The sequence below is a fragment of the Imhoffiella purpurea genome (assembly GCF_000585215.1).
GTDB lineage: Bacteria > Pseudomonadota > Gammaproteobacteria > Chromatiales > Chromatiaceae > Imhoffiella > Imhoffiella purpurea.
The window spans coordinates 1-56,401 of the sequence record NZ_AONC01000062.1 but is presented as its reverse complement, the minus strand read 5'-3'; the positions used below and the strand labels follow the sequence as shown (position 1 = coordinate 56,401).

Here is a 56,401-nt window from a genome sequence, read left to right as displayed (position 1 = left end):
AGAAGCAGGTGGCTGACGGCGTCGCGCACGTCCACGCCTCCTTCAACAACACCATCATCACCATCACCGACCGCCAGGGCAACGCCCTTGCCTGGGCGACCTCGGGTGGTTCCGGTTTCCGCGGCTCGCGCAAGAGCACGCCCTTCGCCGCGCAGGTCGCCGCGGACAAGGCCGGCCAGATCGCCAAGGAATACGGGCTGCGTAACCTGGATGTCAACGTCAAGGGTCCGGGGCCGGGTCGCGAGTCCGCCGTGCGCGCACTCAACAACGCCGGATTCAAGATCACCAGCATCACCGACGTGACGCCGATCCCCCATAACGGCTGCCGTCCGCCCAAGAAGCGGCGCGTCTGACGTCTGACAGTTCAACAGGAAGAGACATGGCACGTTACACAGGCCCAACCTGCAAGCTGGCACGGCGCGAAGGGACCGATCTTTCGCTCAAGAGTCGTGCGCGCGCAATCGATACCAAATGCAATCTGGAGAAGCAGCCCGGTCAGACGACCGACCGTCGTCGCCGGCTCTCCGACTACGGCGTTCAGCTGCGCGAGAAGCAAAAGGTTCGCCGCATCTACGGCGTTCTCGAGAAGCAGTTCCGCAACTATTACAAGAAGGCCGCTCAGGGCAAGGGCGCAACGGGCGAGAACCTGCTGCAGCTCCTCGAGCGCCGTCTCGACAACGTCGTCTTCCGGATGGGCTTCGGCGCCACCCGTGCCGAGGCGCGCCAGCTGGTGAGCCACAAGGGCATCCTGGTCAACGGTCGCATCGTCAACATCCCCTCGTATCAGGTCACCGCAGAGGACCAGGTCGAGGTGCGCGAGGCCGCCAAGAAGCAGGTTCGCGTGCAGAACGCGCTGGCCCTGGCCGAGCAGTACGGCTTCCCGGATTGGGTCGAGGTCGATAGCAAGGGCCTGAAGGGCGTGTTCAAGCGCATCCCCGATCGTTCCGATCTTCCAGCAGACATCAACGAGTCGCTGATCGTCGAGCTGTACTCCAAGTAAGGGAGCTTCCTGAGAGGCACAGAATGACTGACGCTATTGGCGAATTTCTAAAACCGCGCATCGTAAAGGTCGAGCTGGTCAACGACAGCTCGAGTCATGCCAAAGTCTCGCTGGAGCCACTCGAGCGCGGTTTCGGGCACACGCTTGGGAACGCGCTCCGGCGGATTTTGCTGTCTTCGATGGATGGTTGCGCCGTAACGGAAGTCGAGATTCAGGGCGTTCTCCACGAGTACACCACCCTCGAGGGTGTGCAGGAAGACGTGCTTGAGATTCTCCTGAATCTCAAGCAGCTGGCGATTTCGCTGAAGGGCAAGGACGAGGCTACCTTCACGCTGAGCAAGAGCGGTCCGGGTCCGGTGACGGCGGCCGACATCGACATCGATCATTCGGCCGAGATCGCCAACCCGGAGTTGGTGATCGCGAACCTGACCGAAGGCGAGCTGAGCATGACGCTCACGGTTCGTCGCGGCCGCGGCTACGAGCCGGCGACCCAGCGCGAGCTCGAGTCCGGCGACGACCGCCCGATCGGCAAGCTGCCGATCGACGCCCTGTTCAGCCCGGTGCGCCGGGTCGCGATCGAGGTGCAGTCCGCGCGTGTCGAGCAGCGAACCGATCTCGACCGTCTGGTGATCGATCTGGAGACCAACGGCACCATCGATCCCAAGGAATCGATCCAGCGCGCGGCGACCATCCTGCGCGATCAGCTGTCGAGCTTCGTCGCCCTCGAGGGGACCGGCCCGGCCGAGAATCAGGTGCTCGAGACGCGCGACGAGTCGCCCTACGATCCGATCCTGCTGCGCCCGGTGGACGATCTCGAGTTGACCGTGCGTTCGGCCAACTGTCTGAAGGCCGAAAATATCTATCTGATCGGCGATTTGATCCAGCGGACAGAGGTCGAGCTGCTGAAGACTCCGAATCTCGGCAAGAAATCACTGACCGAGATCAAGGACGTGCTGGCGACGCGCGGTCTCTCGCTCGGCATGCGTCTGGAGAACTGGCCTCCGGAGAACATCGCCGAGCTCAGCATCCGATAACGGCCTGCGCGGACCAGGGTGTCCGCGGTCGTCGTCACAAGAATACGATCGATTTAACGAACATTCGGGATCAGGACCATGCGTCACCGCAAAGCCGGAAGGCAACTCAACCGTAACAGCTCGCATCGCGATGCCTTGTTCCGCAACATGACCTCTTCGCTGATTCGTCACGAGCTGATCAAGACCACATTGCCGAAGGCCAAGGAGCTGCGCCGCGTCGCCGAGCCGCTCATCACCCTGGCGAAGAGCGATTCCGTCCATGCCCGTCGTCTGGCGTTCGCCCGTCTGCGCGACAAGGATGCGGTCGGCAAGCTGTTCGTCGAGCTCGGCCCGCGCTATCAGAGCCGTCCCGGCGGCTATCTGCGCATCCTCAAGTGCGGCTATCGTGCCAGCGACGCGGCCCCCATGGCCTACGTCGAGTTGGTCGACCGTCCGGCCGTCCCGGACGCGGTCGAGGTCGATGAGGATTGAGATGACCCGCTGACGGTCGTCGAATAAAGAAACCGGGCACTGGCCCGGTTTTTTTATGTGTCGCACCTGGCTCTGGAGGTCCTCGGCATGGGGTTTGGCCGGCCCTGTCTGGATCTGAGTCGCCAACCGGCGTAATTTCCCTCGAGTCGTTCCTCCGTCTCTTCCATTCTGATGCGAGGTGCCCTCATGTGGGAACGTATCGAACGAATCCTGCTGGTGACCGATTTCGGTCCCGGGATCTATGTGGGCCAGATGCGGGCGCGTCTGGATGCGCTGGTACCCGATCTGCCCGTGATCGATCTGGTCCAGGACCTTCCGCTCTTCCGTCCCGATCTCGCCGGCTATCTGCTGCCGGGGCTGGTACGGGATCTGCCGCCCGCGAGTCTCTGTCTCTGCGTCGTCGATCCTGGGGTCGGGGGCGAGCGCGATCTGGTCGTGGCCCGGGTCGAGGGCAGCTGGTACCTCGCGCCCGATAACGGTCTCCTGGTGCCCTTGCTGAGGCGGGCGGCGGATGCCTCGCTATGGCGGATCGGCTGGCGGCCCGGGAGCATGTCCCCCAGCTTTCACGGCCGCGACTGGTTCGTGCCGGCCGCCGCGCGGATCGCGCACTCCGAGGATCTGGCTCTGTCACCGGTCGCGCTCGATGCCCTGGTGGCCGCGGACTCCCCACCGGATTGCTCCAAGGTTATCTATGTCGATCATTTCGGCAATCTGATGACGGGTTTGGAACTGCCTGGATCGACTCCATTACCCCTGTTGCAGGTCGGGGAGCGGCGTCTGCCGTTCGCGAGGACCTTCTGCGAGGTGGAGTCCGGACAGCCCTTCTGGTACGAGAATGCGCTCGGTTTGGTGGAGATCGCGGTCAATCAGGGGCGTGCGGATCAGCTGCTCGGTTTGCGTGCGGGCGACGCCTTAGGTCCCTTCGTCGATCGGGTCTAGGGTTTGAGAAGTCTTCTTCGGAGGCGTCAGGGGTATGGATCGGGAGCGATTGTTCGAGCACAAGCTCCGCAACAATCTTCAAACATTGGGGCTGGTCGGTCTGCTGGCCGGTCTGGCCGCCTATCTCGCCTGGTTCGTCGGGGGCGAGACCTTCGTCTGGGCCGCCCTGTTCGGCGTGCTGGCGCTCTATCTGCTTCATCCGGCCGGCTCTCCGCGCTGGGTGCTCTCCATGTATCGGGCGCGTCCCATCCGTCCGGAGGATGCGCCCGTGCTCCATGCCGTTCTGGGCGAGCTCGCCAGACGTGCCGAGCTGCCCTATGTGCCGCCACTCTATTATCTCCCGTCCAGGGTGATGAACGCCTTCGCCACCGGGCAGCGCGACGAGGCCCTGATCGCGGTGTCGGACGGGCTGCTGAGGCGTCTCGACCGGCGCGAGATCGCGGGGGTTCTCGCCCATGAACTCAGCCATATCGTCAATGGCGATATCCGGGTCATGGCGCTCGCCGATCTGGTGAGCCGTATCACGAGTGTTCTGAGCTTTACCGGACAGCTGCTGCTGGTGCTCGCGATTCCGCTGATGCTCATGGGTGTCGAGGGACCGCCCTGGATTCCGATCCTGATTCTGATCGCGGCACCCACGCTCAGCGCCCTCATTCAGCTCGCCCTGTCGCGCAACCGCGAATTCGAGGCGGACCGCAGCGCGGCCGAATTGACCGGCGACCCCGAGGGTCTGGCCTCGGCGCTGCTGAAGCTGGAGCGCTACCAGGGGCCTCTGTGGGAGCAGCTGGTGATGCCCGGACGCCGGGTGCCGGACCCCTCGCTGCTGCGGACCCATCCGCCGACCGAGGAGCGTGTCCGGCGTCTGATGGAGCTGACGCCTCGGCGGGGGTATGCTGCCTTCCCGGATTCGCTCATGCTCGGCGAGCTCGATCCCCTGGCCGGGTTCGGCCGGCTGCATCGGGCCCGTCCGCGCTGGCATGTGTCGGGACTCTGGTATTGAGGCGTGCATCGCGACAGGTCGCGGATCGACCGATCCGGCCGCCGCGCTGCGATCATGGTGCTTGGATGAACATGAGGCTCGGGAATTAGACGTCATGGCCAATTTCAGCGATCTGCTCGGAACTCTTCTTCAAACCAATCTGGCCCCGTCGGCCGGTTCACGAATGACTTCGGCGCTCGAGGATCTTCAGTCCACCCTCGCGTCCGGGGCGTCGGGTCAGTCGGCGGGTGGCGATATGCTCGGCAGTCTGCTCGGCGCGGCCAGGGAGATGGTCGGTGGGGCGAGCCAGAATCCGCTTCAGGCCGGCGGTCTGGGCGCCGCGCTCGGCTCGGTGCTCGGCGGGGGCGGGGATTCGGTCAGGGGTGCGCTGGCCGGCGGTGCATTGGCGATGCTCGCCAGCGTGGCCATGAAGGCGTTGAGCAACTCGGGTCAGCCCGGGGAGGCGGAGGGGATTGCCGCCGCGCCGGTGCGGCCCGTGCCCTCATCCTCGGTTCCCGAGCCGGTCGCTCCGCTCGCCGCGGGCTCCGCGGCGGACGACCGCAAGGCCGAGCTCATCATCAAGGGGATGATCAACATCGCCAAGTCGGATGGTCAGGTGGATATGCAAGAGATCCAGCGGATCGCCGGCAAGGCCGAGACGGTCGGGATGGGGCCGGAGGATCAGGCGTGGCTGATGGAAGAGCTGCACCGGCCGCTCGATCTCGACGCCTTCGTGGCCGAGATCCCGAATCCCGAATGGGCCGCCGAGATCTATGCCGCCTCGCTGCTCGCGGTCGAGATCGATACCCAGGCCGAGCGCGACTATCTGGTTCGGTTCGCGGCCAAGACGCATCTCCATCCGCTGGTCGTGCAGCACATCCATCAATCGCTGGGCGTTGCCCTGTAAGGATGGCTGCTCCGGGCCGGTGTCGTCCGGCCCGATTCGCTGGCAGCGCCGGGGTGCGCTCGTCTATTCGCTCGTCGGCTTGCGTTTGGCGAGCGGTGCGTGACCGGCCTCGACGGCCGTTCCCGAGGGCTTGCGGCGCTTGCCGATGTTCTTGCGGTCGCGAAGCCGCTCCTTGGGCTTGGGGGCTGCCTTCTTGGTCGCGGCAGCCAGCTTCTTGCGGACGGCGGGTGAGGGCTTCTTGGATTTGCGGGCCTTGGAGGGGCCGGCGAAATTGGCCTTCAAGCCCTCGATCGTCCTTGGCTCGAGGCTGAGATTGAGATAGCGGACGATGCTCTCCATGCGGTTCCATTCGGGCGGGCTCACCAATGAGATGGCGATGCCGCATTCGCCCGCGCGTCCGGTGCGTCCGGTCCGGTGCAGATAGTCGTCTCCGCTGCGCGGCAGGTCGAAGTTGATGACCCGCTGGATTCCGGGAATATCCAGTCCGCGCGCGGCCAGGTCGGTGGCGATCAGGATCTTGACGCGGCCGCTGTGCACCAGGCCCATGATGCGGTTGCGCTCGCGCTGGTCCAGCTCGCCGTGGAGCGCGGCGACACGCAGCTGGCGGCCCATCATGACGTTGGTCAGGGCGACCGCGCCGTCGCGGGTATTGGTGAAGACCACGGCCTTGTCGAAGGTCTCGTGCTCGAGCAGCCAGGACAGCTGGTCCTGCTTCTGTCCGAGGTCGTCGCTCAGGATGAGCTGATGCGCGATGTCCGGATGCTGTTCCCGGACCGGGTTGATCACCAGGACCTCGGGTTCGCTGAGCATGGTGTCGGTCAATTTGCTCAGACCCTTGTGATGCAGGGTCGCCGAGAACAGCATGGACTGACGTTCCGGGTTGCAGCTGCGGATGATGGCGAGCACGTCCTCGGCGAATCCCATGTCCAGCATGCGGTCGGCCTCGTCAAGGATCAGGATCTCCAGATCGGTCAGATCCGCCTCGCCGCTTTCGAGGAACTCCAGCAGCCGGCCGGGCGTGGCCACCAGGATCTCCGGATTCTTGCGCAGCGACGCGATCTGATGTCCCTTGGATTCGCCGCCGGTGATGACCTCCGCCGCCAGTCGGGTATAGCTTCCGAGCCGCATGAAATGGCTGTGGATCTGTCTGGCCAGCTCCCGGGTGGGCACCAGGATCAGGGCGCGCGTGCCGCCATCGTTCACGGGCGTGTCGATGAACCGCTGCATGATCGGCAGCAGGAAGGCGGCCGTCTTGCCGGATCCGGTCGCGGCCGAGACCAGCAGGTCGGCACCGTCCATTGCCATTGGGACGACGCGGGCCTGCACTGGCGTCGGGGTTGCGTAGCCCTCGCTCTCCAGGCCGCGCATGAGCGCGTCGGGCAAGAGGAATTCGGCGAAGGTGGCTGAGGGTGCTTCGGCGTTCATGTGAGCGGCTTACCTCGGATGGCGGGACGCCTGTCGGACGGAGGCGATGATTGGGGCGCCAGCCTTGTCTCGGGCGGGCACCGTCGAATGAGAATCGGCGCGTTCCCACGGGCGTCGGTATCGAGAGCGGCTGCGCTCGATGGATGTGCGGCGAAGGCAGATGAAGACGGGGAGCGCCGCCGGTCCGTTGCGGGCCGGCGCGGAAAGCGATGGAGCCGATGAGCGGATTTGAACCGCTGACCCACGCATTACGAATGCGTTGCTCTACCAACTGAGCTACATCGGCATTGAGCAGATAATCTTAATCCAAGCGCTTGAGTCTATCAACCGCAAATGATCCATTCTTGGTGCCCCCAGCATTGTGCCTTGCTCAGGGGCGGGTGGCGTCCAGTGCATAGGGCTCGGGCGGCACTATGGGTTCCTGCTCGAACAGGAGATTGGCGAGCAGGCGTGCCGAGGCGGGGGCGGCGACCAGCCCGTTGCGGTAATGTCCGGCGTTGAAGTAGAGACCCTCGACGCCGGGATAGGGGCCGATGTAGGGAATGCCGCTGGGAGATCCGGGTCGCAGTCCGGCCCAGTGGTCCTCGATCGGGGTGCGCCTGAGGATGGGGAAGAGTTCGACCGCGGCGCGATAGAGTGCCTCCTTGGCCTCGGCGGTGGTGCTCTTGCTGAATCCGGTCTGTTCCAAGGTGCTGCCGAAGAGGACGCGGCCATCCCGTCGCGGGATGGCGTAGTTTTCCCGATGCAGGCTGATGTGGTTGATCTGGCCCGGTCGACCGTAGAAGAGCAGCATCTGGCCGCGAACCGGCCGGATCTCCGGGGCCGTGCCCAACTGCTCCAGCAGCTTGGCGGTCCAGGCGCCGGCGCAGATGACGATCCTATGGGCGGGGATATCTCCTCGCGGGGTTCGCACCCCGACCGCTCGGCCGTTTTCGATCAGCAGTTCGAGCACCTCTTCGCGCTCGCGCAGCGCGATGCGCCGCTCCAGCGAGCGGCGTACCGCCTTGGCGAGCCGAGGCGGGCGGATTTGGGCGACATCGGGAAGCAGCAGCGCCGGATCCCGGGTCGGTTCCAGTTGCGGCTCGCGCTCGTGCAGGATCGCGCCTTCGATCGTCTGTACCTCGACGTCGAGGCGTTCGGCCCAGCGCTGCGCGGTGGACAATTCCGCCGCCGGCATGTCGAGCATGAGCATGCCGTTGACGCTGTATTCGGGATCGATGCCTGTCTCGTCGTACAGAGAGGTGGTCAGGTTCGGGTAGGCGCGCTGGCTCCAGCGGACCAACTCGGACACGGAGTCGGCATAACGCCAGGGGTAGAGCGGCGAGACGATCCCGCCCCCCGCCCAGGAGGACTCGCGCCCGGTCTGGCCCATCTCGACCAGCGTGACGCTGGCGCCGGCGTCGGCGATCTCGCGCGCGGTCAGCAGGCCGATGATGCCGCCACCGATGACCAGCACGTCTGTCATGCGCTCGCTCCTCACGTCTGTGATCGTTCGCGGAATACTGGGATATCCAAGACCCTGTCGCGTTTCAGCCTTGAGCCTGGGCGGCCGTCAATTCCTTGGGCAGGGCGAAGACCACCTGCTCGCGGATGCCGTCCTGTTCTTCGGCCTCCGAGGCGCCCCAGTCGCGCAGACAGGCGATGACGCGCTCGACGAGGACCTCGGGGGCCGAGGCGCCAGCGGTCACGCCGATGCGCGAGCCGTCGTCGAGCCAGTCGCGCGCGATGTCCTCAGGTCCGTCGATCAGATGGGCGGTGCAGCCCTGCTTCTCGGCGAGTTCGCGCAGCCGGTTCGAGTTGGAGCTGTTGGGCGAGCCGACCACGAGCAGCAGGTCGCAGCGCTTGGCGAGATCGCGCACGGCGTCCTGGCGATTTTGGGTGGCGTAGCAGATGTCGCTCTTCTTGGGGCCCTGGATGGCCGGGAAGCGCTCGCGCAGCGCGGCGATGATCTCCCGGCTGTCGTCCATGGAGAGGGTGGTCTGGGTGACGTAGGCGACCCGCTCCGGATCCGGGATGTCAAGGCCGGCGACGTCCGCGACGCCCTCGACCAGACGGATGGTTCCTTCGCCCTGGCATTGTCCGAGCGTACCCTCCACCTCCGGATGTCCGCGATGGCCGATCAGGATGACGCTGATGCCGTTCTGGCAGTGACGGGCCACCTCCAGGTGGACCTTGGTTACCAGCGGGCAGGTCGCGTCGAACAGGCGCAGATCGCGCGACTGGGCCTCCCTGCGAACCTCCTGCGGCACGCCGTGGGCGCTGAAGACCAGGGTGGCGCCCTCGGGGACGTCGGCGAGGTCCTCGATGAAGACGGCCCCGCGCTGTCTCAGTCCCTCGACGACGAAGCGGTTGTGCACCACCTCGTGGCGGACGTAGATGGGCGCCCCGTAGAGGTCCAGGACACGTTCGACGATGGCGATGGCGCGATCGACCCCGGCGCAGAATCCGCGCGGGTTGGCGAGCATGATATTCATAGTGCGACAGGATAGGCGAAGCTGAATGGATGAAATAAATGGCGATATCTGGGGTTATCGGGCGTCCCTGTCCGGTCGGTTCGGAAGGCGTCCTCGCGGCGATCGCTCGCCGGTCCGATGTCGGGCGAAACGGCGCGTCAGCCGACGGCGAGCACCTTGATGCGGATCCGCAGGCGGCGTCCCGAAAATGGGTGGTTGAAGTCGACCAGAATTCGTTCGCCGTTGCGGGCGAGTATGATACCGCTGGTGTCGTGCCCGCCCGGGGTGGTGAAGGCGACCAGCTGTCCGGGGAGCGGCGGGCGGTCCTCCGGGAAGTCGTCGCTGCCGACCCAGTGCAGATTGGCCTCGTCGTAGACGCCGAAGAGCTCGGAGCCGTCGGCGCTCAGCTGGGTCTCGGTTCCCGCAGCGAGGCCGGCGATCAGCGACTCGAAGGCACTGGTGAAGGAGCCGTCCCCGATACGGCAGCAGATGGGCTCCTCGCCGAAGGTCGACAGGGCCTCGAAGCCGTTCTCGAAGCAGACCTCCAGGTGCAGGCTCACCTCCCGTCCCGGGGCGATGACTGGTTCTTGCAGGGCGGCGGCTCGGTCCATGGCGGATCTCGGTGAGGTCGCGAGCGCCGCGCCTCATCGTCCTTCCAGGCGGGTCAGACGAGCTCCTGGGTGACGAATAGATAGCCGAGTGAGATGGCGACGACCGCGACGGCGAAATATGGGATTAGAATGCAGATTCCTGGCAGATCGTTGCAGATCTTGCTGTACTTGCATAGCTTGCAGTTTTTCATGCCCTAATCCTTCTGTCCTGTACGTGCTTCTTTAGAATCCTCGAATGGGATCTTCTCGTGCGTAGCGATATACCGAGGTACCGAGTCCCCGGTCCGGTCCGTGAATGAGCCGGACTGCGCGCTTGCGGGCCGAGCGGCGGACACGCGGGGCTCGATCGGTGTCTCACTAGCGAACAGGCTGTTCGAGCTTGGCTATCCTTACCCAATTTCGCAGTAGGATCAATGGTTGAATCATCCGAATATCCCCGCTGCGCGCATCGGGCCGGCCGCAGGCCGCGGCCTCGATCGGCAGGACCGGGCTCGCCGGTCCTGGTTCGGTCACCACAGAGCAGTCTCGCACGGCTCTCTTCCTGAAACATCTATTGTGTAGGCGAACTTCATTTGTCCACTTCCTCACAGAATCATGGGATACCGGCCAGCGGCAGGCAGGTGCCCGAGGCTCGGGTTCCACAGGTCGGTCTCGTCAGCCTCGGTTGCCCCAAGGCGACCGTCGATTCCGAACGGATCCTCACCGAACTGCGCGCCGAAGGATACGCGATCAGGCCCGACTACGAGGGCGCCGATCTGGTGATCGTCAATACCTGCGGATTCATCGATGCCGCCGTCGACGAGTCCTTGGGTGCGATTGCCGAGGCGCTGGACGAGAACGGCCGCGTGATCGTGACCGGTTGTCTGGGCGCGCGCGCAGACATGGTCCGGGAGGCGCATCCAGAGGTGCTGGCCGTGACCGGGCCGCATGCGCTCGACGAGGTCATGTCCGCGGTGCATGCCCATCTGCCGGCGCCGCATCATCCCTTCACCAGTCTGGTCCCGCCGCAAGGGGTACGTCTCACGCCGAGGCACTATGCCTATCTGAAGATCTCCGAGGGATGCAATCATGGCTGCACCTTCTGCATCATTCCGAGCCTGCGCGGCGATCTGGTCAGTCGCGGCATCGGCGAGGTGCTCGAAGAGGCGCAGCGTCTGGTGGAGTCCGGGGTGCGCGAGCTGCTCGTCATCTCTCAGGACACCAGCGCCTATGGGCTGGACCTGCGCCATCGACCCGACTTCTGGCGCGGTCGTCCGCTGCGCACCCATATCACCGATCTGGCGCGGGCGCTGGGCGAACTCCCCGCCTGGACGCGCCTGCACTATGTTTATCCCTATCCGCACGTGGACGAGCTGATTCCGCTGATGGCCGAGGGGCTGATCCTGCCCTATCTGGACATGCCGCTGCAGCACGGCGACGAGCGGGTGCTGCGGGCCATGCGCCGGCCGGCGGCGACCGAGAAGGTGCTGGAACGTCTGTCGCGCTGGCGCGCCATCTGTCCGGATCTGATCCTGCGCAGCACCTTCATCGTCGGTTTCCCGGGGGAGACCGAGGCCGAGTTCGAGCGGCTGCTCGATTTCCTGCGCGAGGCCCGGCTGGACCGTGTCGGCTGCTTCGCCTATTCGCCGGTCGACGGCGCCGAGGCCAACAGGCTCGCCGATCCGGTGCCGGAGGCACTGAAGCAGGAGCGTCTGGAGCGCTTCATGGAGGTTCAGGCCGAGATCAGCCGCGACAAGCTGGCGGCCCGCGTCGGTCAGCGCATGACGGTGCTGGTCGACGCGGTGGAGGAGGACGCCATCATCGCCCGCAGCCACGCGGATGCGCCAGAGATCGACGGCGAGGTGATCATCCCGGGGGCCTGGGAGATCGATCCTGGCGATTTCATCGAGGTCGAGATCACCGATTCGGGCGACCACGATCTCTGGGCCGAGCCGGTGGAGGATTAGTGGCGGGCTCGAGACTTCGGGCGGGATGGGCCGCTCGGACGTCTTCGCGTGTCGTCCGGGCGGCCGAGGGCCGGGATCAGAATGCCGGACCGCTCTCCTTGCCCAGTTTCTTGAGGATCAGGGCGAGCGGACAGAAGCCGGTGAAGGCCGACTGGAACAGATTGGCGCCGACGAATGCGGTGAAGAGGTACCAGTAGGGGCTGACCGTATAGCCGAGCGCGAGCGAGATGACGATGAAGGCGCCGGCCACGGCGAAAACGATGCGTTCGATTGACATGGAATTCTCTAAACTTGGTTGAGGGAACCCGCCTTCGTGTAGGGCTCCTGGGTTGAAGTGGAGATTATGCCTGGATCTTACCCAGCGCAGTTCGCTTCGTTCAACAGCACCTGATCGTCGGGGATGCGTCCCTCTGGACGAGGGGCCCTTGGACACGGATGACTCGGGTTTTCCCGGATCGGGTCTCGACGAATGGCGGTTCATATGGGTAACGAGGATTTCGTGCGTTTGATCGCGGGCTTGATGCAGCCGGACGCCTATCCGGGGGAGGTGACGAGCGTCGACCATATCGAGACCCATATCTCCCACATCATGCTGGCGGGCGACCACGCCTACAAGCTGAAGAAACCCATCGATCTGGGCTTCCTCGATTTCTCCACCCTGGAACTTCGCCGGCACTGCTGCGAGGAGGAGCTGCGGCTCAATCGCCGGTTGGCGGAGGCCCTCTATATCGATGTCGTTCCGATCACCGGGACCCCGGACGCGCCGCGCATGGAGGGCCGGGGGCCGGCGCTCGAGTACGCGGTCAAGATGCATCGCTTCCCTCAGGAGGCGCTGCTCGATCGTCAGCCGCTCTCGGGCGAGCTGATGGTTCGGCTCGGCGAGCTGGTCGCCGATTTCCATGCCTCGGTCTCGACGGTCGATCTGGCGCGCGATTTCGGGACCCCGCCCGCGGTGCTCGAGCCCATGCTGGAGAATTTCCGGGCCATTTGCGCGCGCGCCATCTTCCCCGAGACCCTGACCCGGCTCGACAGGCTCGAGAGCTGGACGCTGCAGCGTCATTGCGATCTGATGCCCTGGATCGAGCGGCGGCGCCGGCAGGGCATGGTGCGCGAATGCCATGGCGACATGCATCGCGGCAATATCGCGCGGGTCGGCGATGCCATCCATATCTTCGACGCCATCGAGTTCAACCCCAATCTGCGCTGGATCGATACCGCGAGCGAGGTCGCCTTCCTGGTGATGGACCTCGAGCAGGCGGGGGAGAGCGGGAATGCCCGTCTCTTCCTCAATCGGTATCTCGAGCGCAGTGGCGACTACGATCTCTTGAGGATGCTGGACTTCTACAAGGTCTACCGGGCCATGGTCAGGGCCAAGGTACTCGCGATCCGCCTGGATCAGGGCGACCTGGATCGGGAGGAGGCGATGGGCGTGCGCCGTACCTGCATGCGCTATCTGCAACTGGCCGAGTCCTACACCCTGCCTAGACATCCTCATCTGCTGATCGCCTGCGGTCTGTCCGGATCGGGCAAGAGCAGTATCGCCTACAGTCTGCGCGAGGCGCTTCCCTTCATCCATCTGCGCTCGGATGTCGAGCGCAAGCGTCTGTTCGGACTGCGCGAGAACGCCCGCACCCTGAGCGGGGTGGATTCGGGGATCTATTTCCCCAGCGCCACCGACTGGACCTACGACCGCTTGCACCAGCTCGCCGAGAGTATCCTGGACAGCGGATACGATGTCCTGATCGACGCCACCTTTCTGTCGCGAAGCCGGCGTCGGCGCTTCAGCGAGCTCGCCCGCCGCCGTGGCGCGGGCTTTGCGATCCTGGCCCTGGACGCGCCCTTGGAGATTCTGCGTCAGCGGGTGATCCGCCGACTGGCGAACGGCGGAGACGTGTCCGATGCCACCGTGTCCGTCCTGGAGCGTCAGCATGCCGGACGTCAGTGTCTCTCTCCCACCGAGCGCTCCCAGTCGGTACTGATCGACACCAGCCGTCCCCCTCCATTTCCCGAGGTCCTGACGCGCGTGAAGCGGGCGCTGGAGATGTAGTCCCGGGATGAGGATGCTGGCGCCGTTTCCCTGGGAAGACCTCAGCGCAGAAGCGGGATCACGACCACGCCGGAGACCATGCCCATGACGAATACCGGTGAGAAGGCCAGATAGGGTAATGTTTGGGATAGGGGATGGTCACGAATCGCGGCCATGTAGACTAGCATTGCAATGAGCTCGAGCGGGATGAGCAGGCCGATCCAACCCCAGAAGGCCAGCGGGATCTCCCCGATCGGAGGCATGTCGGGCAGGAGGGGGCTCAGCAATAGCGCCGGTACGCAGAAGCGGACCACCAGGAGTTCGAGGGCCGAGAATCCCTGCAGCCAGGCATTGGTCGCCGCGTCGGCGCTGGCCAGACTGAAGGCACAGAGCAGTGCGAGCGTGATCCAACTCATGGGCGGGTGTATGCCGTGGGGATGCGCAAGGTAAGCCGGGTACGGCGGGGTGTCGGGGACGCGCCCATTCCGGCGATCTGCATCCGCGATCTTACGCGAGGAAGGCTATGGATGCGGCGAAGAATCGAGATTCGAGCGACAGGGCGTGGACAAGCCTCTCGTGCGACGGGCGAGGGCGTTCGCTGCCATACTTGAATGCCTGGACGGCTCCGCACTAGGACGAGCGTGCGCTTATGTCTGGAACCATTTTGGTCGTCGACGATCTCCCCACCAATCTGCTGGTGATCGGCGAGTTGCTGCGGCAGGCGGGATACCGCGTCAGATCCGCCGACTCCGGACCTCTGGCGCTCGAATATGCCGTGCAGGACCCGCGGCCCGATCTCGTCCTGCTCGACGTGATGATGCCGGGCATGGATGGGCACCAGGTACTCGCCCAGCTGCGTGCCGATGACCGAACCCGCGATCTGCCCGTCATCTTCGTCACCGGCATGGACAGTGTCGAGGACGAGACGCGGGGGCTGGAATCGGGCGCGGCCGACTACATCACCAAGCCCATCGTTCCGCCGGTCGTCCTGGCGCGGGTGAAGACCCAGCTGGAACTCAAGCGGGCCAGGGACTGGCTGCGCGACAAGAACGCCTTTCTGGAGTCCGAGATCGAGCGCCGGGTCGAGGAGATCCGCGTCGTTCAGGCTGCGAGCCAGCGGAGGGAATACCTTCTGAGACATCGCCTGGATCTGATCCTCTCCTCGGTCGGGGAGGGCATCCTGGGGCTCGATCGCGCCGGCTCTGTCGATTTCATCAACGACTCGGCGGCGGAGATGCTGGGCTATGCCAAGGATGCGCTTCTGGGGGTCGATCTGTCTCGGCTCGTCTGCACCGAGAGTCCGGGGTCGGCAGACCGGCTGGACGACTGCCTGCTGCTCTCCGCCGTTCGCTCGGGTCAGGTGCTGCGTGGTCATGGCGAGCGATTCATCCGTCAGGATGGCTTTTCGATCCCGGTCGAATGCGCCGCGATGCCGATCCTCGAGGGCGAGCGGCTCCTGGGTGCGGTGGTGAGCTGGCGCGACGTGAGCGAGCGCAACCGCTATCTGGAACAGCTCGAGCGCAAGTCCAATTTCGACGAGCTGACCGGTCTGCCCAATCGCAACCTGCTCTCCGATCGGCTCTGTCGGGCGATCCAGCGCAGCCGCCAGAGCGGATTCCAGATCATGGTCGTGGCCTTGAACCTGGATCGGTTCAAGAGCGTCAACGGCAGTCTCGGACGGGAGGCGGGAGACCATGCCCTGTGCGCCATGGCGCGGCGTTTGTCGGGCCTGCTCGAGACGGCCGATACCCTGGCCCGCGTCGAGGGTGACGAGTTCGTATTGGTTTCCGAGGGGCGCGAGCCCGAGGGTATGACGCGCCTGGCGCAATCCATCCACGAGACCTCCCTGAGGCCCTTCGCGATCGATAGGCGCGAGGTGATGCTGTCGCTGAGCATCGGCATCGCCGTTTTCCCCAAAGATGGCGAGACCGCCGAAGCCTTGATGTGCAATGCCGCCGCGGCCATGCTCAAGGCCAAGATGGAAGGCGGAAAACGTTTTCGCTTCTATGCGCGCGAGATGAACGCCCGCGCACTCGAGCGCATGGATCTCGAACACGAACTGCGCCAGGCGATCGAGCGCGGCGAGCTCGAGCTGCACTACCAGCCTCAGGTCGATCTGCGCGGCGGTCAGGTCATCGGTGCCGAGGCGCTGGTGCGCTGGCCGCATCCCGCGCATGGCTTGATGATGCCGGGCGCCTTCATTCCGCTCGCCGAGGAGTCCGGTCTCATCGTCGAACTCGGCGAATGGGTCTTGCGTCGGGCCTGTCTGCAGAACCGCGCCTGGCAGGATGCCGGGCTGCCGCCGATCAGCGTGGCCGTGAACCTCTCGGCCCGTCAGTTCGCGGCCTGCGATCTGGTGTCGCTGACCGACGGCATCCTGCGCGAGACGGGGCTGAATCCGAACCTCCTGGAGCTGGAGCTGACCGAAAGTGCCGCGATGCTCGACACCACGGCCTTCATCAAGGCGACCAAGCGGCTGAAGGATCTGTGCGTCTCGCTCTCCCTCGACGACTTCGGCACGGGTTTCTCCTCGCTCAGCTATCTGCGCCGCTTCGACATCGACCGGCTCAAGATCGATCGTTCCTTCGTGCGCGATATCGTGCACGACCCAGACAGCGCCGCCATCGTGACGACCATCGTCGCGCTAGCGCACAACCTGAATCTGGCCGCGCTCGCCGAGGGGGTCGAGACCGAGGCCCAGCTCCGCTTTCTCCGCTCGTGCGATTGCGACGAGATCCAGGGCTACTATTTCAGCCGGCCTTTGACCGTTGCCGACTTCGAGCGGCTCCTCGCCTCCGCGAGGCGGCTCCAGGTGCCGTCGGAGGACGGCACCGAATCCAAGCGGAACCTGCTGGTGGTGGACGATGACGCACAGGTCGTCGCCAGTCTCAAGCGGATGCTCGAGTTCGAGGGCTATCGGGTCCATACGGCGCTGGGCGGCTTCGAGGCGCTCGAGCAGCTGGCGATGCATCCGGTCGAGGTGATGATCGCCGACGCCATGATGCCCGGAATGGACGGCGCCGAGCTGCTCGCCCGCGCGAGCGCGCTCTATCCTCGACTGATCTGCATCATGTCCTCCGGATACAGCGATTTCTCGTCGGTGACCAAGGCCGTCAATCACGGCGCGATCTTCCGATTCCTCAGCAAGCCTTGGCAGGACGGGGCGGTCCGCAATGTCGTTCGCGAGGCATTGCGCGCCTCCGAACTGCGCGACGCGCGTCTCTGAGGATCACCCGCGGTCCCCGCGCAGTCGCGCCCGCTCTTGCAGGCGCTCGTACTCCCGTCTGATGCAATCCGAGGACAAGACCTCGACCCCCGCGCCCGGACGGTGGACGTTCTCGCTGATCTGACGCCGCCAGGCCCTGGAGCCGGGCTGGGCCTGGAAGAGCCCCAATATGTGGCGGCTCATGGCGGCGAGGGGTGTGCCGGCCGCCAGCTCGCGCTCGGCATAGCGGATGAAATCCTCGAGAACCCGATGCCGATCCGGAATCGGGCGCGCGTCGCCGAAGATGAGACGGTCCGCCTCGGCGAGGATCCAGGGGTTCTGATAGGCCTCGCGACCGATCATGACGCCGTCGAGATGGTCCAGGAATCCCTCCGCCTCGGCGAGCGTCTTGATGCCGCCGTTGATCGCCATGGGAAGATCGGGGAAGTCCCGCTTGAGCTGGCGGACCACGTCATGGCGCAGCGGCGGCACGTCCCGGTTCTCTTTCGGACTCAGGCCGCTCAGCCAGGCCTTGCGGGCATGGACGATGACGGCATCGCAGCCGGCCGCGGCCTGGGCGCCGATGAAGTCGACCAGCTCGCCATAGCTGTCGCGGTCGTCGATGCCGATCCGGGTCTTGACCGTCACCGGAATGGAGACCGCGTCCTTCATCGCCCGAACGCAGTCGGCGACCAGTCCGGGCTCCGCCATCAGACAGGCGCCGAAGCGTCCGTTCTGGACCCGGTCGGAGGGACAGCCGACGTTGATATTGATCTCGTCATAGCCCCAATCGGCCCCGATCCGCGCGCAGCGTCCCATGTCGCCCGAATCCGATCCGCCGAGCTGGAGCGCGACCGGGTGCTCGGCCGCATCGAAGCGCAGATGGCGCTCGCAGTCGCCATGGATGAGCGCGCCCGTGGTGACCATCTCGGAGTAGAGCAGCGTGTGGCGCGAGATGAGACGCAGAAAATAGCGGCAGTGACGGTCGGTCCAGTCGAGCATCGGGGCGACCGACAATTTCATGTATTCAATATTCACCAGTGGTTTCGGGTAAAGGCTTGGTTAAAGAGAATATTTCGGTATTCCGGAGTCGGTCGCGTATCGGATCATGCGCGATCTTGCGCATTGGGACGCGCTGCCGCGTGCAGTGCCCAGTCCCGGGGCGCTCGCCCCATGAATTCCTTGTAGATCTTGCTGAAGTGGCTGAGGCTCGAAAAGCCCACCGCATAGGCGGTCTCGGTCACGCATTCTCCACGTGCGAGCAGTCGCGAGGCGGCCTCGATGCGCGTCCTGATCAGGTATGTCCGAACCGTGGCTCCGAACAGCGATTTGAATCCGGACTGAAGGCGTTTTTCGCTCATTCCGACCCGTTCGGCAAGCCTTGGGACGGTCCAGCCCTGCTCATACTGCTCGTCGAGCAGACGGCGCGCATCCAGCAGGGGGCGCCGGTCGCGCGCGGCCGAGGCGCCATTCCAGGCATCCGCAGCGAGCAGGTCGGACAGCACCAGTGCCAGGGCTTCGTCGATCTTGGCGCCGAGATAGAGTGGCTGTAGCGCGCCGTCGATGCGTCCGCCGCCGAGAATGTCGCGACCGACGCGCATCAGGTCGTTGGAGGCGGCGATTCCCGCCATGAAGGCACCCAGGGCAGGCAGGCTGCAATCCTCGACGAGGTTCGGAGGATGTCGCAGTCGGGCCGGATCGCAGAGATGGGGTAAGGCGTTTGCGGGGATCGAGAACCCCACCAGCTGCATGGATTGTGCGCCCACGAGATCGTCATGGCCCGTCACTGTCTGCCGGGTCGACATCACGACCGCCATCCCTGGGGACAGGGCCAGCGATGGGCCGCCCTGCAAGCGCATATGCGAACGTCCCTCCAGCTGAATGCCGATGCGGAAGGCGGGTTCACAACGCCCGCTCAGGGTCAGGTCGGTGTCCAGATGCGTGTTCCAGCAGCTGATGCAGCGCCCTCCGGGCAGCGTCCAGTTCTGCGGGATCTGGTCATGGGGCGGGTGGGCGCATGGTCGGCGATCGGCCTCGACGCCCTCTGTCGTGCTTTCCATTCTCGGGTCATCCGTCTCTCGATCGTTCCGAAAACCGCATGTCCCGGCGCATTGCCGTTAGCGCAATTTTCGAGAATAAATATCATTTGCCTTTAGCGCGGGCCGAGTATCTCCCGGCGACGTTGCGGCTGTCCAGCGACGCGACCCAGTCGCGTGCGCTCCGCAGCTCTGCCTCGGGAGGTGATAGCGCGCGCGATGGGGCCCGGGTTCGGATTCGGGGGTGAGTCTGCAACGATAGAAGACGCGAGCATGATAAAGCAGAAGGTTTTGACTCCGGTGATCGCGGTTGCCGCCGCCGTCATCGTCGATGGCGCTCAGGCAGTGAGCGGTGGTGAGGACGGCGTGTTTCTCGAACCCATTACGGTGACCGCGACCAAACGGCCGGAAAGCGATTTCGATATCGCCGGTAGCGTAGACGTCGAGTCCCGCGAGCAGCTCGTCGAGGCCGTCGTGAACGACACCGACGAGCTCGACCGTCTCTTCCCCGAGTTGCTCTCGGTCGGGCGCAGCTCGCGGGTCTACAACATAATGACCTTGCGGGGACAGGCATCGGCCGATTTCTTCAGCCCGAGCACCAGTTTCTATCTCGACGGCGTCCCGCAGCTGCCGCATGCCTTCGGGCAGACGCTACAGGAGGTCGGGCAGGTCGAATTGCTCAAGGGACCGCAGGGCGCCATCTATGGCCGGGGTGCGCTTGGCGGTGTGCTGAGCATCACCAGCCGCCGGCCCGGCACGGAGCCCGAGCTGTGGGGCAATGTCCAGGGATTCGAGCGCGGCTATCGGGTGCGGGCGGGCGCCAGCACGGGGTTCGATCGCAACGGCCTGGCGATCCAGGGCAGCATGATGCGTGCCGACGAGGACGGGACGCTCGACGATGCCATGAACGGTCGCGACGATCTCGACGATCGCCAGAACACCGCAGGCAGGCTGTCGATTCACTATATGTCAGAGAACCTGCCGCTGGAGATGCGTCTGAAGGCGCGCGCCGAGCGCTACAGCTCTCACGAGGAGTATTACGTTCCCTACAGCCCGCTCTCACGTTCGCAGGTCGAGCCGGTGGTGAAGACACCGTGGCTCGAGCGCAAGATCAAGGACGTCTCCTGGGATCTGGAATACAGCCCGAATGCCGACTGGACCATCACCGGGGTCCTCGCCAGACAGACCGTCGATCTGGAGCGCACGTTCGCCCCCTACGGCGTCGACACCGTCGAGGCCCAGAGCAGCAATTACGCCGAGCTGCGGGCCAATTACGAGGGCGTGGCCCTGACCGCCGTCATGGGGATCTCCGCCCAGCGTCTCCGTTTTGAATACCAGGACGTCAATTATGGCGAGGCGGCCGGTTACATGGGGGGGCCCTACACCGAGAACGAGATTCTCAACTATGCGCTCTTCGCCGATACCAATTACCGCTTCGCCGAGCACTGGGAGGTGAGTCTTGGCACGCGCGTGGCTCGGGAGGATGCCGAGGTGACCATGCTGATGCCGGACGCGAACGGCTCGGACGTCATGCAAACCTACACCAACGACGAAAGCTTCACGTCGGTGACTCCGCGCTTTGCGCTCGCCTGGCTGCCGAACGACCAGGTGCGTCTCTGGGCCGCCGTCGGACGCGGCTTCAAGCCGGGCGGCTTCAACAAGGCCGGGACCAGCGATGCCGATCTCGTCGCCTACGATTCCGAGATCGCCACCAACTTCGAGATCGGCCTCCGGTGGCGCAGCCCCGAGCGCCGCTATCAGGCCGAGGCCACCCTGTACGCCATCGACAGTCAAGACGTGCAGGGATGGATCGGGCCGGCCGGCCTCCAGATCCTATCGAACATGGGCGACGCCACGAGCCGGGGCATGGAGCTGCAGGCGAAGATGCGCTTGGCCGAAGGCCAAACCTTGACGCTCGGCGGCATGGTCAATCGCAGCCGCTATACCAGCGGCGAGTTCGATGGCAAGGACGTCGCCTACACCCCGGGGTACAGCGCGCTCGTGGCCTGGGACGGCATCTTCGGCGCGCGCGAACAGTGGCGGCCGCGCATCGCCCTGCGCGCGACCGGGCCGCATTATTTCGATACCGAGAACGACTTGCGCCAGAGCGCCTACGCCCTGCTCGAGGCCTCCCTGATGTGGCACAGCAAGCATGGCTTCGAGCTGGGTGTCTACGGCCGCAACCTGACCGACGAGCTCTACCGCGTCTATGGCAACAGCGCCGTCGGTGCCCAGTTGGGTGCGCCCCGCGAGATCGGGGTGCAGCTGAACGTCGAGATCTGACTTCGATCTTCGTTCCGCCGCTGCCGCCCCAGTCGCGGTGCCGAACCCGGCGTCGGGCGACGCCGGGTTCGATGCGTGGTTACTGGCCGCCCGGGCTGCGGACCGGCACCTTCAGTGTGACCAGTTCCTCGGCGCTGCAGGGATGGATGGGGACCGTGTCGTCCAGGTCCGCCTTGGTGGCGCCCATCTTCAGTGCGACGGCGAAGCCTTGCAGCATCTCGTCGACGCCGTCGCCGATCAGGTGGATACCGACCACCTTCTCCTCGGGACCGGCGCAGACCAGCTTCATGGCCGTCTTGGGGCCATGCTCGTTGAGCGCGTAGCGCATGGGGGTGAAGCTGGTCTCGTAGATCGTCAAGGTGTCGCCGTAGCGCTCGCGCGCCTCGGGCTCGGTGAGACCGACCTTGCCGATCGGGGGATGGGCGAAGACGACGGTCGGGATGTTCTCGTAGTCGAGCTTGAGATCCGGCTTGTCCTTGAACAGGCGCTCGGCCAGACGCCGTCCGGCGGCGATGGCGACCGGGGTCAGCGGATCGCGTCCGGTGATGTCTCCGATCGCATAGATGCCTGGCACATTGGTGTTCTGGAAGGCGTCCGTCGGGATCATGCCGTTCGGCTGTACCTCGATGCCGGCGGCCTCGAGGTCGAGGTCGCGGGTGTTGGGCGCCCGGCCGACCGCCCAGATGACCTGATCGAATCCGGTCAGGCGCTGGCCGCTCTTTTCCACCAGGGAGATGCCCTCGGCGTTCTTCTCCAGTCCGGAGACCTCGAACTCGAGATGCATCCGGATGCCGTCGGCCTGCATGTTCTCGGCGAGTGTCTCGCTGATCAGGGGATCGAAGAGCCAGAGCACCCGGTCTTCCAGGGCGACCATGGTGATCTCGGTGCCGAAGGCGCGCAGCAACCCGGCCAGTTCGACGCCGATATAGCCGCCGCCGATGATGGCGACGCGCTGCGGACGCTCTTCGAGCGCGAAGAATCCGTCCGAGGTGATGCCCAGCTCGTGGCCGGGCAGGCGCGGCACGATGGGACGTCCGCCGGTGGCGATGACGATGTGATCGGCACTGTAGTGCGTGTCGCCGACGGCGATGGTGCGGGCGTCGACGAAGCGCCCGTAGCCCTCGATTCGGGTGATGCCGAGACGCTCGGCATAGCCGTCCCAGTAGTCGTTGATGTTGGCGATATAGCGGTTGCGTCCCGCGACCAGCTTGCCCCAGTCGAGCCCGTCGGACTGGGCTCGCACGCCGAAATCGGGGGCGTCCGCGACGGCCTCGGCCAGTTGGGCCGCGTACCACATGACCTTCTTGGGGACGCAGCCCGCGTTGACGCAGGTGCCGCCCAGCTTGCCGGCCTCGACGATGGCGACGCTCAGCCCGAATTGGGCGGCCTTCTCCGCGACCGCCAGGCCGCCGCTGCCGCCTCCGATCGCGATCAGATCGAAATGCTGACTCATCTTGAGCTCCTGATAGTAAGTTCGGTCGCGTCCATTTTCGCACGGATGAGGCGGCCTCTCCGTACAGTCCGGTTCGTCCAGGCGCTTCCGGGGCGACGAAGGTCGCGATTCCTGCGGAAATCGAGGCTGTTGCCGGATCACCGCTGAATAAGGCCCATCGCAGGCGGTTTGGGGCGTGAGGCAACCGGTAGGTCGGAGGTCCAGCGCCCCTCCGGGCGCGAGACCGGCCCGCGGCCTTCAGCGTCGGGCGATGCCGAGCGGAAGGCCGCGGAGGGTGGTGGGCGCTCGGCTTAGCCTCGGCTCTCGATCCAAGCGATGACCTTGTCGGAGCCGCCGATGAGCTGACCGTCGACGAAGACCTGAGGCACCATGGCCGCGTTGGAGACGGCGCGCAGGGTCTGCTCGGTATAGTCCTTGTTCAGGACCAGCTCCTCGAACGGAATCCCCGCCTTGGTCAGGGCATCCTTGGCCTTGGCGCAGAAGGGGCAGCCCTCGCGGCTGAAGACGGCCACGTCGATCGGCTTGGGCGCCTCGGGCGCGATGTAGGCGAGCATGGTGCCGGCGTCGGAGACCTCGTAGGGGTCGCCTTCGACCTCGGGCTCGATGAACATCTTCTCGATCACGCCGTCGCGCACCAGCATGGAATAGCGCCAGGAACGCTTGCCGAAGCCCAGGTCGTCCTTGTCGACCAGCATGCCCATGCCTTCGGTGAACTCGCCGTTGCCGTCCGGGACGAAGGTCAGGTTGTCGGCGTGCTCGGCCTCCTTCCAGGCGTTCATGACGAAGGTGTCGTTGACCGACATGCAGACCACCTCGTCCACGCCATGCTCCTTGAACATGGGCGTCAGCTGGTTGTAGCGCGGCACGTGCGAGGAGGAGCAGGTGGGCGTGAAGGCGCCCGGCAGCGAGAAGACGACCACGGTCTTGCCGGCGAAGATGTCGTCGGTGGTGACGTCCACCCACTCGTGGCCACTGCGGGTGCGGAAGGTGACGTTGGGAACGTGGCTGCCTGTGCGATCTTCGATCATGTCTTAAGTCTCCCTATATGATGATGTTTCGGCTTTTGGTCAGAAGAAAACTTGACGGCTTTCGCTGCCGACGGGGGACATGATACGGGGATCGAATCATCTCCGAAAATGGGTTATGAAAATCATGGTAATTGGTCTTGCCGATCGATCCGGCTCCTTTCCTCGTCCCCGTAATCCTGGTGTTGGACATTCGAAACCACGAAATTAAGAAAACCCTTATTGACCGACGTCAACGAAGCGGCCGGTAAGTCATCCTAGTCTTATGAACGCGGAGGGCGGTTCGCCCGAAGATGATAGTCCGAGTAGGTATCAGACTCTCTACTTTCGCGAGGAACACGATGATGACCATGAAGCGAATCTTGATGGCCGCCACCGTTGCGGGCGTCTCTGCGATGGGCTCCATGTCCGCGAACGCCTTTTGGGGCTGGGGGCCCTTCGACTGGTTCAGTCCCTGGGGCGGGCCATGGGGTGGAGGTCCCTGGTACGGTGGTGGTCCCTACTACGGGTACGGCTATCCCTATTATGGCGGCTACGGCGCGCCCTATGGCTACGGCTGGGGTGCCCCGTACGGCTGGGGCGGAGTGCCCTACTACGGCTATCCGGCATACGGCTATCCCGCAGTGACGATCCCGCAGAGCACGACCTCGAAATAATCGACAGGCTGTTTTCGCTATAGCCCGATCACGCCCCTGTCCGCGATCCGCGGGCGGGGGTGTTTCGGGTCCACCCAATGTCCATGGCTTCGCGGCCAGGCCATCTAATTGCTATCATCCCCGCCTTCCGATCCCGCAGGACGCCTTGGCGGCCTTTACGGGTCGTTTGCCGTCTGACGATGGGAGACATGCAATGCGCTTGTTGGTGGGTGACATCGGTGGTACCAAGACGGCACTGGGTATGGCGGAAACGGATGGCGAGCTCGTCAGGATCAGCGAGCCCAGGCGTTATCCGAGTGCCTCCTTCGATTCGCTCGACAAGATCATCCACCGTTACAGCGTCGAGACCGGCTGTCAGTGCCGATTCGCTTCCTTCGCGGTCGCCGGACCCGTGCATGATCGGCGCACCGAGACCACCAATCTGCCCTGGTTCCTGGATGCGGACGCCTTGGAGGCGTCGTTCGGTTTCGCCGGCGTCGAGTTCCTCAACGATCTCGAGGCCGTGGCCTGGGGCGTTTCCGCGCTGGAGCCATCCGATCTGGCCGAGCTGCATCCAGGCGAGGGTTCGTTCGAGGGCAATGCCTGCGTGGTGGCGGCCGGAACCGGCCTGGGTCAGGCCGGGCTCTTCTGGGACGGGATCACTCACCATGCCTTCGCGACCGAGGGTGGACATACGGATTTCGCTCCGGCGGACGATCTCGAGTTCGCCATGTTGAGGCATCTGAAGATGCGCTTCGGCCGGGTGAGCTGGGAGCGCGTGGTCTCGGGTCCGGGGATCGCCAACGTCTACGAATTCTTTCTCCGCTATCATGACTGCGAGTCGCCCGCCTGGTTGCGCCGGGCGATCGAGGAGGGCGGGGATACGGCGGCGGCCGTCGCCGAAGCCGCGGCCGCCGAGCGCTGCGCCGTCTGCGTCGAGACCATGAACCTCTTTCTGCGGCTCTATGGCCGGGAGGCCGGGAACACGGCGCTCAAGCACATGGCCCTGGGAGGGGTCTATCTGGGGGGCGGAATCGCCCTGAAGAATCTGGCGCTGCTTCGGCAGGGAGGCTTCCTCGAGGGATTCTTCGACAAGGGCCGCATGGGCTCCCTGATGCGCCGCATGCCGGTGCGGGTTATCCTCCAGCCTCTGACGCCATTGCTCGGGGCCGCTCGCTTCATGGCCTCGCAATGAGGAAGGGGACCGATATCCCGTCAACCCAGAGGAGACAGCGACGATGGTCGAGCTCGAGATCACGGGGATGAAGTGTCGGCATTGCGTACGCTCGGCGCCCCAGGCGATCTGATCCTCGGTCGCGCTGGATCCAGGGAGCCGGAATGATTCGAGGTGTCTTGAACAGACGGCGAACCGGTCTTTCATCGGGCCGGCGCGGCCATCCTTGGTCTGGCCTCGGTCTGGTCCTCTGTCTATTGCTCGTCCACCAGGGCGCCTATGCGCTCAAGCTGGACGTCCAGGTCAGCGGGCTCTCGGGGCAGCAGGAGTCGAACGTTCTGGCGCTGCTCGGTATCTATGGCGAGCGCGGCGACCGGGATCTGACGCCGGCGCGCGTTCTGGCGCTGCACCGCATGGCGCCGGAGCAGATCGCCGACGCCCTGGCGCCATTCGGACTGTATCGGGTCCAGGTCGAGGATGATCTGAAGGAGCCCGCCGACGCGCAGGGGACCTGGGTCGCGACCTATCGGGTGAATCCGGGCGAGCCGATCAGGATCGGCTCGGTCGACTATCGGGTCGAGGGCGAGGGGGCCGAGGACCAAGCCTTCCCCAAGACCTTCCCCATGAAGGTGGGCGACGTGCTGCTGCACTCGGCCTACGAGACGGCCAAGGCGGATCTGCGCTACAGCGCCACATCGGCGGGCTTTCTGGACTACCGGATGACCCTCCATCAGGTGCTGGTCGATCCCGTGTCCTATAGCGCCCACATCCATGTCCATCTCGATACCGGCCCCAGATACCGCATCGGCGCGGTCAGCTTCGAGCAGGATCTGCTCGACGAGGGATTCCTGCGCAGATACGTCAGCTTCGAGCCGGGCGACGTCTACGACCCGGACGTGCTGCTCGGCCTTCAGAGCCGTCTGCTCGGGAGCGAGTATTACAGCGACGTCGAGATCGTTCCCCGCAAGAATGCGTCCGGTCCGGAGCACGAGGTACCGATCGAGGTGGTGGCCAAGCGCAACAAGGCGAATAAATACCGCGTCGGTTTCGGTTACGCGACCGACATCGGACCGCGCATGACGCTCGATTATCGCCGCCGCTACATCGGCCGTCACGGCCACAAGCTGCGCACCGAGCTCAGTCTGGCCCCGGCGCTCTCCTCGATGGAGCTCGACTATCGCATCCCCATCCAGGATCCGACCCGCGACTACATCGTCATCAAGCCGAGCTCCAAGCTCTACGATACGGATACCCGCAAGGGCTGGACCCACAGCGTCCAGGCGGCCCATTCCACGCTCACCGAGCGCGGCTGGCGGCGCAACCTCGGCGTCGAGTACAACTACGAGGATTTCGACCTGGACGACGCCACCTCGGTGGGCGCCACCAACGAGCTGGTCCCGAACATCTCCTGGTCGAAGACGGTCTCGGACAATCCCATCAACACCAATCGCGGCTACCGGATCAAATACACGGTGCTCGGCGCCGTCCAGGGCCTGGTGTCCGAGGCGTCCTATCTGAGCGGTCGGCTCCAGTTCAAATGGGTGCGGCGCTTCCTCGAGGACTATCGCCTCATCACTAGGACCGATCTGGGGGCCACCTGGGCCGAGAGTTTGGAAGACCTGCCGGCGAGCCGGCGCTTCTATGCCGGGGGCGACAATTCCATTCGCGGCTGGGGATTCGAGGCCCTGGGTCCGAACGACCGCAAGACCAACGAGACCGTCGGCGGACGCTATCTGGCCGTGGGCAGCCTGGAGCTGGAGCGGCGCATCCGCGGACCCTGGAGCGCGGCCGTCTTCACCGACTTCGGCAACGCCTTCGATCCGGATTACGATCAGGAATTCGCCCAGAGCGCCGGTCTCGGGTTGCGCTGGGCCTCGCCCATCGGTCAGGTCCGGCTCGACCTCGCGTTCGCCCTGAGCAAGGACGACGAGGACGACGGGTTTCCGCCGGCCCGTCTGCATATCGTCATCGGACCGGATCTATGACCGACGTCGAGAAGACCCCGGACCCTTCCGAGACACCGCGGGAGACCGCGCCGGATCCGGCGGGAAGCGCTCCGGCATCGCGTCGGCGGCGGCTACCGCGTCTCCTGCTGGGCGTCTTGGCGGGGCTCCTCCTGCTGATCCTGGTTCCGGTCTGCCTCGTGCTGGGGACCCAGACCGGGTTGCGATTCGCCGTTCAGACGGCCGAGGGCATGCTTCCCGGGCTGTTCAGCGTCGGTCGGGTGGATGGCCGGCTTCTCGGCCGCCTGAGCCTGCGCGACTTCTCCCTGACTCTGCCGGCGCTCGACGTCGGGATCGAGACGCTGGAACTCGATTGGACGCCCTCGGCGCTGCTCCAGGGGCTGGCCGAGATCGATCGGCTCGCGGTGAGCGGATTCGACCTGGCCCTGGGGCCGAGCGCGGACAAGGAGGACACGCCCTTCAGCCTGCCCGAGATCCTGTTGCCAGTGCGGCTCGATGTCGGCGAGGCCACACTCGAACGCTTTCGCCTGCTCGACAAGGGGGCCGAGGCGCCCATGCTGGTGCTGGATCGCGCCCGTCTCGTCGCTAGCCTCGACGGCGGCGATCTGCAGGTCGTCGGGCTGGATGCGAGCCTGTCCCAGCCCCGGCTCAGCGCCAATGCACGGGGCCATGCCGATCTGGTGGGCCAGTATCCGCTTGAACTGGATCTGGACTGGCGGATGCAGCTACCGCCCGAGGCGCGGCTCGATGGCTCCGGCCATCTGGAGGGCGATCTGGACGATCTGCGGATCCGTCATCGCCTGACAGGCTCGGCGGAGGCGACCCTGGAGGCTCGGGTGCGCGCGCTGCTGTCCGCGCCCAGCTGGGAGGGCCGGATCCAGGTCGCGCGGGTCGATCTGCCGGCCTTCGCGGCCGATCTGCCCCAGGTCGAGACCCGGGCCGACCTGGAGACGCGCGGCGATCCGAGCCGGGCGACGGTCACCGGTTCGCTGGACGCCAAGGCGCCGGATCTGCCCGATTTCGGCCATCTGGCCGCCACGCTCGATCTGCTCTGGAGCGACAAGCGGCTCGACATCCGCCGTCTGGACCTGACCGAAGAGGTCTCCAAGGCCGACCTGAACGCGACCGGCCACCTGGATCTCGCGACCGATCCGGGCGCCTTCGAGCTGGAGGGCCAGTGGCGGAATCTGCGCTGGCCGCTGAGCGGCGACCTCGTCGCCCGGTCCGCCCAGGGCGCGCTGAAGGCGTCCGGCGATCTGGCCGCCTACGACTACAGCCTCTCGGCCCAGGCCGAGGGGCCGAGCTTTCCCGCGTCGAGGCTGGCGCTGCGGGGCACCGGAACCGCCGAGGGTACCCGGATCGCCAGCCTCCTCCTGGAGACGCTGCGGGGCCGCATCGAGGGCGGCGGCGATCTGGCCTGGTCTCCCGAGCCGAGCTGGAACCTGCATCTCGACGGCAAGGACCTGGATCCGGGCGCCTTCGTCGAAGGGCTGGACGATCGGATCGCGCTTGCACTGACCACCGAGGGCGGACTCCAGTCCTTCGATTACGATCTGAGCGCGACCACCTCGGGTCCCGGATTGCCGCCGGCCGCATTGGCCCTGATCGGCTCCGGCGACCTGGCGCAGACCCGGCTCGAGACGCTGCGTCTGGATGTGTTCGGCGGGCGTGTCGACGGCGAGGCCAAGGCCACCTTCGACCCCAAGGTGACCTGGGACGCGGCCATCCGGCTCTCCGGCATCGACCCGGGCAGCTATGCACCCGAGTGGCCGGGTCGCATCGACGGCCGGCTGACCAGCCATGGCTCGATCGAGGACGCCGGGCCGGATCTGGTGGCGGTCATCGAGTCGCTGAAGGGGCGTCTGCGCGGCTATCCGATCGCGGCGTCCGGTCGGGTGAGCATGGCCGAGGGCCAGACGCGCCTCGAGAATATCGAGGCCCAGTCCGGGACTAGCCGGGTCGGCATCCAGGGAACGGTCGACCAGTCGCTGGACCTGGCCTTCGATCTGGAATCTCCCGATCTCTCCAACCTGCTGCCCGATGCCAAGGGACGTCTCTCCGCCCAGGGCAAGGTCACCGGACCTCTGGAGGGGCCGCGTATCCGGCTGGACCTGAAGGCCAAGGACGCGGCCTTCGGCGAGCAGGGGCTGGCCAGTCTGGTCGGTAAGGCCAACCTGGATCTGGCTGAGCCCGGACGCTTCGATGTGGATCTGGATGGCAAGGATCTATTTGCGGGCGGCATGCTCTGGGATGCGCTGACGCTGCGGGGAGAGGGCTCGATGCCCGATCACAGGGTCTCTCTACAGCTCGACGGGACGCAGCTCGCGGCCAAGCTGGATGCCTCCGGCGGACTGTCCGACACCGGAGTCTATCGCGGTCGTCTGTCCAGGCTGGATCTGGTGCCCGAGGATCTCGGCCGCTGGAGTCTGGAGAAGGCCGCTCCATTCGCACTCGATGGGGCCAAGGTTCAGGCCGGTCCACTCTGTCTGCGTCAGGACCGGGGCTCGGGTGGGTGCATCGGATTCGATCAGTCCGCGCCAGGCAAATGGCTCGCGAACCTGAATCTCGACAGCCTGGATTTCGCTCTGCTGGAGGGATTTCTGCCCGATGGTCTGGATGCCGAGGGTGCCATGCGGGTGACGGGACGCTTTCAGGCCGACGGCTCCAATCTGGACGGTCGGGCCAGCGCCGAGATCGACCAGGGACGGATCAAGGTCGATCTGGGCCAGGGGCGGTACGAGGCCGTGGATTTCTCGGGAACTCGGCTTACGCTGAACACCGATGCCAAGGGGCTCTCGACCCGGCTGGAGCTGCCCCTGGGCGACCTGGGCGGTGCTCGGGGCTCGCTGGACCTGCCCGGCTGGCGCTTCCAGGACCCGGCCGCGCCCGGTCAGCGGCTCCAAGGACAGCTGAAGGCGCAGATCGCGGGTCTGGAGCGTATCGCCAGTCTGGTGCCGGATATCTCGAATCTGGCCGGTTCCCTCGATGTCGATCTGGGGCTGGGCGGCACCATCGGCAAGCCCGGTGTGAAGGGCCGTGCGGCGGTCAGCCAGGTCGGTTTCGAGGTGCCCTTGATCGCCCTGGTCGTGAAGGACCTGAATCTGGAGGCGGTCGCCCCGTCCCAGGAGCGCATGGATCTGCGGGGTGGCGCGCTGGTCGGGGGCGGCCGACTGGATGTGAGCGGCGAGGCCCGGTTCGGTGCGGCGGGACCCGATGTCCGAATCGGTCTGAACGGCAAGAAGCTGAAGGTCGCCGACACCAAGGAATACTATGCGCTGATCTCGCCCGATTTCGAGATCGAGGCGGGATCCAAGGGGGCCTCGGTTCGCGGCCAGGTTCGGATTTCCGAGGCCCGTATCCGGCCGCGCTCTGTGCCTGCCGGAACCGTCTCGCCCTCTTCCGACGTGGTGATGGAGGAGCGGACCGAGACGCCGCCCTATCCATTGGATCTCGACGTGGGGCTGGTCATGGGCAAGGACGTCACTATCGACGCCTTCGGCGTGCGCGGCCGGCTCGCCGGCGGTCTCCGGGTGCTGCAACGACCGGGCGCCGACATGCTGGGCGACGGTCAGCTCCAGATCACCGAGGGCGAATACCGGCTGTCGGGCGGTTTCGGCCTGGCGGCCGAGCTGGGCGCTCCGCTGACCATCACTCAGGGACGCTTGATCTATGCCAAGAGTCCGATCGACAATCCCGGGCTCCTGCTCCAGGCCGAGCGCGCGGGTGGCGACACCACGGCCGGGGTGCGCGTGCTGGGCACGCTGCGCGATCCCAAGCTGGCCTTCTTCTCCGAGAGCGATCCGGACATGACCCAGGCCGAGATCACCAAGTATCTGGTGACGGGGATCCCGCCCTCGGCGAACGACCAGACCAACGACGCCGGTCTGGCCGTCGGGACCTATGTCGCGCCCAGGATCTACATGGAATACGAGAGCGGGCTCGGCGACGAGGCGAACAAGGTCAAGCTGCGTTACGACCTGACGCGCCATATCGAGCTTCAGACCGAGACCGGCGACAATCAGGGTGCCGACATCTACTTCAAATTCGAGAACTGATCCCCTGCTGAACATCGAATCCGCATTGCTGCATCCCCGTCATTGGCCCAGCTGGATCGGGGTCGGTCTCGTCCATGCGCTGGGCCGGCTGCCCTTTCCCGTGCTCTGGGCGCTCGGCGGTCTCTTCGGCCGGCTCGGCTATCTGCTCGCCGGTTCGCGCCGGCTGGTGGCGCGCCGCAACCTGGAACTCTGCCTGCCCGCCCTGTCTCCACGCCGCCGGGAGCGCATCCTGCGCGCCCATTTCGGCTGGCTGGGCGTGGCCGCCTTCGCCCAGGGGGTGGGCTGGGGCGTGTCGCGCGAACGGCTCGCGCGGCTGGTGCGCATCCGCAACCGCGATTTCATCGATGCCTGCATCGCCGAGGGGCGTCCGGTGATCGTGCTGGTGCCGCACTTCGTCGGGCTGGAACTGGGCGGCGCCGCCTTCACCGCGCTGGTCCACTCGGGCATGTACATGTATCAGAAGATCCGCAACCCGGTGGTGGATCGTCAGGTCAAGGGCGCGCGCCAGCAGTTCGGGAGCATCTCGGTCGAGCGCCAGGACGACCTGCGAGGTCTGATTCGCGAGATGAAGAAGGGCACGCCCTTCTTCTATCTGCCCGATCAGGACGGCGGCCGCCGCGGCATCTTCGTGCCATTCTGCGGCGTTTCCGCATCCACTGTACCCATGCTGGGGCGCTTCGCGGGCATGACGGGGGCCGCGGTCATTCCCACCTTCGCCCGTTTCCTGCCCTGGGGGCGAGGGCTCGAGCTCATCTTCGATCCGCCGCTCGCGGACTTCCCGAGCGGCGATCCGGTGGAGGATACTGCGCGCATGAACCGGGCCATCGAGTCACGCATCCAGACCATGCCCGAGCAGTATTTCTGGGTCCATCGCCGGTTCAAGACCCGCCCTCCGGGCGATCCCCCCGTCTATCCGCCGAAGCGCAAGAGGCGCAGATGAGCACCGAACAGGATCGAGCCGCTTCCTCCGGGGGGGCATTGCGTCTGGGACGCCCGCGCGACTGGGCATTCGGCGCGGCGCTCCTGGCCGCTCTGGTGGCGGCGGTCCACTTCACCGTCGGCTGGGCCGATCTGCTCGCCCCCTGGCGCACCTTTCCGCCGCTCCTGCTCGCCTGGCTGTTCCTCCTGACATCGGTGAGCTATGCGCTCCGGGCGGTGCGCGTTCACGACTATTTCCGGCCGCGCTTCGCCGGCTGCTTCCCTGTGGTGCTGCGGCTCTCGGTGCTGCACAACACGGCCAACAATCTCATGCCCATGCGCACCGGCGAGATGGTCTTTCCCTGGCTGATGCGGCGCTATTTCGGCGAGGGACTTCTGGACTCGGCCGCGGCGCTCATGTGGATCCGTCTGCTGGATCTGCATTTCCTCGCGCTGCTGGCCCTGCTCATCCTGAACCTGAGTCATTCGTCCTGGATCTGGTGGGCCGCCGCCCTGCTCTGGGTGGCCGGGCTCGCGGTCCTGCCGCGTCTGCAGGGTCTGGCGAATCTGCATCTGTTCGCGGGGGAGGGCAGGGTCCGCGGCCTCGTGCGCCGCGTGCTGCGCGCCGCGCCGCGCCGGCCCTGGCTGATCGTCCGCGTCTATCTCTGGACCGGGCTCGTCTGGTCGCTCAAATTCGCCGCCTTCACCAGCGTGCTCCACTTCTTCCTGCCGGCTGATCTCTGGCGTCTGCTGACCGGCGTCATGGGGGCCGAGCTCTCCAGCGTGCTGCCCTTCCACGGCATCGCCGGCAGCGGCAGTTACGAGGTGGCGGCGGTCGCGGCGCTGGTACCGCTCGGCATCGATCCCAAGCTGGCGCTGGCGGCGGCGGTCAATCTCCATCTCTTTCTGCTCGGCAATACCCTGGTGCTGGGCGCGCTCGCCCTGCTGCTGCCGCATAGCGCCAAGCATCTCGCTGGCCATCGAGCGCCGGATGCCTGACGTTCGATACTCGAACCGCTACAGGGTATTCTCGAATACCTGATAGCGATTCTTGCCGCTCTGCTTGGCCCGATACATGGCCTGATCGGCCTGGCGCAGCAGTTGGTCTCCGTCCACTTCGGTGGCCTGCGGATAGAAGGTGATTCCCAGGCTGGCCGTGACCTGCAGCCGTCGGCCATCCAGTTCGACGGGTTCCGCGGCGGCGGCGAGCAGGCGCTCGACCAGTGGACCGCAGGCGTCCCTGTCGCAGAGGTCCACCAGGATGGCGGCGAATTCGTCGCCGCCCAGGCGCGCCAGGGTATCCACCTCGCGCAGGGTCCGCCGCATGCGCCCGGAGACGGTGATCAGCAATTCGTCCCCCAGGGTGTGGCCATGGGTATCGTTGATGGACTTGAATCCATCCAGGTCGAGATAGATCACCCCCAGGCACCGTTCGCGGCGTCTGGCGTTCGCCATGGCTTGCTGCAGACGCGCGCTCAGCAGAACGCGGTTGGGCAGTGAGGTGAGGGCGTCGTAATGGGCCATGCGCTCGAGCTGATTCTGGTGCTCCATGAGCGCGGTGATGTCCCGGGTCGTGCCGATGAGACGCTTGCGAGCCTCGCTCTTGGTCCTGAGCGTCGGCCTGCCCATCGAGTGCAGCCAATGCTCGCTGTCGTCGGGCCAGATGACGCGGTAGACCTGATCGAAGGTCACGCCATCGCGCAAGCTGCGATGCAGCGCTCTGAGGCAGTCGCGGCGATCCTCGGGATGGACGATCGGACGCAGGTCTCTGAGCATCCTGCAGTGCTGGGTGTTGCGAAGACCGAACATGATGGTCTGCCGCTCGCTCCAGCTCAGGCGTCCGGTCGGGGCCTCGTATTCCCAGATGCCGAGATGCGCAGCCGCCAGGGCAAGCTCCAGCTGCTGATTGCTCTCGCGCAGCTCGGTGGTACGGATCGCCATCTGTTCCTCCAGCTGCGCTCGAGCGGCTTCGAGATGGAGCGTGCGTTCCTGGACCTCCGCCTCCAGTCGATCGCGCTGATGCTCGATGGCGCGGCGCAGCTGGCTGCGCTCCAGGTGGCTCGCGACCCGGACCCTGAGCACGTCCGGGTTGATCGGTTTGCTGATGAAGTCGTCCGCGCCGGCACGTAGGGCCTGGGTCTCGGTGGCGGCGTCGCTGCGCGCGGTGACGAAGAGCACCGGGATATGCCGGGTGGTCTCGTCCCCCTTCAGATGCCGCAGGACTTGGATGCCGTCCATGTCCGGCATCACCATGTCGAGCAGGATGAGGTCGGGAGGATGGCGGGCGATGAGCTCGATGGCATCCGCTCCGCAGTTGGCGAAGCGGGTCGCGCAATCCCCCTCCAGGGCCTTGTTCATGACCAGCAGGCTGCCGGTGTCGTCATCGACGAGCAGGAGATCGGGCATGCCGTCATGCTGTTCTGTCGTCACCTTGGTTCCCATGTCGATCGCTTCTCCTCTGGTACGCCGAGCATCTCCAGTGCCGACAGCGCGGATTTGAAATCCAAGGTGTCCATGGCCTGTTGGAGCCGGGCGAAGATCTCCGGCCCGAGCCGCTGGGTCAGGGCGCGCGAGAGTGTTTCTCAGGTGCCGAGTGCCGTTATCGCCTGGGTGGACTGTTGTGATTTCAGTCGCTCCAGGGCGGCGGCGGGGTCGCGTGCTGCGCTCGCGGCGAGGCCAGGGAGTGGAGGGGCGAGATTGGCGTGTGTCTCGCGCCAGGCGCTCAGTTGCTCGCGCAGGCGTATCAGCTCCATGTCAACGGTCTGCGGCTCCGTGGCCGATAGCCTTTCCGCCAACGCCTGTCGCTCCAGATCTCCTAGCTCGACGGCTCAATGGATGCGTAAAAAAGTGGGTCTTTATCTTTGATAAATTCAATTGATACCTACCTGAAAAAACCTATATCCTGACGAGCTGCACAATGGGTCTTGGTTTGCCGCCACGGCCCTCATCGGGATAGATGATTTCGAGTCTCCTGTCACGAGACTTGCCAGGAGATCGCCCCCAAATACTGGGATCGTGCCAGCCTGTCGGCGAGCGCCGCTCCTTCGAGCATGCAGCCGGCTGCCAGTCCCGCGTTTCACCAAAGGTCCGAGAATGCAAACATCCAGACCCGTCTTCCTGGAATTGTGGCGCATCAAGCTGCCTCTGCCAGGTCTCGTCTCCATCCTTCACCGCGTCAGCGGAGTCTTGATGGTCCTGACCATCCCCTTCGCCGCCATCCTCCTCCATCGGGCCGCTGCCAGCCCGGAGGGCTTCGAGTCCGCCGCGCGTCTGCTGGACAGCTGGTGGGTCGGTCTCTTTCTGATCGCCCTGGTCTGGAGCCTGATGCATCACCTGCTCGCGGGCGTTCGCCATCTGGGGCTGGATATCGGTTTCGGCCTGGATCGTCCGGTCGCACGGTTCACCGCCGGCATCGTTCTGATCGCCGCCGTCGCCGCTTCGCTGCTGCTGCTCGTCCTGGGGGTGATCGTATGAGTCGTCAGGCATCCGGTCTCATGGCCTGGCTCGCCCAGCGGGCCACGGCGGTCTATCTGGCCGTCTTCGTGCTCTATCTCGTCCTGCACTTCACCTTCGACGCCCCGGCCGATCATGCCGAGCTGGTGGCCTGGCTGCGGCAGGCGCCGGTCGCCATGGGGCTGCTGCTGTTCGTGCCGGTCCTGATCGCCCATGCCTGGGTCGGGATCCGCGACGTGCTGATCGACTATGTGCATGTGCTGGGTCTGCGCGTCGGGCTGCTGATGCTCTTCGCCTTCATCTTCTTCGCCTCCGGACTCTGGGCCATCAAGGCGATCGTCACCGCGGGAATCGGAGGTTAGGTTTCGAATGAGTCTTCCAACACGCCATTTCGATGCACTCATCATCGGGGCCGGCGGCGCCGGTCTGAACGCCGCGCTGCAGCTGGCGAGCGCCGATCTGCGCGTCGCCGTCGTCTCCAAGGTCTTCCCGACCCGCTCGCACACGGTCGCCGCCCAGGGCGGGGTGAACGCCGCGCTGGCCAACGTGCTGCCCGACTCCTGGCACTGGCACATGTTCGACACCGTCAAGGGCTCGGACTATCTGGGCGACCAGGACGCCATCGAGTTCATGTGCCGCGAGGCCATCCCGACCGTCTACGAGCTCGAGCACGCCGGCGTGCCCTTCTCGCGGCTCGACGACGGCAAGATCTACCAGCGCGCCTTCGGCGGTCAGAGCCAGAACTTCGGCGGCGACCAGGCGGCCCGTACCTGCGCGGCGGCCGACCGCACCGGACACGCGATCCTGCACACCCTCTACCAGCAGAACATCCGCGCCCGCACCCATTTCTTCGACGAGTTCTTCGCGCTCGATCTGGTCCGCGACGCCGAGGGCGTCGTCTGCGGCGCCCTGGTGCTCGAGATCGAGACCGGCGAGCCGCTGCTGATCGAGTCCAAGGCGACCCTGCTCGCCACCGGCGGCTGCGGGCAGGTCTTCCGCACCACCTCGAACGCCCACATCAACACCGGCGACGGCATGGCCATGGCGCTGCGCGCCGGCGTCCCGCTGATGGACATGGAGTTCTTCCAGTTCCATCCGACCGGCATCGCCGGCAAGGGCATGCTCATCACCGAGGGCACGCGCGGCGAGGGCGGCTATCTGATCAACAAGAACGGCGAGCGCTTCATGGAGCGCTATGCCCCGCGCGCCAAGGACCTGGCCAGCCGCGACGTGGTCTCGCGGGCCATCGTCACAGAGGTCAAGGAAGGACGCGGCTGCGGCGAGCACGGCGATCACGTGATGCTCAAGCTCGACCATCTGGGCGAATCGGTCGTCTCCAAGCGTCTGCCGGGCATCCGCGAGTCGAGCAAGATCTTCGCCGGGGTCGATCCGGTGGTGGAGCCGATCCCGGTCTTCCCGACCGCCCACTACGCCATGGGCGGCATCCCGACCGATCGCTTCGGCCGCGTCGCCATGCCGGCCGGGCAGGGCTCGGAAGAGGTGGTGGTGGGTCTCTATGCCGCCGGCGAGTGCGCCTGTGCCTCGGTGCACGGGGCGAACCGGCTCGGCGGCAATTCGCTGCTGGATATCCTGGTGTTCGGACGCCTGGCCGGCAAGGACATCATCGACTTCGTGCGCGAGAACCCCTATCAGCGCGGTACCGACTCCGCCAGCCTGGACCAGGCGATGGCGCGTCTCACCCGCTGGGACCAGCAGGGCGAGGGCATCCCGGTCGCCCAGATGCGGGCCGATTTCCGCAAGTGCATGGAGGACCATGCCGGCGTCTTCCGCACCGAGGAGGTGATGCAGGAGGGCTTCGAGCGTCTGTGCGAGCTGCGCGAGCGCATGCCCGAGGTGCGTCTCGCCGATCACTCCAAGGTCTTCAACACCGCGCGCATCGAGGCGCTCGAGCTGGAGAACATGATGGACGTGGGACTCTCCATCGCGGTCTCGGCGCTGCATCGTCAGGAGAGCCGGGGCGCCCACTCGCGTCCGGACTATCCGGATCGCGACGACCAGGCCTGGCTCAAGCACAGTCTCTATTCGAAGGACGGCGACCGCATGGACTACAAGCCGGTGCGCACCAAGCCACTCACCGTCGAATCCTTCCCGCCGAAGGAGAGGGTGTATTGATGTCCGTGGGGCGCGTCCGTGGCGCGTCCTCCAAGGTTCGAGCAAGTGGGTGCGCCCGGCGCGCCCGATGGGGTATCGACGATGAGAATCAGCGTCTATCGCTACAATCCTGACACCGACAAGAAGCCTCGGATGCAGGATTACGAGGTCAAGACCTTCCAGGGCATGATGTTGCGCGACGTCCTCCTGGAGGTGAAGAAGCAGGACGAGTCCTTCAGCTTCCGCCACTCCTGCGGCGAGGGCGTATGCGGGTCCGACGCGGTCAACGCCAACGGCCGCAACGTGCTGGCCTGCGTCACGCCCATCTCCGAGCTGAAGTCGCCGATCCTGGTGCGCCCGCTGCCCGGGCGTCCGGTGATCCGCGACCTGGTCGTGGACATGAGCCAGTTCTACGAGCAGTACCGGGCGGTCAAGCCCTATCTGGTGCGTCACGATCCGGCCCCCGAGCAGGAGATCCTGCAGTCGCCCGAGGAGCGCGACAAGCTCGACGGGCTCTACGAGTGCATCCTCTGCGGCTGCTGCTCCACCGCCTGTCCCTCCTTCTGGTGGAATCCGGAGAAGTTCCACGGCCCTGCGGCACTGCTGCAGGCATGGCGCTTCCTCGCCGACAGCCGCGACCAGGCGACCGAGGAGCGTCTCGATGCGCTCGAGGGTCCCTACAAGCTGTTCCGCTGCCACAGCATCATGAACTGCGTCGAGGTCTGCCCCAAGGGGCTCAACCCGACCCGCGCGATCGGACACATCAAGGAACTGATGCTCGACAAGGGGCTGTAACCCAGGACATGGACGCCTTATCACCGGAAGACGTGATCGAGCTCAGACGGCTGCGCTGGCAGTGCCGGCGCGGCATGCTGGAGCTGGATCATCTGCTCGACCGCTTCCTCGATCTGGGCTACGCGAGCCTGGACGCCGAGCGTCGGGAGACATTCCTGCGCCTGCTCGGCGAGCAGGATCAGCGTCTGAGCGACTGGTTCATGTCGCGCGCAGTCCCGCCCGACGAGTCGCTGCGCGATCTGGTCGAGCACATCGTCGAGACCGTGCGCGAGCCCACCCCTCGGGGCTGAGTCCGGGTGGGCTCGCATCGCGACCGCCCGCCTCTGGTCCTGCGGCCCGGGCCGTCGCGGCGGTTTCTGATCTATGCCCTGGCCGTTCATTCGGCCGCGGCCATGCTCCTTCCCGTTCTGCCGATCGGCTGGTGGCGTCTGGCCCTGCTGCTGCCGATCCTCCTCTCCGCGATCCATCTCCATGCCGTCCATCTGTCCCGGCGCGCGCCCTGGTCCGTCGTCGGTCTGGTCTGGGAATCGGACGGTGCCTGGACCCTGACCCTGCGCTCGGGCAGACGGCTCGGGGCGACGCTCCTGCACTCGACCTTCGTCAGCCTGGGGCTGGTGGTGCTGCGGTTTCGCGTCGGGCGTTGGTGGCGGCTTTCGGTGCCGCTCTTCGCCGATGCGCTGGAACCCGAGCGGATGCGCCGATTGCGCGTACTGCTGAATACCGAGGGCAGGCGCCTCGAATCCCAATCCCTTCCGGCCGCCTGATTTCCACCCGGCCCTGACGGCATTCGATGCTCGAATTGGGTATAGACTGGCGCTCCAATCAGGAATCCCGGAATCGGAAGGAGTGTCGGATGCGTGTCTTGGTCACGGGTGGGGCCGGCTATATCGGCAGCCATACCTGCGTGGAACTGCTGGCGGCCGGCATGGACGTCGTCGTGGTCGACAACCTCGCCAACAGCAAGGAGGAGTCCCTGCGTCGCGTGCAGGACATCGCGGGGCGCTCGCTCGGATTCGTTCGGGCGGATCTGCGCGATCGGGCCGCGCTGGATGCCGTCTTCGCCGCCGATACCTTCGACGCGGTGATCCATTTCGCCGGGTTCAAGGCGGTCGGCGAGTCGGTCCAGAAACCGCTGGACTATTACGACAACAATATCGGCGGAACCCTGAGACTCTGCGAGGCCATGGCCGCCGCTGGGGTCAAGCGGATCGTCTTCAGCTCATCGGCCACCGTCTACGGCGATCCGGCGAGCGTTCCCATCCGCGAGGATTTTCCGCTCACGGCGACCAATCCCTATGGCCGATCCAAACTCGTCGTCGAGGAGATGCTGCGCGATCTCTTCGTCTCGGATCCGGAGTGGAGCATCTCGCTGCTGCGCTATTTCAATCCGGTCGGTGCCCATCCGAGCGGCCGGATCGGCGAGGATCCGAACGGCATCCCCAACAACCTCATGCCCTATATCGCCCAGGTCGCGGTCGGCAAGCTGGCCGAGCTGCGCGTCTTCGGGGACGACTATCCGACCCCTGACGGTACCGGGGTGCGCGACTACATCCATGTCGTGGATCTGGCCAGAGGCCATCTGGCGGCGCTGGCCCGGCTCCAGGACGGCCCCGGGGTGATGGTCCACAACCTGGGAACCGGTCGGGGCTACAGCGTCCTGGAGATGGTCGCGGCCTTCGAGCGTGCCTCCGGGCATGATATTCCCTATCGAATCGTCGAACGGCGGCCGGGCGACATCGCCATGTGTTACGCCGATCCGGCACGTGCGCGCGACGAACTGGGCTGGAGCGCCGAATACGGGATCGACGCCATGGTCGCCGATACCTGGCGCTGGCAGTCGATGAATCCTGGCGGGTACGAATGAGACGGGGCCAAGCTGGAGGCATAGGATCCGATGCGATATTTCATGGTACCGTGATGGCTCCTGATCTCGGCGCATGAACCCTGATATGAGCGGGATGCTTGCGGACGATTTGCTCGATCCAAAGAACGACTATGTCTTCAAGCGGGTGTTCGGCGAGGACCCCGAGCTTTTGCTATGCCTTATCAATGACCTGCGTCCTGATTCGCCCGAGGTCCGAGCCCTGGAGATCCTCAATCCAGGCATCAATGCCGAGGAACTGCGGGGCAAGTACATCGTTCTCGATGTGCTCGCGCGCGATGAGGCTGGGCACGGCTATAACATCGAGATCCAGGTACGTCGCTATGGGGCCTGGCATCAGCGAGGGCTCTACTATCTGGCCCGGATGCTGGGTCAGCAGCTTGCTCAGGGCGAAGACTATGGCACGCTGCGAGCCGCAGTGGGCATACATCTTCTGGATTTCGATCTGTTTACGGCTACGCCCGCGCAGTGCGCTCAAGCAGTGTGGCGCTTCGAGATGCGCGACGCGCTTCAGCCGCATATCACGTTGGGGAACCTGCTCCAGTTGAGCCTGATCGAATTGAAAAAGGCGGATCGTTTGAAACTGGGCTCGGATTCATTGACGGCTCGGGTGACCTTTTTCGAGCATTGGCGTGAGGAGAAGAGGATGTCCGAGATTGAGCATGCCCCCATTCGAGAGGCGATGAGCCGGGTGCGCCGTCTGAGTGCCGACGAAGAGGCGCGGCGCTTGGCATTCGTGCGTGAACGGGCGTTGCGTGACGAGATGTCATTACTACAAGAGGCGCGGGATAAAGGTCTCGAGGAGGGGCGCGAGGCGGGCCGTTTGCAGGCGCGGCGTGCAAGTGCGCTGGAGATGGTGCTCGATGGCCATTTGGACGACGCCACGATCGCCCGCTACAGCGGCTTGTCACTCGAAGAGATTTCCTCGCTGCGTCAAATGCAGCCTCTGTCGCAACACTAATCAGGCTGTCACTGGACTTTATCCCGGAAGGATCAGCCTGAATCGGGCGCCTCCGAGTGTGCTACGGTCGACCTGCAGTCGGCCGCCGTAGGCGTCGCAGATCTCGCGCACCACGGCAAGTCCGATACCGTGACCCGGTGTCGCCTCGTCGGCGCGCGCGCCTCGCTCCAATAGTTGCGATGCCTGTTCCGGCGGGATTCCGGGGCCGTCGTCCTCGACGGCGAGCGTCAGTCTGCCGCCCCTCTTGGTGCCTCCGACCCGGATTCTCCGTCTGCCCCACTTGAAGGCGTTCTCGAGCAGGTTGCCCAACATCTCCATCAGGTCGCCCTCGACGCCGTGGAACTGGAGGCTTGCGTCCATCGCTAGCGCGACCTGGATGCCCTTGTCGCGATGGACCTTGTTCAGCGTCGCGATCAGTCGCTCGGCGGTGCGTCGAACCGGGACCGGCGGCGCCAGGGTCGCGGCCTGCTGGCCTCCGGCTCGGGCACGCTGCAGCTGGTACTCGACGATATGTCCCATGCGGGTGACCTGCTCCTGGAGCGTCTCGACGACGGGCGAGGGCACCTGGCCCTCCTCGAGCGCGCCGCGCATGACGGAGAGCGGTGTCTTGAGGCTGTGGGCCAGGTCGCCCAGGGTGTTGTCGAGCCGGCGCTGGCGTGCCCGCTCGTGGGCCAGCAGCGCGTTCAGGTTCCCGGTCAGGGCGCGGATCTCGGCCGGGTATTGGCCCTGGATCTGGGTCCGATTGCCGGATTCGATCGCCGATACCTCGGCGGCGACCCGGCGCAGCGGCTTGAGACCCCAGCGCAGGATGAGGACGAGCGTGACCAGCATGAGGACGGACATGCCGCCGAGCCAGACGGCCAGGCTGGCGCGGAATTGGCCGACCTCGGCATGGAAGGTCGCCGCGTCCTCCTCGACCACGAAGGTATAGTCCTGGGGCGTGGGGCCGGTGGCCCAGGTCACGCCGAAGGCCAGCGCCAGGTAGGCCCGGCCATCGCGGCCGGTCAGCCGTTCGAAGCGCTGCTGTCCGGGGGCGAGCGGCAGCGGTGTGGGGGACTCCGCACCCACCACGGCCGACGCCGACTGCCAGATGGGGTCGCCCAGTGCGTTCAGCACCTTGGCATAGAGTCCGGAATTCGGCAGCGACAGACGCGGTTCGGCGAGCGCCTTGGGGAAGACCAGGCCGCCGGGTTCCTCTTCGCCGGCCGCCATCAGCAGGAAGATCTGGGCCTGCAGGCGCTCCTCGCGCGCCGAGAGCACCGAGTCGCGCACCGCGCGCTCCATCGCCAGGCTGGTGAGCAGCACGAAGACGGTCAGCACCGCGGCGCCCGATAGGGCGACGCGGGTGCGCAGCGACATCATTCGGATAGGCCCCTGGGGTCCTCGTCGCCGAGTGTCAGTCTGTAGCCGCGACCGCGCAGGGTCTCGATCGGGTTGAGCGCGCCCTCCGGGTCCAGCTTGCGGCGCAGTCGGCCCACCAGGACCTCGATCACGTTGCTCTCGCGATCCTCGTCGTGCGGATAGAGCCGGTCGGCGAGATCCTGCTTGGAGAGCACCTTGCCCCGGCTGGACGCCAGCTGTTCGAGCAGGCGGTATTCGTAGGCGGTGACCTCCACCGGCTGGTCCCGCATCCAGACCTTCTGGGCCGTCAGATCCAGCCGCATGGGTCCGAGATGCAGTTCCTGGGAGGCGGTTCCGGCGGCGCGGCGGATCAGCGCCCGCAGACGCGCCAGCAGTTCCTCCTGGTGGAAGGGCTTGGCCAGATAGTCGTCGGCGCCGGCCTCCAGTCCCTCCACCTTGTCCTGCCAGCGGTCGCGCGCGGTGAGGATGAGGATCGGCAGCAGACTCTCGTCCGCGCGCAGCCGGCGAATGATCTCCAGTCCCGAGAGCCCGGGCAGACCCAGGTCGACGATGGCCGCGTCGAAGGCGTATTCGCTGGCGAGATAGAGACCCTCGGGTCCCTCGCCGGTCTCCTCGACCTCGCAGCCGTCCTGTGACAGACGGGCGGCGATCTGGCGCCTCAGCTCGGGCTCGTCCTCGATGATCAGGATACGCATGGCATGGCTCAGCGATTCGGGACGAAGACGTAACGGACCTGGCCGTCCGGGGTCAGGACCTTGACCTGATAGCCGCCGTTGGCGGGCTTGACGGCCAGAACGCGGCCGCCGGTCTGGCGGCGCGCGATCTCGCCCGCCTTGTCGGGCGACATCTGAGGACCCTGTCCGGGACCCGCCGATGCGAGCGGGGCGGAGAGACAGAGCAATGTGACCAGAATGAAGGATGACAGTCGCATGTCGATTGGGCTCCCGTGCCTGTGACGGTCTGCGGGAATCTAGCACAGTCCGGGTGCGTCGCGTGGCGAGCCGGGCGGCGCGCCTGGCATCCATCCCCGTGAGCCGTCCCTGGCAGCGGGGGTGGGGGTGGCCGCATGGAATCAGTAGCGGTAGATGACGGTCACGTCCCTGCGGTGGTGGCGCGGCCAGCGCTTCTTGTAGAAGGGGTACGGCCGGCGATGATGGTCGTAGACATAGATACGGCGGTTGCCCTTGTGGTGGTGACGGTGCCGATGATGATCCTCATGGTGCCGAGGCGCCGGCGATTCCCAGCGGTCGCCGCGATCGTAATGATCCCAGCCGCGCCCGCCGTAGGCGGATGCCATGGATGGGAACGCCAGCGAGCCGGCGACGGCGATGGCGGAGAGGACAAGCGCGAGTCGTTTGGCTTTCATCGAATGATCTCCTCGGGGTTGGGAGGATACCGAAGGGGTCTTTGGACCTGTCCGGCATCGCTCTTGTCGACGGGGTGTCCGCCCGTCTTGGAGGTCATCCTAGAGCGCCGACCCTGAACACCTGCTGAATCGTCGGATGCCCCGAATCCGGCGGATCCGGGACTCGGCCGGATCAGCGTCTGGAGAGCTGCAGCAGCTCGTCGCCGCGCTGGATGCGCATGCTGTAGAGTCCGCGCGATCGGTCCAGAATCTTCGCCATGTCCCTCAGGCTCGAGATCTCCTGGCCGTTGACCTGGATGATGCGGTCGCCCTCGCGCAGACCCGCGTACCAGGCCGAGCTGTTGGTCTCGACGCTGCCGACCGGTATCGCGGGCACGCCGCCGCTGTGACTGAACTCGCCCAGCAGCGCGCCCTCGAGCGTCTCCGAGATGCGCTTTCCGGGCACGAATGTGCGGTAGGGATCGCCGATCTCGCCGGTCAGACGTTGTGTCTTGCCACGGCGGACGATGTCGAGCTCCACTCGCTCGCCGATCCGGAGCAGTCCGAAGCGGTTGCGCAGGTCCGACGAGCCGCCGATCGGCTTGCCGTTGACCCCGAGGATGACGTCGCCTTGACGCAGTCCGGCCTCCTCGGCGGACGATCCCGGATCCACATCGGCGACCAGAGCGCCTTCGAGGTTGTCGTCCAGGCCCAGTGCACTGGCCAGTTCGCCGGTCAGGTCCTGCACCCGGACGCCGAAGAGTCCGCGCCGCACGGCGCCGAATTCGACCAGCTGTTCCATGATCGAGCGTGCCATGTTGGCCGGGATCGCGAAGCCGATGCCGATGTTGCCGCCCCCGGGTGCGAGGATGGCGGTGTTCATGCCGACCAGCTCGCCGCGCAGATTCACCAGCGGGCCGCCCGAGTTGCCCGGATTGATGGAGGCGTCGGTCTGGATGAAGTTCTCGTAGCCCTCGATCCCGAGCCCGGTGCGCCCCAGTCCGCTGACGATGCCCGAGGTGACCGTCTGGCGCAGGCCGAAGGGGTTGCCGATGGCGACGACGAAGTCGCCGACCCGCAGCCGGTCCGAATCGGCGACATCGAGCGCCGTCAGATCCTGCGAGGGGATGCGCAGCACGGCCACGTCCGTGTCCGGGTCGCTCCCGACCAGCGTCGCGTTCAGCGTGCGTCCGTCGTGCAGGGTGACCTTGATCTCATCGGCCTTGGCGATGACGTGGTGATTGGTGAGCACCAGTCCGCGACGGTCGTCGAGGATGATCCCGGAACCCAGGCTGTTGTTCTCGCGCCGACGGCGTTCCTGGGGAATGTCGAAGAAGTATCTGAAGAAGGGATCCCGCATCAGCGGATGGTCGGCGGCCTCGATCCGGGTGACGGTCGAGATGTTGACGACCGCCGGCACGACGCGCTCCAGCATGGGCGCCAGGCTGGGGAGTTCCCTGCCGTCCAGTTCGAGGGGGAGTGCGGCCTGCGTGCTGGTGAGCGGCGTCAGAATCGACAGACAGAGCAGGAAGGCAATGGAGACGGATTTGGATGTCATGGCCGTGATCATCGAAAGGGACGAACGATGGCGGCGCCTGGGCGCCATGGGATGCGAGCGCTCACAACGGTAACGGGTGGGATGGGGATCCTGCAATGGTGGATCGCCGCTGGTGAGCGAGCGCAGCATGTCCGCCGCCGATCGCGTCGGTCATGGAGACGAAAACGCCGGGCATTCGCCCGGCGTCCGGTGCCCGATCGCCTGGATCAGGCCGCGGCCTCCTTGGGGGAGCCTTCGATGTAGCCCTTGCCCTCGCCGCGGATCTCGATCCTGCGCGGCTTCATGGCCTCCGGGATCTCGCGTCTCAGATCGATGTGGAGCAGGCCGTTCTCGAGCCGCGCGTCCACCACCTTGACATAGTCGGCGAGCTGAAACTTGCGCTCGAAGCTGCGGTTGGCGATGCCGCGATAGAGGAAGCGGCGCGACTCGTCGGCATCGTCCGGGCGTCCGCCCGAGACGGTGAGGATGTTCTCACGGACCTCCATGCCCAGATCCTTCTGCGAGAAGCCGGCGACCGCCATGGTGATGCGGTAGTCGTTCTCGCCGCTGGCCTCGATGTTGTAGGGAGGGTAACCGCCGGGCTCGGACCGATAGGCGTTCTCCAGCGCGGAGGTCATGCGGTCGAAGCCGATCATGGAGCGGAAGAGGGGCGAAAAGTCGATGTTGTTCATATGCATATCCTCGATGGAGCAATATGTGAGTGGGCGTTCTTGACGAACCGCCATGTCTGCAAGCCTCGTTCGAGCGCTTGCGTTATGTAAAGTAAAAAACGACTCCCAGGATGTCAAGGGTGAATTTTATGTCAAGTCGAGTTCCGGCCTGGGATCTCGCGGTTGTTGCTGTCGCCCAAGTCAAAGCCGAGGATCCGGGGCGCCGTGCATTCGGATCTCGGCGTCGCTTCGGAGCACTGAGTGCAGCAGCCAGACGCAATGCCGCTCGCCCCGAAGGGCGAGAATCGATTCCGTTCGATGGGGGCGAAAACCATACCAAACACCTTCAATATCGCTCGCCCCGAAGGGCGAGAATCACCGTCATCCCGGTTCCGCTGATCGTGCCGCCGCTCTCTCCTTCAATGCCGCTCGCCCCGAAGGGCGAGAATCACCTCTATCGGTGTAAACCCTTGTCCTTCCATATTCCAGGGTTGAGTTTGCGCGAACCTGAATCTCCAGGCACGTCTTCGGCGGATTTCCGTGTCCTTGTTCCATATCCATGTCATGTAATTCAATCGCTTAGCTTCTACGCGAACCTGCGGGGAAATGAGGGTTGCTCAGGGTTCGCGCCAGGCCGAATTCGCCCCCCTCGGGGCGGCCGAGGATCTCGGTTTCCCACAGGCGGATCCCCAGTGCCTCGATCTCCGGGGCCGGCAGGCCATCGAGTCCGACCACCAGGGCGCGCAGCCCCTCCCAGCCGAGCCATTCCGCGCATGTCGGATAACGCCAGCACTTGTTGCGTCCGCGCTGCAGGCTGGCACTGGTGACACCCGGCGTGGCGCCGCCGATCATTGGCCAAAGCGGCAGGGCCTCCCAGGCCAGCCAGTTCGCCGCCAGAATCACGCGCTTGTCCTTCAGTTGGGGCGCGTATGCCGCAATGCTCGCGTCCTGTCGCGCCCCCGGGTCCCAGCCGAGGGCCGCTCCAGCGCGATCGAGGTAGCGCCAGGGACCGATGAGCGCCTCCCGGACGCGATCATGGACATCGCCGCAATCCACCAGTGCCTGCACCACGGCTCGCGCGGCGGCGACGAACTTATGGCTGCCTCCCTGGGCGATCAATCCGCTGCCCTTGATGCCCGAGGCGGTTTCGCAGGCATAGGCGCTGAGCCAGGGGTGCGGAATCTGTCCAGCGAGTTGGCGGTACCCATCGATCCCTCCGATGTATTTGGATCTCGGGTCGTCGAGCAGATTGAGCTCGGGCGCGTCTCGGCGCTCGCGAACCCGCTCGGTCAGCGCATCCAGCGGATCGCCATCGTCCCACTGCAGTTCGGGATGGACATCGGCCCAACGCAGCCGGGCGCCCGGCAGCAGACGCAGTGTCCCATAGGCCGCCATCATGGCCAGGGGATTCTCCGGGCGCAGGGCGGTCAGCTTCATGGGGTCTCCTCCGGGGCGGTGTGCTGTTCGGCGTCGCTCACGGTCCAGTCGGCCAGCCGCAGCAGCGTCTCCAGCAAGGCCAGCCCCCAATGCCCCCAGTCGCGCAGCAGTCCGGTGCGCAACTCCGGCCAGTCTTCCATCTGCCGCCATCGCTTCGGATCGGGCGCCATGGGGAAGAGCGGGCGGCCGTACCCGTGGTGAGTGCCGACCAAATAACGTGTCAGCGGCGCGGGGCCATCGAGTCGCGCCACCGATTCCATCTCGTGCCGCCAGCCGGGCGGCAGTGTCAGCCAGGGATCGTCGGCGCGCGGACCCTTGGCCAGCGGGACCTCGCCATCGCCGCCGACGCCCGCCTGCCAGCGCAGGTCGGCCTTGCCGGTATCGTGGTCGCGGCCAGCCTGACGCAGACCGTCCCGCACCTCCCGGGGGAGCTTCAGCGTTTGGGCCGTGCGGGCGACGGATTCGGCCACGGCGTCGCTGTGGACCGTCAGCGGGATCGCCCGGTAGGCCTTGTCCGAGGTCCATTGCCCGCGCGACAGGACCAGACGGCCCTTGGGGATGGCCAAAACGCGTCCCGGTCGCTCCAGCCCCGCCTGTTGGGCCAGCCGATGCCAGTCGGACACCTGGGCCTCGGAGTCCAGCAGCGCGGCGATCTCGTCGGCCAGTTCGGGATGCACGTCCGCGTGCAGGCGCACGCGCCGCTCGTCGTCGCCGACATCGGTGACCGGCTGCCTGGAGCGGGGCGCCCAGCCTAAGGCGTCGTGGCCGCCGACCTCTGAGTGCAGCACCAGGGTATCGCCGGGGCGCGCCTCGCCGGCCGTGATGCGTTCGGCGCGCTCTCCCGTCCATCTCAGGCATTCGAGAGGATTGCGCGCCATCGAGGCGTCTGGGGCGACGTCTTCGATATCGGCGATGTCCTCGCTCCAGCGACGCAATGCCCCCAGCGGGATGGCGAGCAGTTCGTGCTGGCGGGGCGGGGCGGCGGTCAGGCTCTCCTCGCCCCAGTCCGCGCGCCAGCAGAGATACACCTCCGCCGTCCCACGCTCCCAGCCGCGCAGCCAGGGCGCGATCTCCAGTCGCGGCAGGGGGATGTTGCTGGCGAGTAGATCCAGGTGCGATTCGAGCAGCAGAGGCGCCGATGCCCTGTCCTCGGCCGGCGCGGGATGGCTGGCGAGCGCGCTGTCCAGCGCCCGGATCCCGAAGTCGACGCACTTGGCTTTTCCACGCCCGGTCGCGACCTTCCCAAGCCATTTCCAGGCGGCGTCGAGGAAGGGCTTGCCGTAGACGGGATCCTCCTTGTCCGGACGATAGACGATCCGCATGGGAGCGCTCGGCAATTCGCCGAGACGATTGAGCCGTCCCGCGCGCTGGCGCAGGGCGGAGACTGGCGCATGCTCGGTGACCAGGCCATCGAAATCCAGATCGGCGCCGACCTCGATGGTCTGGGTGGCGACGACGAACACTGGGGAGCGTCCTCGGCGCCGTCCCGCCATGAGCGGGCGCGTCCGCTCCATCAGGATCTCTCTGTCCGCCGGACGGATGCGTCCCGTGAGCAGGAGCGCATCGCCTCGTTCGCGAAGGCCTTCGAAGACCGCGCGCGCCCTGGCGACCCGATTGCAGACGACCGCCACCACCTCGGCCCCCTCCTCGCGCAGTCCGACGGCCTCCTGGATCAGGACGGCGGTCGCATCCTGGGTCTCCTTGAGCTTGATGAGCCGCGCGGGCTTGGGGCGGGCGAGACGTTGCGCCAGCAGTGGATGCTCGAAGTCGCTGTCCGCGAGTCCATGCGCCTGGTCGCTGTTCCAGGTGGCGGACATGGGCAGGACTCGCCATGGGAGCGGGAGCGCCCGGCCGCGCAGGCGTGCCACGCGCTCGAGCGTCTGGAGGAAGGGCTGAGCCAGATGGACCTCGTCGAGCACCCAGAGGGCGTCGTTTCCGAGCAGCGCGGCATGGATGGGGGCGCTTCGCGGATGGATGCCGTAGCCGCGAAACAGCAGGCGCGATCCCGCTTGATCGACCGTGCTCACGACGATCGCCGGGCGCGTCGGATCGAGCACCCAATCCTCGTCGATGGTCATGCCGCCTCGGAGGGTCACGATGGCGGGGCGTTCGGCCTCGGGCAGAGAGGCGGCCAGATCCCGAGCGTAGTCGGTGACGCCGTCGACCACCAGCCGCCGGTCGATGACGTAGACCAGGCGGCGAGGGACGGGATGTCCGCACTGCCAGGCCCAGAGCCAAGCATCGATCACGCCGGTCTTGCCCGACGCGGTGGGAGGCGTCAGGGCGTCGGGCCAATGGTCCGCCGCGATGCGCTCGGCCAGTCGCGCCTGCCAGGGAAAGGGCGTGCGGCCATGGCGGCTCAGATACCAGTCGCTGAATGTTTCCATGGGTGCGTCACCCTCCCTTCGCGCGGTCGACACTGCGGCAGAGACCCAGTCCCACATGCTGGTCGCGCCCCAGCAGCAGGGGGCCACGGATCGGTCTGTCCCAGTGGAGCGTGGCGTGCGTCCAGCGTCCGGGGAGTCGCGGGCGAAAGAGAGGGGCGGGCGGAACGCCTCGCAGCCTGCCCTGATGGGTCGTTTCGACCTGGGTCGGGCGCGGGTAGCCCCAGCGCTCGCAGCTGTCGGCGATCATGGATCCGAGGCTCTGCCCGCGGCGCGGATGGCGTTCCAGCAGGATGGGGGTGACGCTTGTCCAGACGCGGCCCTGGCCGGCCCAGGTGGCACGTCTGATTCCCTGCGGCTCGGGTTCGTGTCCGGCTGGGCGATGGGTCATGATGCGGCGATCGGCCAACTGGATGTGGGTCACGCGAGACAGCGCCCACACGGCCGCCGTCCGCTCTTCGTCGGAGACCTCGCGCGGCAGGAGCATCGCCAGTCCCAGCACGCGACCGTCGGCATGCTCATGGCCGACATGGGGGAGCGTGAGCCAGGCCGCGTGAGGCGTCCGCTCATGACCGTGCAGGATGGCGGGCAGGGGATCGGGAGCATGGTGCATGGCGGCCTTGCGCAAGGCCGCGCCGAGTCGTGCGGTATCGCGCAGCTCGCCGCCCTTGGGACGGAGCACGAACCAGTCTCCCCAGGGCGATGGGGCGATCTGGACCCTGGGATCGGAATAGCCGATGTAGGGCGCGAGGATGCGCTGCTGGCTTCCATGCTGCTCTTGCAGGGTGCGGAGCCAGTTCTCTCCCGGGACGCGCAGAAGCTCGTCGCCAAAGGGATCCGGGTTCAGCCGAAAGGGAAGATCCGGCACGGTCTCCGCCAGCGACAGTCGTACGGTGGATTCGGCACGGCCCAGATAGGTCACGGCCTCGAGAATGGGCATGAGCCAGGCGGGATCCAGGTCCGTATCCCAGAGGTAGAGTACCGGCGCGTCGATGTCGACCATCTGTGGTCGATGGACGGCCTTGCCGGGACGCTCCCCCGCAGTGATGAACGCCGGTGGAACATAGTGCGTCTCGCCGGGGGCAGCGATGGCGGTGCCGAACAGGATCCTCGGGGGGGCTTCGAGGGCGCTCAGTGGCCGAGGGTCCAGGCCGATGGCATAGGCCGCTGAAACGAGTGCCGCGAAGAGGCGTGCCGGCGCGGGCGGCCATTCGGGAGCCGTCGGCGCCGTCGGCTCGGCCGCGACATAGACGCCGCGCAGGAAATCGGCCCGGATGCCGAGCATCAGTCGAGTCCTTCGAGCCTTTTCAGTGCGGCATTGGCCTCTAGGTGAATCGGCTCGGCGATGTGGTCGCGCAAGATGTCGATTTGATCGGAGAGAGCCTCCGCGATGCCGTTCAGATCCAGCGGTATGGAGTCGGCGAGATAGGGCTCCAGCGAAATGTCGACCTGCGTCGCGATCAGTTCGCAGTCGCGCCGCAGATCGAGTCCGCGCCGCAGCAGGGCATCGATGCCGTAGAGCCCCATGAGCGCGAGCAGCAGGTGCGCCTCGACGTCATCGGCCGGGGCGAATCCATAGCGTGCCAGGCGGCGTAGATCGATGATGCCGTCGAGCCTCATCTCGCCGCGGACGAGCACGCCCTTGTCGAGCAGGTCGGGCGCCACGTTCCCCAGATTGGCGTGGGACGGCTTGATGCGGCGTGGGTACTGCTGGGTGTCCTTTTCGGGTCGTATCGGCAATTCGCCGTGAATCTCTTCGTCGTAGGGTTCCAGCAGCCCGTCGGCCTGTTCGACCAGGCATGCCTCGGTCCCCTCGATGCCCAGGGGGTCGATGCGGGATTTCGCGCGCTTGAGCGGCAAAACGTCGGTGGCGGTGATCTCGCATGACAGGGCGGCGGGCAGTTTGAGCTGTTTGGCCGCATTGGTCGGTTGGCCCAGCTTGGTCGAATCCCATCCCCCGAAGAGCAGCACGCCGGGGTCGTGGCGCAGCAAGGCGTAGGCGTTGGCCGGTGTCGCCGCGCTCAGCGCCCGGGAGATCTCGGTTTCGGACCAAGGGATGCCGTTGTATCTGCTCTCGCGGAGGATGGCATCGAAGGCGCGATGCGGCATGTCGAGCGTGGAGAGGGTGCGCTGTCCGATCTCGACCCTCAGCGGGGCCAGATCTGGATATCCCTGGCGAATCGCGGCCTCGATGCGGTTCGCGACGGAGGCCGGACTGTCGAGGCTGCACCAGGCCGACGATCCATCCGTTCGCGCGGCGGTCATGTTGTGTTTGCCCCCGACATAGGTCGGTGGCAGAACCTTGGCATTTCCCGCCCCGGTTTCGAGGGTGGCATGGATGCGAATCACGGCATCGCCAGCGGTGATGCCGGAACGAAGGGTGTCGGCTAATTGAGTCATTTTCTAAAACATACAAAACAGAAAGTCTGTGAATGCAGACTATCGGCTCGATCAGCTGTTTTGTCAACGTAACGAGTTCGATGGTCGCCTTTCGGCTATCGATGGATAGCTGATTTCAGGTGTTGGATCTTGAGGCGTCCACAGAACCGCTTCCGGCTGCGAGTAAGCGTTCGAGTCGGGATAGATCGGTTCGTTCGTTGAGGTTGGCGAAGGCGTCGCTCTGGTCGCCGAAATCGGCGACGGCTGGACGATGGCGATGCTGCCAGATGGCCGCCTTGCGCTCACCTCGCGACAGGAAATCCTGGAGGTCGTCGGCGAGCGCGACCGAGATCAGCGCATGGAGCTGCTGGCGCCGTGTGCCGTCGCTGCAGATCGCGATCTGCGTCTGTTCGGCGGTACGAGTCTCGGCGAGTCGGGTGCGAAGGTCCCTGGGGGTGAGGGGCGCGTCGCAGGGCAGGGTGAGGATCCAAGGTGTGCGGGCGGCGCGCATGGCGGCGAGACATCCGGCCAGAGGTCCCTGGAATCCGCCGAGCGGGTCGCTGACGACCGGATGGCCATAGGAGGCATAGCGGTCGAGGTTGCGGTTGGCGCTGATGAGGATGGCGCCGACCTGAGGCTCCAGCGCCTCGATGGCCCATTCGATCAGCGGCCGGCCAGCGAGCCGGATCAGTCCCTTGTCCTGGCCGTCCATGCGGCGTGCCCGGCCGCCGGCGAGGATGACGCCGGTGGTCGAGGCACGGTCGGGGACAAGTGTCATGCCCCTCGGGATCGCGTCGAGCAAGCTGCCGATGGCGGGCCTACTTGAGGATCACCCGATGATTGGTCGCCTGGATCGGCCGGTTGTTGGGATGTCCCATGACGCTGGCGAACTTGTGGATCTGCTCGGCCGATGCCGTGACCGGCTCCTTCATCACCAGCCAGGCGACGCCCTCGGTGCAGGGCGGGGTGGTCAGGGAGCCGGTGAATCGATAGTAGTCGTGGCTCTTGGGCAGCAGGTCCTCGGCGGAGACCAGGGGGGCGAGGTGCACCATGGTTTCCGGCTGCTCGGGCATGACGGACCAGGCCTGGGTCAATGCGGCGTTTTCCGCGCCTTCCTCGATCATGACCGCGACGACGGCGATCCTGCCGCTCTCGTCGACATGGACCAGATGGGCCTCCATGGGGAATTCCTTGCCGCCGACATGGTTCTCGCTGGGGGCGTGGAAGTGATACTGCTTGAGCGCGTAGTCGTGACCGTTGAGCGTGATGGTGCTGCCCTCGGCGTAGTCGATCTGGATGCTGTGGCCGTTGTTCTCCTCCATCTCGCCGCCTGGGTGGTAATGGAAGCCGATCGGCGGAAGCCGAGCGTCGACGAATTCGGCCAGGTCCACCGGGGACTGGTTCCTGCCGTTGCGGCAGACGCTGAAGGATTGGTCTAGTTCGCCCCAATGCTCGGGACCTTCGGCGCCCGAATAGCCCCAGTGATGACCGTGGGCGGCGAATGCGCCGCTGCTGGCAGCCAGCATGGAGAAGAGTGCGAGTGTCGTGCCTTTCATGTGTCTATCTCCTCGTCGAGATGGGTAGCGGCTGCATGGCCGCCGCCCTTGTTTAAGATCGGCGCGATGGCCGGACGCATCTCTATCGTGACGGAATCGTTGCGTATGAAATGCGGGCGGCATGATAGCCCCTGCGAGGTCGACCGAGGAACCCTGAGGGGATGCCGGCCGGGGGCTCATGAGCCCGGCCGTCTCCGCCGCACCCCGCCGATCACCGCCTGGGCCTGGGTCGGGTCCTCCGGCCAATGGTGTTTGGGATAGCGCCCGCGCAGTTCCTTGCGCACCTCCCCATAGCCCCTGGCCCAGAAACCGGCCAGATCCTGGGTGACTTGAATGGGACGGCGCGCCGGCGAGAGCAGGTGCAGCAGGATGGGGATGCGGCCGTTGCAGAGTCGCGGGGTGTCCTGGAGGCCGAACATCTCCTGGAGCGGTACCGCGAGTACTGGCACCTCGCCGCCGGCATAGTCGAGCGGTCTCTGGTTTCCGGCCGGCGTGGTCAGTGTCTTGGGCGCCTCCCGGTCCAGACGTTGCCGCTGTTCCCAGCTGAGCTGGGAGAGCAGGATCTCGGCCAGGTCGAGGCGCTGGATCTCCTCCAATCTCGATTTGCCGGCAATCCAGGGGGCGAGCCAATCCTCCAGGCGTTCCTCGAGCCCTTCCATCGAGAGGTCGGGCCAGTCCCCGTGCGTGTCGGTCTTGCGCATGAGCGCGACCCGGGCCTGGATCTGGCTAGCCGCCGGGGTCCAGTCGAGGGCGCGTTCGAGTTGGCCGCGTAGATGCTCGATGAGCAGCCTGGCGACCTCCGCTTCGTCTTCGAGCGCGCGTGGCCGGGCGGTCAGGGCGATGGCGCCGAGGCGCTCGATCTCGCGCGAGACGACCGCCTCGCGATCCGCGTCCCAGGACACCTGGCGCAGGCGCTCGATGCGGTCCTCGAAGAGGCTGCGCAGATCGGATTCCTCGACTGGGAGCGCCAGCTGGATGCGTCCGTCGCGCCCGCGCGCGTCGAGTGCGGCCACCACCAGATAGGGGTGGACGGCGAGGGCGTCGTCTCGGGGTAGCACGGCGCCGGCGCCGGAGGCCAGCAGATAGCGATCGTCCGCCCCCTCTCGGCGTTGCGCGATGCGATCCGGATAGGCGAGTGCGAGCAGGGCGCCGGGAGACCGGATGCCATCCGCCGTGGGGCCACCTTCCCGGATCTTGTCCGTCATGCGCCGCAGTTGTTGCGAGACGCGCTCGATGGCGGCGAGTCGGTTGGGATCCATGTCGGACGCTCGGTTCCTCTCGCGCCGGTCCCCGAGCGCTTGAAGACGCAGGCCCAGATCGCTCGGGCGGCCCTGGCCCGGGGTGAAGCGCATGGGATCCCGTTCGCTCAGCAAGGCGCAGAGATCGGCCGCCGTTCGGCGCGACTCGGGCGGCGCGCGGAGCAGCATGGCGGCGAGTCTCGGATGCACCGGCAGCGGCGCCATGGCGCGCCCGAGCGGGGTCAGACCGTTGCGCGCGTCCAATGCGCCGAGCCTCTTCAGCAGCGAGACGGCCTGCTCCCAGGCAGGCGTGGGAGGCGGGTCGAGCCATTGCAGTTCGCTGGGGTCCCTGACGCCCCAGAGGGCCAGTTCGAGCACCAAGGGTGTGAGATCGGACTGCAGGATCTCCGGGGTGCGATGCGCGGCCCTGCCGTGTTCCTGAGCACGGGTCCAGAGCCGATAGCAGACGCCCGGACCGACGCGCCCGGCCCGTCCGGCGCGCTGATCGGCCGATGCGATGGGGACAGGCTCGGTAACGAGCCGTTCGAGCCCCGAGCCCGGATCGAAGCGCGGCTTGCGGGCGACGCCGCTGTCGATCACGACTCTGACTCCTTGGATCGTAACGCTGGTTTCGGCGATGTCCGTGGCGAGGATGATGCGGCGCCGGCCCGCCGTTCCCGGCCGCAGTGCCCGGTCCTGCACCTCCGTCGGCAGGCTCCCGTGTAGTGGCAGGGCCCCCGTCTCCGGGGG

General features: G+C 65.9%; 50 protein-coding genes and 1 tRNA gene (1 of these 51 cut by a window edge). 25 read left to right on the top strand and 26 right to left on the bottom strand.

Features of this window, described 5'->3' with window-relative positions:
- From rpsK to D779_RS17635, 7 genes are all read left to right on the top strand, one after another.
- Positions 1-353 carry the 3' portion of a 30S ribosomal protein S11 gene (gene rpsK, locus D779_RS17665; RefSeq protein ID WP_043756625.1) on the top strand. It extends 37 nt beyond the left edge of the window, so the window shows 353 of its 390 coding nt (coding positions 38-390); its start codon lies beyond the left edge, outside the window; it ends in the stop codon at positions 351-353.
- Positions 354-379: 26 nt separating this feature from the next.
- The gene (rpsD, locus tag D779_RS17660) at positions 380-1,000 is read left to right on the top strand and encodes a 30S ribosomal protein S4 (RefSeq protein WP_043756623.1); all 621 of its coding nucleotides are present in this window, start codon (positions 380-382) and stop codon (positions 998-1,000) included.
- A 23-nt stretch (positions 1,001-1,023) separates the two neighbouring features.
- The gene (locus D779_RS17655; protein ID WP_043756621.1) at positions 1,024-2,034 is read left to right on the top strand and encodes a DNA-directed RNA polymerase subunit alpha; all 1,011 of its coding nucleotides are present in this window, start codon (positions 1,024-1,026) and stop codon (positions 2,032-2,034) included.
- A gap of 78 nt (positions 2,035-2,112) precedes the next feature.
- Positions 2,113-2,505 carry a 50S ribosomal protein L17 gene (gene rplQ / locus D779_RS17650; RefSeq protein ID WP_043756618.1) on the top strand — a complete coding sequence of 131 codons (393 nt, stop codon included), beginning with the start codon at positions 2,113-2,115 and terminating at the stop codon, positions 2,503-2,505.
- Between the two features lie 186 nt (positions 2,506-2,691).
- Positions 2,692-3,444: an SAM hydrolase/SAM-dependent halogenase family protein gene (locus tag D779_RS17645; RefSeq protein ID WP_043756615.1), complete on the top strand. Its 753-nt coding sequence runs from the start codon at positions 2,692-2,694 to the stop codon at positions 3,442-3,444.
- A 34-nt stretch (positions 3,445-3,478) separates the two neighbouring features.
- Positions 3,479-4,444, top strand: coding sequence for a zinc metalloprotease HtpX (locus tag D779_RS17640; protein ID WP_043756613.1), 966 nt, complete (start codon positions 3,479-3,481; stop codon positions 4,442-4,444).
- Between the two features lie 163 nt (positions 4,445-4,607).
- Complete coding sequence (locus D779_RS17635; RefSeq protein WP_232424235.1) at positions 4,608-5,330, top strand: tellurite resistance TerB family protein; 723 nt, start codon at positions 4,608-4,610, stop codon at positions 5,328-5,330.
- Positions 5,331-5,393: 63 nt separating this feature from the next.
- Here the strand turns inward: D779_RS17635 and D779_RS17630 are convergent, their stop codons facing one another.
- From D779_RS17630 to D779_RS22700, 6 genes are all read right to left on the bottom strand, one after another.
- A complete protein-coding gene (locus D779_RS17630) occupies positions 5,394-6,755 on the bottom strand; it encodes a DEAD/DEAH box helicase (RefSeq protein WP_043756609.1) in 1,362 nt (453 codons plus the stop codon).
- A 210-nt stretch (positions 6,756-6,965) separates the two neighbouring features.
- Positions 6,966-7,041, bottom strand: a tRNA-Thr gene (locus D779_RS17625).
- Positions 7,042-7,125: 84 nt separating this feature from the next.
- The gene (gene thiO / locus D779_RS17620) at positions 7,126-8,220 is read right to left on the bottom strand and encodes a glycine oxidase ThiO (protein ID WP_043756608.1); all 1,095 of its coding nucleotides are present in this window, start codon (positions 8,218-8,220) and stop codon (positions 7,126-7,128) included.
- 64 nt (positions 8,221-8,284) lie between these two features.
- Positions 8,285-9,229 (bottom strand): 4-hydroxy-3-methylbut-2-enyl diphosphate reductase, encoded by a 945-nt coding sequence (gene ispH / locus D779_RS17615; RefSeq protein WP_043756606.1) that lies wholly within the window; start codon positions 9,227-9,229, stop codon positions 8,285-8,287.
- Between the two features lie 137 nt (positions 9,230-9,366).
- Positions 9,367-9,819, bottom strand: a complete 453-nt coding sequence (locus D779_RS17610; protein ID WP_043756604.1) for an FKBP-type peptidyl-prolyl cis-trans isomerase — start codon at positions 9,817-9,819, stop codon at positions 9,367-9,369.
- 53 nt (positions 9,820-9,872) lie between these two features.
- Positions 9,873-10,010: a hypothetical protein gene (locus D779_RS22700; protein WP_198295745.1), complete on the bottom strand. Its 138-nt coding sequence runs from the start codon at positions 10,008-10,010 to the stop codon at positions 9,873-9,875.
- Between the two features lie 429 nt (positions 10,011-10,439).
- Here D779_RS22700 and rimO point away from each other — a divergent pair, with 429 nt between their 5' ends.
- Complete coding sequence (rimO, locus tag D779_RS17605; RefSeq protein WP_043756602.1) at positions 10,440-11,765, top strand: 30S ribosomal protein S12 methylthiotransferase RimO; 1,326 nt, start codon at positions 10,440-10,442, stop codon at positions 11,763-11,765.
- A gap of 76 nt (positions 11,766-11,841) precedes the next feature.
- On the opposite strand, the gene D779_RS17600 is transcribed toward rimO, so the two are convergent.
- Complete coding sequence (locus D779_RS17600; RefSeq protein ID WP_043756599.1) at positions 11,842-12,042, bottom strand: YgaP family membrane protein; 201 nt, start codon at positions 12,040-12,042, stop codon at positions 11,842-11,844.
- 204 nt (positions 12,043-12,246) lie between these two features.
- On the opposite strand from D779_RS17600, the gene D779_RS17595 reads away from it, so the two are divergent.
- Positions 12,247-13,812 carry a bifunctional aminoglycoside phosphotransferase/ATP-binding protein gene (locus D779_RS17595; protein WP_081763578.1) on the top strand — a complete coding sequence of 522 codons (1,566 nt, stop codon included), beginning with the start codon at positions 12,247-12,249 and terminating at the stop codon, positions 13,810-13,812.
- 41 nt (positions 13,813-13,853) lie between these two features.
- On the opposite strand, the gene D779_RS17590 is transcribed toward D779_RS17595, so the two are convergent.
- Positions 13,854-14,207 (bottom strand): EamA family transporter, encoded by a 354-nt coding sequence (locus D779_RS17590; protein WP_332307779.1) that lies wholly within the window; start codon positions 14,205-14,207, stop codon positions 13,854-13,856.
- Between the two features lie 233 nt (positions 14,208-14,440).
- On the opposite strand from D779_RS17590, the gene D779_RS17585 reads away from it, so the two are divergent.
- Positions 14,441-17,017: an EAL domain-containing protein gene (locus tag D779_RS17585; RefSeq protein WP_052348237.1), complete on the top strand. Its 2,577-nt coding sequence runs from the start codon at positions 14,441-14,443 to the stop codon at positions 17,015-17,017.
- 3 nt (positions 17,018-17,020) lie between these two features.
- Here the strand turns inward: D779_RS17585 and dusA are convergent, their stop codons facing one another.
- Both dusA and D779_RS17575 read right to left on the bottom strand, forming a co-directional pair.
- The gene (gene dusA, locus D779_RS17580) at positions 17,021-18,019 is read right to left on the bottom strand and encodes a tRNA dihydrouridine(20/20a) synthase DusA (RefSeq protein WP_043756596.1); all 999 of its coding nucleotides are present in this window, start codon (positions 18,017-18,019) and stop codon (positions 17,021-17,023) included.
- 83 nt (positions 18,020-18,102) lie between these two features.
- A complete protein-coding gene (locus D779_RS17575) occupies positions 18,103-19,056 on the bottom strand; it encodes a helix-turn-helix transcriptional regulator (protein ID WP_052348236.1) in 954 nt (317 codons plus the stop codon).
- A 249-nt stretch (positions 19,057-19,305) separates the two neighbouring features.
- Between D779_RS17575 and D779_RS17570 the strand changes: the two genes are divergently transcribed.
- Positions 19,306-21,315 (top strand): TonB-dependent receptor, encoded by a 2,010-nt coding sequence (locus D779_RS17570; RefSeq protein WP_043756591.1) that lies wholly within the window; start codon positions 19,306-19,308, stop codon positions 21,313-21,315.
- 79 nt (positions 21,316-21,394) lie between these two features.
- Here the strand turns inward: D779_RS17570 and gorA are convergent, their stop codons facing one another.
- Both gorA and D779_RS17560 read right to left on the bottom strand, forming a co-directional pair.
- Complete coding sequence (gorA, locus tag D779_RS17565) at positions 21,395-22,768, bottom strand: glutathione-disulfide reductase (RefSeq protein WP_043756589.1); 1,374 nt, start codon at positions 22,766-22,768, stop codon at positions 21,395-21,397.
- A gap of 290 nt (positions 22,769-23,058) precedes the next feature.
- Positions 23,059-23,796 (bottom strand): glutathione peroxidase, encoded by a 738-nt coding sequence (locus D779_RS17560; RefSeq protein WP_043756587.1) that lies wholly within the window; start codon positions 23,794-23,796, stop codon positions 23,059-23,061.
- A 347-nt stretch (positions 23,797-24,143) separates the two neighbouring features.
- Between D779_RS17560 and D779_RS21855 the strand changes: the two genes are divergently transcribed.
- The 6 genes from D779_RS21855 to D779_RS17535 all read left to right on the top strand — a co-directional run bounded on the left by D779_RS21855 (position 24,144) and on the right by D779_RS17535 (position 33,538).
- The gene (locus D779_RS21855) at positions 24,144-24,449 is read left to right on the top strand and encodes a sulfur globule protein CV3 (RefSeq protein WP_269747401.1); all 306 of its coding nucleotides are present in this window, start codon (positions 24,144-24,146) and stop codon (positions 24,447-24,449) included.
- A 193-nt stretch (positions 24,450-24,642) separates the two neighbouring features.
- The gene (gene glk / locus D779_RS17555; RefSeq protein WP_043756586.1) at positions 24,643-25,623 is read left to right on the top strand and encodes a glucokinase; all 981 of its coding nucleotides are present in this window, start codon (positions 24,643-24,645) and stop codon (positions 25,621-25,623) included.
- Between the two features lie 158 nt (positions 25,624-25,781).
- Positions 25,782-27,587 (top strand): autotransporter assembly complex protein TamA, encoded by a 1,806-nt coding sequence (locus D779_RS17550; protein WP_408606020.1) that lies wholly within the window; start codon positions 25,782-25,784, stop codon positions 27,585-27,587.
- Positions 27,584-31,621 (top strand): translocation/assembly module TamB domain-containing protein, encoded by a 4,038-nt coding sequence (locus D779_RS17545; protein WP_043756585.1) that lies wholly within the window; start codon positions 27,584-27,586, stop codon positions 31,619-31,621. Before D779_RS17550 ends, D779_RS17545 begins: the two co-directional genes overlap by 4 nt.
- A 25-nt stretch (positions 31,622-31,646) precedes the next feature.
- On the top strand, positions 31,647-32,561 hold the full coding sequence (locus D779_RS17540; protein ID WP_043756584.1) for a lysophospholipid acyltransferase family protein: 915 nt from the start codon (positions 31,647-31,649) through the stop codon (positions 32,559-32,561).
- Positions 32,558-33,538, top strand: coding sequence for a lysylphosphatidylglycerol synthase transmembrane domain-containing protein (locus D779_RS17535; protein WP_043756583.1), 981 nt, complete (start codon positions 32,558-32,560; stop codon positions 33,536-33,538). Before D779_RS17540 ends, D779_RS17535 begins: the two co-directional genes overlap by 4 nt.
- An 18-nt stretch (positions 33,539-33,556) precedes the next feature.
- Here D779_RS17535 and D779_RS23330 read toward each other — a convergent pair whose 3' ends face one another.
- The gene (locus D779_RS23330; protein ID WP_043756582.1) at positions 33,557-34,981 is read right to left on the bottom strand and encodes a GGDEF domain-containing response regulator; all 1,425 of its coding nucleotides are present in this window, start codon (positions 34,979-34,981) and stop codon (positions 33,557-33,559) included.
- Between the two features lie 651 nt (positions 34,982-35,632).
- On the opposite strand from D779_RS23330, the gene sdhC reads away from it, so the two are divergent.
- The 8 genes from sdhC (at position 35,633) to D779_RS17485 (ending at position 41,742) form a co-directional block, all read left to right on the top strand.
- Entirely contained in the window at positions 35,633-36,013 is a 381-nt protein-coding gene (gene sdhC, locus D779_RS17520; protein ID WP_052348233.1) for a succinate dehydrogenase, cytochrome b556 subunit, read from the top strand.
- The gene (sdhD, locus tag D779_RS17515; RefSeq protein WP_043756578.1) at positions 36,010-36,354 is read left to right on the top strand and encodes a succinate dehydrogenase, hydrophobic membrane anchor protein; all 345 of its coding nucleotides are present in this window, start codon (positions 36,010-36,012) and stop codon (positions 36,352-36,354) included. The genes sdhC and sdhD overlap by 4 nt, the downstream gene beginning before the upstream one ends.
- Before the next feature lie 7 nt (positions 36,355-36,361).
- On the top strand, positions 36,362-38,125 hold the full coding sequence (sdhA, locus tag D779_RS17510) for a succinate dehydrogenase flavoprotein subunit (RefSeq protein ID WP_043756575.1): 1,764 nt from the start codon (positions 36,362-36,364) through the stop codon (positions 38,123-38,125).
- 81 nt (positions 38,126-38,206) lie between these two features.
- Complete coding sequence (locus D779_RS17505; protein ID WP_043756568.1) at positions 38,207-38,899, top strand: succinate dehydrogenase iron-sulfur subunit; 693 nt, start codon at positions 38,207-38,209, stop codon at positions 38,897-38,899.
- An 8-nt stretch (positions 38,900-38,907) separates the two neighbouring features.
- Complete coding sequence (locus D779_RS17500; RefSeq protein WP_043756567.1) at positions 38,908-39,189, top strand: FAD assembly factor SdhE; 282 nt, start codon at positions 38,908-38,910, stop codon at positions 39,187-39,189.
- Between the two features lie 6 nt (positions 39,190-39,195).
- On the top strand, positions 39,196-39,663 hold the full coding sequence (locus tag D779_RS17495) for a protein YgfX (RefSeq protein WP_043756566.1): 468 nt from the start codon (positions 39,196-39,198) through the stop codon (positions 39,661-39,663).
- Positions 39,664-39,752: 89 nt separating this feature from the next.
- A complete protein-coding gene (gene galE, locus D779_RS17490; protein ID WP_043756565.1) occupies positions 39,753-40,763 on the top strand; it encodes a UDP-glucose 4-epimerase GalE in 1,011 nt (336 codons plus the stop codon).
- A 73-nt stretch (positions 40,764-40,836) separates the two neighbouring features.
- Positions 40,837-41,742, top strand: a complete 906-nt coding sequence (locus D779_RS17485) for an Rpn family recombination-promoting nuclease/putative transposase (RefSeq protein ID WP_232424234.1) — start codon at positions 40,837-40,839, stop codon at positions 41,740-41,742.
- A gap of 18 nt (positions 41,743-41,760) precedes the next feature.
- Here the strand turns inward: D779_RS17485 and D779_RS17480 are convergent, their stop codons facing one another.
- The 13 genes from D779_RS17480 to hrpB form a co-directional block, all read right to left on the bottom strand.
- Positions 41,761-43,104 carry an ATP-binding protein gene (locus D779_RS17480; RefSeq protein WP_043756555.1) on the bottom strand — a complete coding sequence of 448 codons (1,344 nt, stop codon included), beginning with the start codon at positions 43,102-43,104 and terminating at the stop codon, positions 41,761-41,763.
- Positions 43,101-43,799 carry a response regulator transcription factor gene (locus D779_RS17475; protein WP_043756554.1) on the bottom strand — a complete coding sequence of 233 codons (699 nt, stop codon included), beginning with the start codon at positions 43,797-43,799 and terminating at the stop codon, positions 43,101-43,103. Before D779_RS17475 ends, D779_RS17480 begins: the two co-directional genes overlap by 4 nt.
- Positions 43,800-43,807: 8 nt before the next feature.
- The gene (locus tag D779_RS17470) at positions 43,808-44,035 is read right to left on the bottom strand and encodes a PepSY domain-containing protein (protein WP_043756552.1); all 228 of its coding nucleotides are present in this window, start codon (positions 44,033-44,035) and stop codon (positions 43,808-43,810) included.
- A gap of 141 nt (positions 44,036-44,176) precedes the next feature.
- Positions 44,177-44,470, bottom strand: a complete 294-nt coding sequence (locus D779_RS17465; protein ID WP_043756550.1) for a hypothetical protein — start codon at positions 44,468-44,470, stop codon at positions 44,177-44,179.
- 172 nt (positions 44,471-44,642) lie between these two features.
- Positions 44,643-46,007 (bottom strand): DegQ family serine endoprotease, encoded by a 1,365-nt coding sequence (locus D779_RS17460; RefSeq protein WP_043756665.1) that lies wholly within the window; start codon positions 46,005-46,007, stop codon positions 44,643-44,645.
- A gap of 206 nt (positions 46,008-46,213) precedes the next feature.
- Positions 46,214-46,678 (bottom strand): Hsp20 family protein, encoded by a 465-nt coding sequence (locus D779_RS17455; RefSeq protein ID WP_043756548.1) that lies wholly within the window; start codon positions 46,676-46,678, stop codon positions 46,214-46,216.
- A gap of 558 nt (positions 46,679-47,236) precedes the next feature.
- On the bottom strand, positions 47,237-48,094 hold the full coding sequence (locus D779_RS17450; RefSeq protein WP_043756546.1) for a type I-G CRISPR-associated protein, Cas3-extension family: 858 nt from the start codon (positions 48,092-48,094) through the stop codon (positions 47,237-47,239).
- On the bottom strand, positions 48,091-50,481 hold the full coding sequence (gene cas3g / locus D779_RS17445; RefSeq protein WP_043756545.1) for a type I-G CRISPR-associated helicase/endonuclease Cas3g: 2,391 nt from the start codon (positions 50,479-50,481) through the stop codon (positions 48,091-48,093). The genes D779_RS17450 and cas3g overlap by 4 nt, the downstream gene beginning before the upstream one ends.
- Positions 50,482-50,488: 7 nt before the next feature.
- The gene (gene csb2 / locus D779_RS17440) at positions 50,489-51,763 is read right to left on the bottom strand and encodes a type I-G CRISPR-associated protein Csb2 (RefSeq protein WP_043756544.1); all 1,275 of its coding nucleotides are present in this window, start codon (positions 51,761-51,763) and stop codon (positions 50,489-50,491) included.
- Positions 51,763-52,878 (bottom strand): type I-G CRISPR-associated RAMP protein Csb1/Cas7g, encoded by a 1,116-nt coding sequence (gene cas7g / locus D779_RS17435; RefSeq protein WP_081763576.1) that lies wholly within the window; start codon positions 52,876-52,878, stop codon positions 51,763-51,765. The genes csb2 and cas7g overlap by 1 nt, the downstream gene beginning before the upstream one ends.
- A 115-nt stretch (positions 52,879-52,993) precedes the next feature.
- Positions 52,994-53,635: a molybdenum cofactor guanylyltransferase MobA gene (gene mobA / locus D779_RS17430; RefSeq protein ID WP_052348232.1), complete on the bottom strand. Its 642-nt coding sequence runs from the start codon at positions 53,633-53,635 to the stop codon at positions 52,994-52,996.
- Positions 53,636-53,675: 40 nt separating this feature from the next.
- Positions 53,676-54,413 (bottom strand): carbonic anhydrase, encoded by a 738-nt coding sequence (locus tag D779_RS17425; protein WP_043756541.1) that lies wholly within the window; start codon positions 54,411-54,413, stop codon positions 53,676-53,678.
- A gap of 176 nt (positions 54,414-54,589) precedes the next feature.
- Positions 54,590-56,401: ATP-dependent helicase HrpB (hrpB, locus tag D779_RS17420; RefSeq protein ID WP_043756538.1), on the bottom strand; the 1,812-nt coding region annotated here is incomplete at its 5' end.

What these genes read in the sequence shown, in the direction of transcription:
- rpsD (WP_043756623.1), top strand. Translation starts at nt 380, where the DNA reads ATGGCACGTTACACAGGCCCAACCTGCAAGCTGGCACGGCGCGAAGGG.
- D779_RS17655 (WP_043756621.1), top strand. Translation starts at nt 1,024, where the DNA reads ATGACTGACGCTATTGGCGAATTTCTAAAACCGCGCATCGTAAAGGTC.
- rplQ (WP_043756618.1), top strand. Translation starts at nt 2,113, where the DNA reads ATGCGTCACCGCAAAGCCGGAAGGCAACTCAACCGTAACAGCTCGCAT.
- D779_RS17645 (WP_043756615.1), top strand. Translation starts at nt 2,692, where the DNA reads ATGTGGGAACGTATCGAACGAATCCTGCTGGTGACCGATTTCGGTCCC.
- D779_RS17640 (WP_043756613.1), top strand. Translation starts at nt 3,479, where the DNA reads ATGGATCGGGAGCGATTGTTCGAGCACAAGCTCCGCAACAATCTTCAA.
- D779_RS17635 (WP_232424235.1), top strand. Translation starts at nt 4,608, where the DNA reads ATGACTTCGGCGCTCGAGGATCTTCAGTCCACCCTCGCGTCCGGGGCG.
- D779_RS17630 (WP_043756609.1), bottom strand. Translation starts at nt 6,755, where the DNA reads ATGAACGCCGAAGCACCCTCAGCCACCTTCGCCGAATTCCTCTTGCCC.
- thiO (WP_043756608.1), bottom strand. Translation starts at nt 8,220, where the DNA reads ATGACAGACGTGCTGGTCATCGGTGGCGGCATCATCGGCCTGCTGACC.
- ispH (WP_043756606.1), bottom strand. Translation starts at nt 9,229, where the DNA reads ATGAATATCATGCTCGCCAACCCGCGCGGATTCTGCGCCGGGGTCGAT.
- D779_RS17610 (WP_043756604.1), bottom strand. Translation starts at nt 9,819, where the DNA reads ATGGACCGAGCCGCCGCCCTGCAAGAACCAGTCATCGCCCCGGGACGG.
- D779_RS22700 (WP_198295745.1), bottom strand. Translation starts at nt 10,010, where the DNA reads ATGAAAAACTGCAAGCTATGCAAGTACAGCAAGATCTGCAACGATCTG.
- D779_RS17600 (WP_043756599.1), bottom strand. Translation starts at nt 12,042, where the DNA reads ATGTCAATCGAACGCATCGTTTTCGCCGTGGCCGGCGCCTTCATCGTC.
- D779_RS17595 (WP_081763578.1), top strand. Translation starts at nt 12,247, where the DNA reads ATGGGTAACGAGGATTTCGTGCGTTTGATCGCGGGCTTGATGCAGCCG.
- D779_RS17590 (WP_332307779.1), bottom strand. Translation starts at nt 14,207, where the DNA reads ATGAGTTGGATCACGCTCGCACTGCTCTGTGCCTTCAGTCTGGCCAGC.
- D779_RS17585 (WP_052348237.1), top strand. Translation starts at nt 14,441, where the DNA reads ATGTCTGGAACCATTTTGGTCGTCGACGATCTCCCCACCAATCTGCTG.
- dusA (WP_043756596.1), bottom strand. Translation starts at nt 18,019, where the DNA reads ATGAAATTGTCGGTCGCCCCGATGCTCGACTGGACCGACCGTCACTGC.
- D779_RS17575 (WP_052348236.1), bottom strand. Translation starts at nt 19,056, where the DNA reads ATGGAAAGCACGACAGAGGGCGTCGAGGCCGATCGCCGACCATGCGCC.
- D779_RS17570 (WP_043756591.1), top strand. Translation starts at nt 19,306, where the DNA reads ATGATAAAGCAGAAGGTTTTGACTCCGGTGATCGCGGTTGCCGCCGCC.
- gorA (WP_043756589.1), bottom strand. Translation starts at nt 22,768, where the DNA reads ATGAGTCAGCATTTCGATCTGATCGCGATCGGAGGCGGCAGCGGCGGC.
- D779_RS17560 (WP_043756587.1), bottom strand. Translation starts at nt 23,796, where the DNA reads ATGATCGAAGATCGCACAGGCAGCCACGTTCCCAACGTCACCTTCCGC.
- D779_RS21855 (WP_269747401.1), top strand. Translation starts at nt 24,144, where the DNA reads ATGAAGCGAATCTTGATGGCCGCCACCGTTGCGGGCGTCTCTGCGATG.
- glk (WP_043756586.1), top strand. Translation starts at nt 24,643, where the DNA reads ATGCGCTTGTTGGTGGGTGACATCGGTGGTACCAAGACGGCACTGGGT.
- D779_RS17545 (WP_043756585.1), top strand. Translation starts at nt 27,584, where the DNA reads ATGACCGACGTCGAGAAGACCCCGGACCCTTCCGAGACACCGCGGGAG.
- D779_RS17535 (WP_043756583.1), top strand. Translation starts at nt 32,558, where the DNA reads ATGAGCACCGAACAGGATCGAGCCGCTTCCTCCGGGGGGGCATTGCGT.
- D779_RS23330 (WP_043756582.1), bottom strand. Translation starts at nt 34,981, where the DNA reads ATGGGAACCAAGGTGACGACAGAACAGCATGACGGCATGCCCGATCTC.
- sdhC (WP_052348233.1), top strand. Translation starts at nt 35,633, where the DNA reads ATGCAAACATCCAGACCCGTCTTCCTGGAATTGTGGCGCATCAAGCTG.
- sdhD (WP_043756578.1), top strand. Translation starts at nt 36,010, where the DNA reads ATGAGTCGTCAGGCATCCGGTCTCATGGCCTGGCTCGCCCAGCGGGCC.
- sdhA (WP_043756575.1), top strand. Translation starts at nt 36,362, where the DNA reads ATGAGTCTTCCAACACGCCATTTCGATGCACTCATCATCGGGGCCGGC.
- D779_RS17505 (WP_043756568.1), top strand. Translation starts at nt 38,207, where the DNA reads ATGAGAATCAGCGTCTATCGCTACAATCCTGACACCGACAAGAAGCCT.
- D779_RS17500 (WP_043756567.1), top strand. Translation starts at nt 38,908, where the DNA reads ATGGACGCCTTATCACCGGAAGACGTGATCGAGCTCAGACGGCTGCGC.
- galE (WP_043756565.1), top strand. Translation starts at nt 39,753, where the DNA reads ATGCGTGTCTTGGTCACGGGTGGGGCCGGCTATATCGGCAGCCATACC.
- D779_RS17485 (WP_232424234.1), top strand. Translation starts at nt 40,837, where the DNA reads ATGAACCCTGATATGAGCGGGATGCTTGCGGACGATTTGCTCGATCCA.
- D779_RS17480 (WP_043756555.1), bottom strand. Translation starts at nt 43,104, where the DNA reads ATGATGTCGCTGCGCACCCGCGTCGCCCTATCGGGCGCCGCGGTGCTG.
- D779_RS17475 (WP_043756554.1), bottom strand. Translation starts at nt 43,799, where the DNA reads ATGCGTATCCTGATCATCGAGGACGAGCCCGAGCTGAGGCGCCAGATC.
- D779_RS17470 (WP_043756552.1), bottom strand. Translation starts at nt 44,035, where the DNA reads ATGCGACTGTCATCCTTCATTCTGGTCACATTGCTCTGTCTCTCCGCC.
- D779_RS17465 (WP_043756550.1), bottom strand. Translation starts at nt 44,470, where the DNA reads ATGAAAGCCAAACGACTCGCGCTTGTCCTCTCCGCCATCGCCGTCGCC.
- D779_RS17460 (WP_043756665.1), bottom strand. Translation starts at nt 46,007, where the DNA reads ATGACATCCAAATCCGTCTCCATTGCCTTCCTGCTCTGTCTGTCGATT.
- D779_RS17455 (WP_043756548.1), bottom strand. Translation starts at nt 46,678, where the DNA reads ATGAACAACATCGACTTTTCGCCCCTCTTCCGCTCCATGATCGGCTTC.
- D779_RS17450 (WP_043756546.1), bottom strand. Translation starts at nt 48,094, where the DNA reads ATGAAGCTGACCGCCCTGCGCCCGGAGAATCCCCTGGCCATGATGGCG.
- cas3g (WP_043756545.1), bottom strand. Translation starts at nt 50,481, where the DNA reads ATGGAAACATTCAGCGACTGGTATCTGAGCCGCCATGGCCGCACGCCC.
- csb2 (WP_043756544.1), bottom strand. Translation starts at nt 51,763, where the DNA reads ATGCTCGGCATCCGGGCCGATTTCCTGCGCGGCGTCTATGTCGCGGCC.
- cas7g (WP_081763576.1), bottom strand. Translation starts at nt 52,878, where the DNA reads ATGACTCAATTAGCCGACACCCTTCGTTCCGGCATCACCGCTGGCGAT.
- mobA (WP_052348232.1), bottom strand. Translation starts at nt 53,635, where the DNA reads ATGACACTTGTCCCCGACCGTGCCTCGACCACCGGCGTCATCCTCGCC.
- D779_RS17425 (WP_043756541.1), bottom strand. Translation starts at nt 54,413, where the DNA reads ATGAAAGGCACGACACTCGCACTCTTCTCCATGCTGGCTGCCAGCAGC.